Below are 57,671 nucleotides of genomic sequence, written 5' to 3'. Positions count from 1 at the left end.
CGGCGGGCTGCTGGCGGGGCGTGCTCATTCCTCCAGCGTACGTCCGCGCGGGGCGCGGGCGTCGCCCGTGGCGGCGCGAGCACCCGCCCGTAAGCCCGGCGAAGGCGCCCTGCGCGCCACTGGACTCACGGAGCGGGCAGCGCCCACGGACGGCAGAAGGGTGAGGGCACCCGCCACCGACCGCCTCTTCCCGGCGCCGAGCTCCGCCCCACCCCGTCCAGACCGTTCCCGGCCGACGGTGGAGAGGGGCCGAGTGGGGCTCAGGTGACAGGCGGGCGCACGGGAGTCGCGGGCCCCCGGCGCGGCCCTCCCGGGCAATCGCACACGTGTCCAGACGCGTACGACGGCGTGTCAGCTTCCGTACAGGCGTGCCGTCTTCCGCCGGGACGGCGGGAAGCGCTACGTTCCGAGCGTTGTGTTCCGCCTTGGAGAATACGACGAGGGCATGTGCGGGAACTCCGCTCAGTCTTCGTACGTTTTCCTGATTCCCGGACATGATGTCCGACCGAAGGGCTACGGTATGCACCCACAAGGTGACATGCAGCAACGCCGGGAGATGCCTTGAGCGTTCCGTACGAGACACCTGAGCCGCCGGAGGGCCCCGTCGCGCGGCTCCTGGGACGTGCCCTCAACTCATTCGAGCTGCCCGACGACACGCTGTCGCTGCTCAACACCACTCTCGCGTACGACAGTTCGCTGCATTCCGCCCACCACAGCGCGAGTACGCACCACGAAACCTACCGGCACTGCTGGTTGCTCCCCGACGGGGGTGCGCTGACGCTCTGGGAGCTGGTGCACCGCACGGTCCCGGAGTCGGAGACGCAGCACGAGATCTACGCGACCGCGGAGGAGGCGGCCGGTGCGGCGGCGCGCTGGTCCTACGGCCCCGTCGAATGGGAGACCGTCACCGCGAGCGACGACCTGGGCCTCGTGGTCCACGTGGCCGAGGAGGACTTCGGCCCGCAGCGGGACTACGCGCCCGACGACTCCGCCGACCACGCGCGCCGGCTGCTGCGCCGGGCGGAGAACACGGACCGTCCGCGTGAGGACATCGCGGTGCTCCTGCACTCCGCCTTCGCCCACGAGATCACCCAGGCGTTCACGCGGCCGGGCCTGCGTGAAGCCTCCGGGATCGGCTTCGCGCTCTACGAACACGCCTTCCTGCTGCTGGACGGGACGGAGCTGTCGCTCTGGGAGGTCGAGCACACCGCGACCCCGGACCGCCGGCACATGTGCGAGGTGTACGAGACGGAGACGGAAGCACACGAGGCGATGGAGCGCCGGGCCAGGGTCCTCTGAGGCCCGGTCCGTCACCCCCGGTCCGTCACCCCCGGCCCGCACGCCCGACCCCGGCCCGCACACCCGGAAGCGGAGGCGCCCCCGGAAGCGGACGCGCGGTCTCAACGCGGGACGCGCGGCCTCGACGCGGGACGCGCGGCCTCGACCCGAAACGCGTGCGTCCTGCGGACGCATCGCGGCCGGTAGCGCGTGATGCCGTTGACACGACGTCAGCCGTCAACCGTCCTCAGGCGCACGGCCTTTCGTCCGGCCTCTGTCGCTGTTTCCCCGTCCATCCTCAGCCGCGGCGCTCGCCGTCCGGCCTTCGCCGCAGCGTTCCTCGTCGCCTGGCTCCGACCTCAGTCGGCTCCGACCTCAGCCGGCTTTGGCCTCAGTCGGCTCCGACCTCAGCCGCGCTGTTCGTCGCCCAGTTGGCGAACGAGGCCGGCGAAGGCGGCGCGTTCGTCCGGGGTGAGGTCGACGTGCTCCGTGGCGGGGACCGACTGGCGGGGGATTCCGCCGCGCGGGGGTGTGGGGCGGACGGCGCGCCAGTCGACCGGCTCGAACCGGTCCCGGCGGGCGAACCGGACGCGGCCCGCGATCCATGCGGCGGTCGCCACGAGGAGGGCGGCCACGCCTATCTGCTGAACGACCGAGACATTTTGGGGCATGGGCTCAGTAGACCTCACTCAAGTGGACCGATGGTAGGAAAAATCGGTTCTTGCACTCCGAAGTGATGCATCTCCTCTGCCACTTGTGCCCCGATTCAGGCCCTAAAACGCCAAAACGGCCCAGAACAGCCAAAAGGGCCCGTGCGCGGTGGCGCAGGCCCTGACGGCTCACCCCGGAAGGGGTTGCTGGGACTCCGGTGGCGGGGCGGCGGCGGCCGCTCAGGCCGCCGCGTCGAACCCGGTGTCGTGTGCCAGCTTCTTCAGCTCCAGCAGTGCGTGCTTCTCTATCTGACGGATGCGCTCACGGGTCAGTCCGTGCTGCTTGCCGACCTCGGTGAGGGTGCGCTCGCGGCCGTCGTCGATGCCGTACCGCATCTTGATGATGGAGGCGGTGCGTTCGTCGAGCCGGCCGATGAGGTCGTCCAGTTCCTCACTGCGCAGCAGGGTCATGACGGACTGCTCGGGGGAGACGGCGGAGGTGTCCTCCAGGAGGTCGCCGAACTGCGTCTCGCCCTCGTCGTCCACGGACATGTTCAGGGAGACCGGGTCGCGGGCCCAGTCCAGGACGTCGGAGACGCGCTCCTGGTTGGAGCCCAGCTCCTTGGCGATCTCCGCGTGGTCCGGCTCGCGGCCGTGCTCACGGTTGAACTCGCGCTGGACCCTGCGGATGCGCCCCAGTTCCTCCACGAGGTGGACGGGCAGCCGGATGGTGCGGGACTGGTCCGCGATGGAACGGGTGATGGCCTGGCGAATCCACCAGGTCGCGTAGGTGGAGAACTTGAAGCCCTTGCGGTAGTCGAACTTCTCGACCGCGCGCACCAGGCCGGCGTTGCCCTCCTGGATGAGGTCGAGCAGCGGCAGGCCGCTGCGCGGGTAGCGACGGGCCACGGCCACGACCAGGCGCAGGTTGGAGCGGATGAAGACGTCCTTCGCCCGCTCGCTCGCCTCGACGAGCGCTTCGAGCTCCTCGCGGGAGGCGTCCTCGGCGCTCTTGCTCTCGGCGGTTCCGTCGAGGATCTGCTGGGCGAAGACGCCCGCCTCGATGGTCTGCGACAGCTCGACCTCCTTCGCGGCGTCGAGCAGTGGTGTACGCGCGATCTCGTCGAGGTACATGCCGACCAAGTCGCGGTCGGCGATCTCCCCGCTCGTGGAACGGGCGCCGCTTGTCCCCCGGGTCTCTCCCCCGGAGCCCGAAGCCCGGGATGTGCTCCCCACAGCGGACTTACGACGGGCGACGGCACGGGTTGCCATGCGTGCTCCCTTGCGATGGTGGGTGGTCGTGCTCCCTGCGGATGCCGCACCCCTCCCACGACCTCACGGTCGCGGCCGGAGTGCTTCACCCTCGCGGGTGCCCGGCATCTGAAGGAAACAACGACTGTAATCAGGACAGAATTCCCCCCGGCGACATCAATCTTTGGGATCATGCAGTACCCTGTCCGGCCACATGGAGGCGAGATGTCCCTATCGTCCACAGAAACGCAGGTCAGAACCGGGAGCGAAGCCGACATCGGGCAGCTCACCGACCTCTACAACCACTATGTGCGCGAGACGCCCATCACGTTCGACACGCGGGCCTTCTCGCCGGAGGAACGCCTGCCGTGGCTTCTCGCGCACCCGCCGCGGGGACCGTACCGGCTTCTGGTGGCGGTGGCCGGGGAGCGGATACTCGGGTACGCGACGAGCAGCCCCTTCCGGCCGAAGCCGGCGTACGCCACCTCGGTGGAGGTGAGCGTGTACGTGCGGCCCGGGGAGGGGCGGCGCGGCGTCGGCTCGCTGCTGTACGAGGCGCTCTTCGCGGCGCTGGAGGGCGAGGACTTGCACCGGGCCTACGCCGGGATCGCCCTGCCGAACGAGGCGTCGGTCGCCCTGCACGAGCGATTCGGCTTCCGCCACCTCGGCACGTACGCCGAGGTGGGGAGGAAGTTCGGCCGCTACTGGGACGTCGCCTGGTACGAGCGGGCGCTGGGCTCGTGAGGGGCGGGGGCGACGTCGCCCGTCGTACGGTCCGGCCGGCTCAGAGGGCGCCGAGGTCGGCGGCGTACCACTGCTCGGGCCGCATCCGGAAGGTGACGAGGCCCTCGGAGGGGTCGCCGGTGGCGCCGGTGCGCTCCACGTAGGCGCGGGCCCTGTCCGGGGGCAGGTAGCGCGCGGCCACGGTGGCGACGTCCTCGGAGGTGGTGGGGGCGGAGCCGACGACGGGGCCCTCGACGGAGACGTAGCGGTAGGTGGGCTCGGTGCGCTGCACCAGCAGGGTGAACCGTCCCGCCCGGCCCACCAGCCTGGCCTTGAGGGAGTCGGCGCCGGTGAAGACGCGCAGGTCGCCGTCGTCGCCGCGCCAGTACCAGACGGGCACGTTCAGGGGCCCTCGGTGGTCGGCGCGCCTGGCCACGGCGATGCCCGCGACGTGGGACTCGGCGAGGAAGGCGTCTCGATCCGCTGCGCTCAGTGACACTGCTGCTCTCCCAGGGGCTGGACCGGCCGGGCCCGCCACGACGCGGCTCGGCTCGGGCCGCCCCAGTGTCGCCGCTCACCGCGGTCCGGCCAAGGACCTAGGACCACAGACCGTTATCCCGCGGTCACGGACGGCCTAGCGTTCCCCGCATGCTCACTACAGGCGGGACAGACGGGGAACACCCCGAGGGCACGCGGAACGAGCCACGCGGAGCGCGGGGCGGCCCCGGCCGGCCGGGGCCGCGGCGGGGCCGACGGCGCACGGCACGCCGGCACGCCGGGCGACGGCACGCTGGACGAGGCCCTGGAGCGGCTGCACGCGGCGGGCCCGGAGCGCGAGGGGTGGCTGAGCAACCACGCGCCGATGGCGGTGGAGGCTCTCGTACGGGGCGGGCAGGCGGAGCGGGTGCACCGGTGGATCGACCGCTACCGGCCGAAGCTGGAGGACATGCCCGCCCCCTACGAGAGGGTCACGGAGCTGAACTGGCGGGAGGCGCTGGGTGATCCGCGCCGGATCGGTGACTGGTCGGCGTACTTCGCGGGGCGGCTGGCGTGGGAGCCCTGGCGGGACGTGCTCGCCCTCTGGTGGCCGCGGCTGCTGCCGGGGATCACGGGCGGCGCCACGCACCCCGTCATCCGGACGGGCCACGCCGTGCGGACGCTGCTGGAGGACGAGGCGCGGTCCCCGGGCGCGGCGGCGGGGCCCGGGGGCGGGGCGCTCGACCCGCGGCGCGCGGAGCTGGGGCAGGCGCTCGGCTACTGGGCGGCGCGCAGCGCGCCGCTGCCCGCGCTGAGCGTGTTGCCCCCCGCGCGGGACGCGGACGGGGCGCTGGCGGCCGTGCCCGGCGTCGAGCGCCGAAGCGGCGGCGTCCGGGAGCGGCTGGCGCGGGTGCGGGGGCTGCCGGCCTGGCCCGAGAGGCGGCCCGCCACCCCGGAGGAGGCCGCCGGGCGGCTGCGGGAGCTGGTCGCGGCGGCGGTGCACCGGTACGCGGCCCACGGGCACGGGGAGCCCGTCATGCTGGTGCACGCGGCGACGGCCCCCAACGCCGTACTGCGCACTCTGCCCGCGCTGCCGCGCCGTTTGTGGACCGCGAGCGTGGACGCGGCGTGGTCGGCGAGCGGGGCGGTGACGGCCGCCTACGAGGTCCCCGGTCCCGGCGGGGCCGGGGCCGCGCTCCTGGCGGAGGCGTTCGGGCTGAGCGCGCGGGAGCTGTTCGCCCGCGCCGCGGCCCACGGCGACGAGCACGCCGTGAAGTTCGCGGACACGGCGCTCGACGTGGGCGGTCCGCGCGCCGGGGCGGCGGCCCTGCGCTCGCTCGCCCTCATCGAGCCGCTCGGCTGAAACCGGAATCCGGGGGGGGTGCGCGATCCGGATCGGGGGCGACGACTCAGCCGACCGCGATCCGGATCGGGGGCGACGACTCAGCCGAACTGGACGGAGCGTTTGGCCAGTCCCATTTAGAAGCCGTCGATGACGCTGCGCCGGGTGTCGAGTTCGCCGGTGACCTCGGCCGCTCCCAGGGTCACGAAGAGGGGGGCGAAGTGTTCGGTACGGGGGTGGGCGAGCTGTCCGGCCGGGGACTTGTGGCGGAAGTCGAGGAGCGCGTCGACGTCTGCGCCCTCCAGCGCGCGCTTCCCCCAGTCGTCGAACTCGGAGGACCAGTCCGGTACGCCGCCGCGGTGCCGCAGGGCGGCGAGGTTGTGCGTGAAGAAGCCGCTGCCGACGATGAGCACGCCCTCGTCCCGCAGCGGCGCGAGGACACGGCCGACGCCCATCAGCGTCTCGGGGTCCAGCGTCGGCAGGGAGATCTGGAGCACCGGGACGTCGGCCTCCGGGTACATCTCGACGAGGGGGACGTACGCGCCGTGGTCGAGGCCCCGGTCCTCGACGTCCTGCACGGGCAGCCCGGCACCGCGCAGCATCCCGCGCACCGACTCGGCGAGCCCGGGGGCGCCCGGGGCGCCGTACTGGACGGCGTAGTAGTGCTCGGGGAAGCCCCAGAAGTCGTAGACGAGGGGCAGCGTCCGCGTGGCGCCGATCGCGAGCGGGCCCTCCTCCCAGTGCGCGGACACCATGAGGATCGCCCGGGGCCGCGGCAGCGCGGCGGACCAGGCCGCCAGCTCCCCGGGCCACACCGGGTCGTCGGCGAGCGGGGGCGCGCCGTGGCTGAGGTAGAGGGCGGGCATGCGCTCAGGGGCGGGGGCGGACATCACGGTGCTCCTTCGGCGGGCGGACGACCGGCGCGTGGGACCGGACGTCTTTATTTGAAGTATCAAGTTCTTCGGTGTCCGAGGCTACGCCAGCATTGTTTAAGCTTCAATAAGATCGGTTTCGCGGTCGAGTACGGAAGAAGCACGGGATGACGACGGAGACGACGACGGAACACGTGACGCGGGCCGACGAGGCGGACGGGACGGCGCGGGCCGACGGGACGGCGCGGGCCGACGGGACGGCGGGAGGCCCACCGGCCGGCGCCGACGGCGCCGAGGAGCGCGGCGAGGCGGCGCGGGGCGCGACCCGCTGGCTCACGGACGAGGAGCAGGCGGTCTGGCAGGCGTATCTCCAGGCCAGCACGCTGCTCGACGACTACCTGGACCGCCAGTTGCAGCGGGACGCGAAGATGCCGCACGTCTACTACGGGCTGCTGGTGCGGCTGTCGGACGCGCCGGGCCGGCGCCTGCGCATGACGGAACTCGCCTGCCACGCCAAGATCACCCGCTCGCGCCTCTCGCACGCCGTGGCCCGGCTGGAACGCAACGGATGGGTCCGGCGGGAGGACTGCCCCTCGGACAAACGAGGCCAGTTCGCGGTGCTGACCGAGGACGGCGCGGGGATGCTGCGGCGCAGCGCCCCCGGCCACGTCGCCGCCGTCCGGAGCGCCCTGTTCGACCGGCTCACCCCGGAACAGCAGCGTTCCCTCGGCGAGATCATGGGCGTCATCGCCCAGGGCCTCCAGCCGGACGGGAGCGGCGGACGCCCGGACCTGCCGTGGCTGCGCTGACGCGGCGGACACCGGCGGCCGCGGTGCACCGCCCCTGGCTCCCGTAGCGCCCTCGACGCCCCTGGACCGGCCCCCTTGGCGCCCGCGCGCCGTACGCCCCACGCCGCCGGCCCCCGTACGGAACAGTCCGTACGGGGGCCGGCGGCGTGGCACTGACGAGGCTGACGGAAGGGGGCCGCGCCCCAGAAGCGCGCCTCCCGTGGCGCCGGTGGGCTCAGCGCGCTTTCCCACGTGCGAGCGGTGCGCTCAGCGCGCTTTTCCACGTGCGAGCGGTGCGCTCAGTGCGCGATGACCGGCACCGCCAGGTCCTCGGCCGACTCCTCGGCCGTGGAGCTGTCCGAGCCGCCCCCCTTGGCGACGGCCGGTCCCGCGCCCTGGGCCCGCGTGTTGACGAGGGTCAGAGCGAGGGTCGCGGCGACGGCGAGGATGCCGACCGCCCACCAGATGGCGTGGCTGTAGCCGTCCACGAGGGCCTGCGCCTGCAGGAGCTTCGGGGCGGTTCCGTCGCCCGCGTGCGAGGTCAGGTACGCCGTGGTGGCCGAGGCCGCGATGGTGTTGAGGAGGGCGGTGCCGATCGCTCCGCCGACCTGCTGCGAGGTGTTGACCATGGCGGAGGCCACTCCCGCGTCCCGGGGCTGCACGCCGTGCGTGGCCAGGGACATGGCCGGCATGAACGCGGTGCCCATGCCGAGGCCCAGCATCAGCTCGGCCGGCAGCACGAGGGAGGCGTAGCCGGAGTCGATCTCCATCTGCGTCAGGAGCAGCATGGCGAGCGCGGCGAGGATGAACCCGGGGCCCATGAGCAGGCGCGGGGAGACCCTCGTCATGAGGCGGGCGCCTATCTGGGTCGAGCCCGTGATCATGCCCGCGACCATCGGCAGGAAGGCGAAGCCGGTCTTGACCGGCGAGTACCCCTTGACGACCTGGAGGTAGAAGGTCAGGAAGAGGAACAGGCCGAACATCGCGATGATCGCGAGGCCGAGCGAGAGGTAGACCCCGCCGCGGTTGCGGTCGGTGACGACCCGCAGCGGCAGCAGCGGCGCCTTGACGCGGGACTCGACGAGCAGGAACGAGCCGAGCAGGACGACGGCCGCGACGAAGGACCCGATGGTGGTCGCGTCGCTCCAGCCCGCGGACTCGGCGCGGGTGAAGCCGTAGACGAGGGACACGAGGCCCAGCGTCGACAGCAGTACGCCGGGGATGTCGAGCGAGGAACGGTTGCGGCTGCCGGCCGGTTCGCGGATCACGAACCACGCGCCGAGGAGGGCGACGACCGCGAAGGGCACGTTGACGAAGAAGGTCCAGCGCCAGTTCAGGTACTCGGTGAGGAAACCGCCGAGGATGAGACCGACGGCCCCGCCGCCACCGGCGATGGCGCCGTAGATGCCGAACGCCTTGGCGCGCTCCTTGGCCTGGGTGAAGGTCACCGCGAGCAGGGAGAGCGCGGCGGGCGCGAGCAGCGCGCCGAACACGCCCTGGAGCGCGCGGGAACCGAGCAGCATGGCCTGGCTGGTCGCGGCGCCACCGAGCGCGGAGGCGAGGGCGAAGCCGACGAGGCCGGTCATGAAGGTCCGCTTGCGGCCCCACAGGTCGGCGATCCGGCCGCCGAAGAGGAGGAGTCCGCCGAAGGCGAGCGCGTAGGCCGTGATGACCCACTGACGGTTGCCGTCGGAGATGCCCAGGTCGGTCTGGGCGCTGGGCAGCGCGATGTTCACGATCGTCGAGTCGAGAACGACCATCAGCTGGGCCAGCGCGATGAAGACGAGCGCCTTCCAGCGCCTGGGGTCAGGCCCTTCGGCCTCGGCCGGCAGGGGGCCGGAACGCTCGGTACGGAGTGTGTCTGACATGGGGATATCCACCTTGGGACGCTCGTGGAACGCCTTCCCGGACGCGGCGGCCGGGCGGGCACACCGTTCGGGAGGCGCGAAGAGATCAGGACGGTAAAAGGTCAGGACGGCAGAGAGGCGGGGCGAGGACGGGAAGAGGAGAGGCCCCCGGTACGCGTGCGCGACGTCATTGTGCGGCAACAGCGTTACGGGTCACGAGTAACGGATGACGAGTTACGGAAGTCGCGTACGACCGGACGGCGTTCGGCCACCCCGCCACCACGAAACCCTCGCGGCGGGGCATGACGCGCGTCAACTGGATTGTCGCGGACGGGCGTTCGGGTTACGGGCGATCAACTGCCTCGCCTCTGAGCGGTAGTCGAAGCCCCAGTGGTGGACGTTCCACTACTGGTGGCCCCTGTGGTCGCGACGCCGGTGGCTCCGGTGTCGGTGGTTCGGCTGGTGACGGACGTTCGAGTAATTCCGGGTGTTCGAGTGGTACCGGGCGTGCCGGGTGGTCGAGTGTGCCGGGTGTACGAGTGGTGCCGGGTGTCCGGTCGAGGGGCGGCCTGTACGGTCCGGTCGGCCGGGTCCGCCCTCGTTCACGCCCGGCGGAGTTCCTCCAGGGTCGCTGCGGTACCCGGCAGGACCGAGCGGGCCGGGGCCCGCAGTCCGTCCAGGAAGAGTTGGAGATGGCGGTGGGCGAAGCGGTCGCTGTCCACACAACTGCACCCCGGCAGGGGCCTGGTGAGCTGGGACAGGGCCATCATCAGGTCACCGACGCCGATGTCGGGACGCAACTGGCCCGCCTCCCGCGCACGCCCCATGACCGCCCCGACACCGGATTCGAGCCGGAGCCGCGCGGCGAGCACGTCGGGGTGCTCCATGTCGACGGTGACCGAGAGCAGTGAGCACAGCGCGCCCACCCGCTCCTCGACGGCCATGTGCGCGAAGCCGCACAGCGCCTCGAAGGGGTCGGCGCCCTCCAGCGCCTCCTCCGCGCGCCGCGAGGCCCGGTCCATGACGGACAGGACGGCCCGCCGCATCAGCTCGGCGCGGTCGTGGAAGTGGCGGTAGACGGTCGCGTTGCCCACGCCGGCCCGCCGGGCGACCTCGTCGAGCGAGATGTCGGCACCGTACTCGACGGCCATTTCCCGGGCCGCCTCGACGATGCGTTCACGGTTGCGCAGCGCGTCGGCGCGGGGGCGGACGGCGCGACGGGGCCCGTCGGTCCCGCACGCGGCGTCACCGCGACCGGCTCCGTCGCACTCCTCGGTACCGGCACGAGTGCCGGGTGCGGCACCCGCGACGACCTGAGTGGCCACCATGACGTCCTCCTCCTTCACCGACATCGCCGCTAAATCGTTCATCCAGTCGTTCATCCGCTCGTTCATCCGCTCGGCCGAAGCGGGGACTCACTCCCCGCCTCGCTCCGACACGAATCCAAACGGGGAGAAGGTCCCCGGATATTTCCCCGAGCCGCTGTGAGCCGGGTCACAGCCGGACCACCGATCGGCCGCATCCCGCGCGCGCCTCACGAGTACTGACCCGAGGCTGAGCTATGAGGGAGCAGCCTCGCAGGTCAGGAAGGTGGCTGCCGCGAACGGAGGGCCGGACGCATGCCGCCGACCAACGGGCCGCACTCCCCTTCGGGACCGGTACGCCGGCCGTCCACCGGCTCCGCGGACGCCACCGCGGCGGACGGACCCGGCACCCGCCACGCCCTCCGCGGCTCCGGACGGCGGCCGCGCGACGCGCGCCGCCGGGCCCGCCGGGCCCACGCCCGCCGGGGCGCCGCCCTGGCCTCGCTGACCACGCTGGCCGTCGCCGTCACGATGAGCACGTCGGGGGGCGGGGGCCTCGCGGCGGAGGGGCGGTCGGCGGCGGGCCCCATCTCCTCGGGCCGGCACGCCTCCCCCGAGACCTGCATGATCAGCGGCCCGCTGGGCGTGCAGATGTCGGAGGGGCTGCCCACGGCGCCCGGGTACACGCGGTCCACGGGCACGGTACGGGCCCTGAACCTGATGATCGACTTCTCGGACGCGCCGGGCGAGGGCACGGCACGGGAGCGGCTCGCGGAGTTCTTCCCGAGGACGACGAAGTGGTTCCGGACGAGTTCCTACGGCCGGCTGGACTACCGTCCGCAGGCCCCGGTGCGGGACTGGCTGCGCATGCCGAAGCCGTTCGCCGCGTACGGGATAGAGCGCGGGGCGCCCTTCGAGCCGGGCTACCGCAAGCTCGTACGCGATCTGGTGGCGACGGCGGACCCCCTGGTCGATTTCAGCAAGTACGACCTCGTCAACGTCCTGGTGACCCCGAACGCCGGCCCCTCCGCCCTGGACACCGTGCTGTCGGTGACCTTCGCCGGAAACCACGAGGCGCCGGTCGCGGACGGCACCCCGCTCGCCAACACGTCCTTCGTCTACAGCCGCCAGGACGACGGTTCGGGAAGCTACGGGAAGACCGGCTACCGCGTCCTCCCGCACGAGAACGGCCACGTCTTCGGCCTGCCCGACCTGTACACGCAGGACGGCGGCGGGGCGGCCGGCCACTGGGACATCATGAGCGAGGACTGGGGCTCCAACAACGACCTCCTGGCCTGGCACAAGTGGAAGCTGGGCTGGCTCGACGACGATCAGGTGGGCTGCGCGGCCTCGGGCGGCACCGCGCGGTACGACGTGCTGCCGCTGCCCTCGTCGAAGAAGGGCGACAAGCTGGTCTTCGTCCCGCTGTCGGCCACCTCGGGCCTCGCGATGGAGGTGCGCACCCGCTCCGGCAACGACGAGGCGGTCTGCCGCCCCGGCGTGCTCGTGTACCGCGTGGACACGGACGTCGACACCGGCCGCGGCCCGATATCCGTGTTCGACTCCACGAAGGACAGCGGCGGCTGCACCCGCCGCCCCAACGTCCACGCCGAACTCTCCGACGCCCCGTACACCCCCGGCCAGACCTTCACCGACAAGGCGAGCGGCACGACGATGAAGGTGCTCGGCGAGGGACGCGACGGGGGGTACCGGGTCGAGGTGCGGCGGAAGTAGCGCCACGGCTGTGCCGGTACGGCGGCGGGTGGACCGGCTTCCGCTCCACGTCCGCGAGCGGACGGGACGTGGAGCGCGCGACCGCGACGACGCCCGGGACCGGAGGCCGGAGACCCGGCGTACGACGCCCACACGCTCCCGGCCGCCTCGTCTACTGGCCCCTTGCCCCCCCTGGCCCGTCCCCCCCACGGCCGGGCCGGCTTCCCGCGGAGCCGGAAGAGCCCCACCTGACGGCGCGGAAGCGTGTGCCCCCGGCGGATGGTCATCCGCTACCCTGTTCTCTGGTCGGCCGTTGGCGCGGCACCTGCCGGACAGTGATGCTGCCCAGCCGAATCCGCACCATGTCCGGCCAACGGGCTTGTCCGCCTCACGAAAGATCCACTCCCGGGTCCTCACCGAGGCTTCCCCAAGCCCTCGCCTTCGTAGCTCAGGGGATAGAGCACCGCTCTCCTAAAGCGGGTGTCGCAGGTTCGAATCCTGCCGGGGGCACAGAGAAACAGCAGGTCAGAGGCCCTGTCGTCCGAGTGGCGACAGGGCCTCCGGTCTAGCAGCACACATATGGCACACATGGCGTCCGCGCAGAGGGTGGGGAGCGGCAGACGATGCCCAAGAGGGACGAGCTGGCCCGACGCCGGTACGAGAAGCTGGTCGACCGCCTGGAATCACTGATGAGGGCCGCCCTCAAGCCCCAGTACAACGGGTACTACGGGCAGCTCATCCTGAGCAGCAACGACCTCGAAGAGATGGGCGAGCTGAAGGACGTCCGTCGTGCCGCTCGGGAAGCGGCCCGCCGCCTCGACTGGAAGCCGACCACCCACCTCACCGGCGGTCGGCTTTTCGTCCTCGACGAGCGGGAGGTGCCCGAGAAGATCGAAAAGCTTGCCGCGGATGCGACTGCAGAGGCGCTGGACCGAGCCTGGCGGGAACGTCAGTGAGCCTGGCTCCCTTGCCCGACCCTGCCGTGGTGCTGACCGAGACCGACTGGGACGCCCTGGATCACGCCTACGGGACAGCGGAGGACACCCCCGCGCAGCTCGTCGCACTGTTGGACACAGACCAGCGCGTGAGATCCCAGGCCCTGGACCACCTGCACCACGTGGTGCACCACCAGAACACGCTCTACGGCGCAACGGCCCCGGCCGCGCTCTACGTGGCCGCGATCCTCCCCGACCCACGCACCACCCTGCCCGCCGAGAAGAGACCCCGAGACTTCCCCGGGCCGATGCGCGCCGCGCTCCTTGGGTGGCTGGACTCGGTGGCCAACGCCGCCGACGACCAAGCCGAGGCAACGATGCGCCACTTTGGTTTCCCGCCCGAGGACTACCCTCCGTTCGTCCGGACTCGCGAGATCCGACCACTGCTCTTCTCCGCCGTCTCCGCCTGCTTCGACGACCACGACCCACACGTCCGTGAAGCCGCCCTCGCCGCCTGCATCCCGCTGCTGGACGACTCTCGCCTGCACCGCCACCGGAAGGCCGCGGCCCCGCTGCTGCGAGCGACGCTGGCCACCAGCGCCCTGTGGCAATACCAGGAACGGGCCATGGAAGCCCTCACCGCATGGGGCGAGGACACTGCGGGACTGCAAGTCCGGCGGCAGGCGTTCGAGGCATGTGACGCACCGAGCAACACATCATCATCGGCTGAATGGGGCCTCGCGGCGGATGACGCCGCCGACCTCCCGTTCTGACCGACGATCCCCAGCAGGGCCGTGGGTCCACGCCAACGACTGCTGCGGCTCGGCACAGCTCCGGCACACATCACGCTGCGCCCTCCTCCAGATCAGCTACTGCTTCGGCAGCCTTGCGCGCCTTCCGCTCCGCCTTCTCCAACTTGGCCTTCGCTTTGGCCAGCTGCTTGGCGCGGCGCTTGTGCATCTTCTTGGATACCTCGTCGAGGCGGTCCGGGAAGAGATGGCCGTACGTGTCCAGGGTCAGCGTCGCGGACTTGTGACCCAGCATCGTCTGGACGACGTTGACGTCCGCGCCGCTGGCGATGGCCAGCGAAGCCGCCGTATGCCGCAGCTTGTGCGGGGTGACCTTGAGGTGCCCAAGCCCCGCCTTGACGACCGCCGGCGCGAAGAACCGCTGACGGAAGTTGCGGGCCCGCAGCGGACCGCCCTGGGGAGCGGTGAAGAGAAGCTCGTCCTCGCCCCTCCCCTCGACGTGCGGCTTCAACTCCTCGGCCAGGAACCGCGGGATCGGCACCGACCGGCGCTCGTGGTTCTTGGGCGTGTCGAGGTAGAGCTTGCCGTTGTCCTCGACATACGCCTCCACAATGTGAGCCCGGCAGGCATCCAGGTCCACGCGGCCCAGCTTCAGTGCGGACGCCTCACCCCAGCGCAGGCCGGTGTAGGCCAGCAGCAGGATGAACACCCGGTAGGTGCCTGACGCGTTGGCCAACGCGTCGGCCTGCATGTCGTCGAGGTACACGTGGTCAGTCGGCATTGCCTTCGGCAGGGGCACGCCGACAGCCGGGTTGACCGACAGACGACGGGCCTTGACCGCGTAGCCGAGAACGCGGCTGAGGACGACGTACGCCTTCCGGACCGAACGAGGGCTGAGCTTTCTGCCGCCGGTTGCCTCGCCGGACAGCAGGTCCGCGAGCCACTCGGCGATGTCCTCGAAGTGGATGCGGTCCAGCGGAGTGGTGCCCCATTTGGGGATCACGTGCACGTCGAGAACGCCGCGATAGCGGCCCCGGGTGGAACGCTTGAGATGGATCTGCGCGGCCAGCCAGGACTCCGCCACCTCTGCGAACTTCACCCGCGCGGCGGCGGGATCACGGTAGGAGCCGTCGTTGAGACGGGACTCCATCCTCGTCCGCTCCGCCTCGGCGTCGACCTTGCGGGCGAAGGTCTTCATCTTCGGTTTGCCGTCGGGGTCGTACCAGCGGACGCGGTAGCGCCCGGGTGACGTGCGCCCTGCCCGCTTGGCTTCCGCCACGGCCCGTACGTACGCCGCGTGCCCTGTGCGGTCCTCAATCCAGACCCGCGCCAACTAGCACCCCCTCCGGTCATCACCGAACACCGACGGTGGCGGCGGGAGCAGGGTCGTGGGAGGGACACCGAGCACGGTGGCGATGACGAGTTCGTCGATGTCGCAGCGGCGGCGAGTGCGCCCGGTGCGACTGAGGGCGGTGTGGAGGCCAGCGGGGCCCATTTCGACAGGTCGGGTTTCCATGACAGGTAGCTGTAACTTGCATCCGGGCGCCATGGCAAGAGTTGGTTCTTAAACTCTACAAACGCCGTTCCGGGGCGACGTGGCATTCGTCTCGTTGAATTCCGGCACATCACGAGCCGTGTCAGCCGGGAGGTTGTGCTATCTTCCCGCCGCGTCGAAATTGTGGGCGTTTTGGGGAGATTCGAGATGCGGTGTCCGGTGGGTTGGCGGCTTCGCCGCTGACGACTGGACGCTACCTCTGACCTGCCGAGGTATCGGATTCCGGCACCTCAGCCAGTCGCTTCTCCACAGAAAATTTCTGCTTCCGCGGGATGGATTTCGGCAACCGGCGATCCGCCCTTACTGTTCTGGTCTTCCCCGGCCATGCTGAGGGAAGTAGCCGGGGCTCAGAATCCACGCTGGACGCTTCCGCGGATGGTGTGGCCTTGTTGTCCACGCCTGCCATCCAAAACCCTGATTCCGATATGGAGACCTCATTGCCGAACCACTCCCCGCGCCTGGCCGGCGCCGAGCGTGACCAGCTCGCCACCCCCTCCGACGTCGCCGCCTACCTCGGGGTGCCGGTGAAGACCCTCTACCAGTGGAAGTACCGGGGCATCGGCCCCAGCGTCCACAAGGTCGGCCGTCACCTGCGCTACCGCTGGCGGGAGGTGGACGCGTGGCTGGACGCCCAGACGTCGTACGACCTGACGGCCCGATCCCGCGTCTGGCGCGGACAACGAAGCGACCCCCGGCGCGCCAACGCCGAGGGCCGAAGACTTCCCAACTGATCGCCCATCCCTGAACGAATGAGCTGGTGAGGGGCGAGACCTTGCCCGTCCTGCCCCTCACCGGAGAGGAACGCCTATGGAAGACCCTACGTCCCCCAACCCCACGAACACCTCCCCGATCAGCTGGCCCACTCCGGCGGTCCCCGGCGAGGGCATCCCCTGGCGACGCCGGGACCAGGCGGACACACGGTCCCCGGCATCGGGGACCGCCGAGCAACCGGCGGATGTGGAAGGACACGGGGACCGTCCCCAGCCGTCTTCCGGTGCCACGGTTGGGGACCGTCCCGGCGACGTCCCCGCTGCTCGGTCCCCGCACGCCCCGGTCCCCGTATCGACATCCGCAACAAACCAGCAGGTCAGCGGCGACAAAACGAGGACCGTGGCCACGGTCCCCGCCAGTCGCTGGGGACCGACAGCCCCGTGGCGGGATCCGCCAACGCGGAGGGGACCGGTCCCGTCGACGCACGGGGACCGGATCACGGGACCGGTCCCCGGCCTGCTCGGGGACCGGAAGACCTTGGAGAACGGGGTTCCGGTGAGGGTCCGGAACTACTGGATGAATTGCGGGCGGCGATCGGCAAGTACGCCGTACTGCCCAGTGACGAGGCTCTGACCGCGGTCACCCTGTAGGTGGCGGCCACGCACATCCAGCCCGCTTGCAGCACGCACCACGCCTGGCGGTCGTCGGCCCGACGAAGGGCTGCGGCAAGTCCCGGGTGCTGGACGTGCTCCACGAGACCGTGCACCAGCCGATCATGACGGTGAACATGTCTACGGCGGTGCTCTTCCGCGTCATCGGCAAGAACCCGCGCACGCTCCTGGTGGACGAGGCCGACACCATCTTCAGCAAGGCCGGCGACAACGAGGAACTACGCGGCCTGCTGAACGCCGGACACCAACGCAACCGGCCCGCCTGGCGCATCTCCGGTCCGGAGCACAAGCCGACCCCGTATCCGACCTTCGCCATGGCCGCGCTGGCCTCGATCGGCGACCTGCCCGACACGATCACGGACCGGGCGGTCGTGCTCCGCATGCAAAAACGCAAGCCGGGCGAGAAGGTGACCCCGTTCCGCTCGCGCTACGCCACACCGGAACTGAACACACTGCGGGACAAGCTGACTGCCTGGCTGGGACCGCTGCTCGGCACGGCCGGCCGCATGGCGCCGACCATGCCGGTGGAGGACCGGGCGGCGGACACTTGGGAACCGCTCGTCATCGTCGCCGACCTGGCCGGCGGCCAATGGCCCGCCCTTGCCCGTGCGGCCTGTGGGGCGATGACCCGCTTCGAGGCCGTCCAGGACGAGCAGACCAACCTGAAGACGAGGTTGCTGCGCGACATCCACCACGTCTTCGAGGCACACGGCAACCCCGAAGCCCTGTCCAGCCTGGATCTGGTCACCACCCTGCTCCAAGACCCCGACGCCCCCTGGGCAGAGCACGGCACCAACGGGCTCAACGCCTACCACCTGGGGAAACTGCTACGGGACTTCGACATCCGCCCGGCCAACTACCGCTTCGACCAGGGCAGGCAGGCCAAGGGGTACGCCCGTAACCGGTTCCTGGACAGCTGGGCCCGGCACTGCCCGGACCTCACCGAGGCAGCGCGTACGCACCATGCCGCCCCCGCGCAGCGGACCGCTCAGGGCAAGCCGCCCGCCGCCCCGGCGGGTCAGCTACCCATCGGCCCGCCCGGCGGCCCCGCCGACCCCAAACCCGCCCACTGACCCACCTCCCTCTGGGTCCGTATCACTGCGTCGCATCCGTCCCCACGCAGGTCAGTGCGGGGACGGATGTCCTCACCGGGACGGACTTCTCCGTACCTGCTTGCGTGTCCGTACCTGTCCTGACCAGGCATGGGACGCATGCGACGCACGTGACGCCCCCACCTCCCCCTCACCACCGGAGTGCCTTCATGCACGAACAGGACCACGAACTCCCCACAGCTCAGCAGCAACTGCACGCCACCTCAGCCCCAGACAGCGCAGCAAGGTATCCCGCTGGACCGTCCGCAGGCCGGTCTCGCGGGGAAGCCTCCGCCCGGGGGGTGGCGGAGGCACTCGGGCACCAGGGGGTGCCCGAGGAGGAACAGCCCACTGACGTCGCCGCCGCTGCTGCCGCTGCGCCGCTGCCGCGTGCCGCCGACGTAGCCGCCCTCCACCGCGTCGCCCGCCGCCGCAAGCCCGACCCGAACGGCCAGCGCAAGCAGCGCGTCGACGCCCGCTACAGCATCGAAGAGAAGGCCGACATCCTCGTCAAGGCCAAGTCACTGAACGTCAGCGGCGCCCACTACGTCGCCGTCGTCGCCCTGGCCCACGTCCACGGCGACCTCACGCTGCCCGGCCAGCGCACCCCACTCGACGACTACATCGACGAACTCAACGCCCTCCGCCAGCAGGTCTCCGCCATCGGCCACAACGTCAACCAGATCGCCAAGAAGCTCAACTCCGGCGGCCATCCACACCCTGGGGGCAACGCCCTGCTGGCCCAGACCGACCGGACCCTGAAAGCCGTCGGCACGGCTGTGGGCAACATCGCGGCAGCCGCCAACCAGGCCGTCAGCCACAAGGCGGCCCGGTGATCGCGAAGATCAGCAGCGGCCAGAGCACCGCCGGCCTGATCCGCTACCTGTACGACACCAAGAAGGCCAAGGACCACACCGACCCCCACCTGATCGCCTCCTGGGATGGCTTCGCCCCCGACCCCGGCCGCGCCGACGACTTCGACGCCACCAAGCGGCACCTCGTCGCCGACCTCGACCTGCACGTCAAGCAAGCCGAGCGACTCGGCCGCGCCCCCGACAAGTACGTGTGGCACTGCTCGATCCGCGCCGCCGAGACCGACCGCCACCTCAGCGACGAGGAGTGGGCCGACATCGCCCGCCGCGTCGTCGCCGCCACCGGCATCGCCCCCGACGGCGACCCGGACGGCTGCCGCTGGGTCGCCGTGCGGCACGCGCCCGACCACATCCACATCGCCGCCACCAAAGTCCGCGCCGATCTGCGCACCGCACGTCACTGGAACGACTATCTGACTGCCGACCGGGAACTGGCCGCCATCGAGAAGGAGTACGGTCTGTTCCAGATCGTGCGCGGGGATCGCACCGCTGCCAAGCGACCCACCCGCGCCGAGCAGGAGAAGGCCACGCGAGCCGGTCACGCACACACCGCCCGCGAACAGCTGCGCACCACCGTCCGAACCGCCGTGGCCGCCGCCACCAGCACCACAGAGTTCATCGGCCTGCTCCAGCACACCGACGGCATCTTCGTCGACGTCAAGCACTTCCCTTCCGGGGACGTACGCGGCTACACCGTCGCCCTCCAGGGCGACACCAACGGCAAACAGGAACCGATCTGGTACTCAGGTTCCGAACTCTCCCCCGACCTATCCTTCCCCAAGATTCGCAAGCGCCTCGACGCCACCGACCAGCCGCACGGCCAGCGCAGGGCCAACCCGTGGCACCAGGCCACCGCTGCCGCAGAGCGCATCCCCCATCGCCTTGAGCACGGTGAAGACACGGCTGCTCAGGCTCATCTGGCCGCCCTCGGTGAAGCCCTCGATGCCCTGCCCTTCCTCGCGCCCCCGGACATCCGCCCTCAACTCCGACAGGCTGCGGAGGCGTTCGAGCGCGCCACCCGCTCCCGCATCCAGGCCGAGCACCAGCACGCCCGCGCCCTACGCGGCGCCGTGCGAGCCATGGTCCGCGAGCCCGCCCCCAAGGACGGCGCCCTACTGGCGATGTTCCTCGACGCCGCGATCCTCACCGTCATCGCCGCCGCCCGCTGGCACCAACTGCGGCCACCACGACCAACAGGTGGCCGCAGCTCACCAGACCCTGGTCCATCTGCAGGCCGCCTACGAACAAACTGCCATCGCGCCGCTGACCGTGCTCGTCCAGCGTCGGCCACCCCAGCAGGTGGTGGAGCGGCACATCCTCTTCGTCCGGCAGACCGTGCCCGATCACGCGGAACAGATCCTGCAGGACCCCACCTTCGACGCACTCGCCGCCGTGCTCGCGGACGCCGAGAAGGCCGGACACGACCCCACCAGCTCCTGCAGCAGGCCGCCGACCAGCGAGCGCTAGACGATGCCCGCCGACCCGCGCGGGTCCTGACCTGGCGCGTTGAACGCCTCAGTACGAGGTCGGCACCCAGCGCCCGCGCTCGTGCGGCACAGGCACAGAGTCCGGCGCGGCGTACGAGCACAGCGGTCCAATCGCCATCGGCCGCCCCGGCCAGTCCGCCTCAGCCGCCGCAGGCACGGCGACGCTGACACACCCACCGCGAGCCTCACCCGGACTCGGCGCTATGCGGCTTCGACTCCACGTGCGGCGCCAGGCCGTGCGGGTCGTGTCGCTGACGCCCTCCGGACCGAGGCCCGTCGGCGTTACCGCCCCCGGGCCTCGGTAAGTGCCGCCACCAGTACGTCCAGGTCGCCGGTGTGGACGATCACGTCCTCGTCGTCGGCAGGGGGGTCGAAGCGGGCGAAGAAGTCGTCCAGAGCTTCGGGGGTGACGGTCAGCGCGTTGGCGTCCTCGCGTTCGTTGCGCTCGGCCAGGCGTCGCAGCAGCTCGTCGCGGTCGGCGGGGAGGTAGACCACGACGGGCAGGCCGCCTGCTCCGCGAGCGGCCTGCCGCCAGGCGTCGCGCTCGGCACGGCGCCACAGGCCGTGGTCCAGGACGACGTCGTTTCCGGCCTCGATCTCCTTGATGAACCGGTCCCGGGTCGCTTCGACCACGGGCCGTTCACGCTCGAAGTAGGTGTGCTCGGGGTAGTCCACGCCGTACCGGCCATGCAGGCGGTGGACCTCCTCGTCTACGGACAGCCGGAGGTAGCCACGGTCGGCCAGGGCCTGGGCGACGGTGGTCTTCCCGGAGCCGGTGAGGCCGGCCAGGAGTACGGCGAGGGGCACGTGGTCATCCTTCCAGGACATGCTGTCCGCGCGTGAGAGCGTTGTGTGTCAATCCTGGCCGCTGTGGGCGTGCGGACGCCAGGTGGTGAAGATGCTGCGGGCTTCAGAGGGCCAGCTGAAGGGCATCCGGTCCAGGCTCACCCGGCGGAAGGCGAACCGCGGATCGCTGGTGTTGATCACGCCGCCGTGTTGTCCGACATGGGCTAGCAGGCGTCCGGCCTCGTCGCGGACGGCCGGGGTGTGTTCCTGCCAGGTGCCGGTGGTGAAGTGCTGGACCCGTCGGCGCAGGTCGTCCAGGACGCCCGAGCGCCACTTGAAATGGTGAACCGCGCAGATGCGGTCCGCATCCGGCCGGTGGCCCGGAGAGCGGTGGTTGCCGGAGGAGACGGTGACGTCGTGGCGGGCAAGGACGATCTTCCTCGGGTCGCCGTGCAGGAGCCGGTGGGTGAGGTGACCGCCGAGGGGATAGGCGAGGTCGAGGCCGCCTTCGGGCCGCCAGTCGGTCAGCCGTCCGCTGGCAGCGACGCGGTCGAGCATCAAACCGCCCACCACAGGGTTTCCGGACTTCTCGGCATGGGCGATCACCTCGTTCAGCGGGGCGGGGTACTGCTGGAACTCGTCGGCGTCGGCAAGCAGGTGCCAGCCGGGACCGGCCCGGTGCCGCAGGGCGTCGCGGAGCTGGGTGTTGGTGTGCTCGTGCCACGGGCCGGTGCTGGTGCCGGTGGGGATGATGCCCAGCTCGCGGGCGGCGGCCTGGAGTTCGTGCCGTTTCCGGTCGGGTACGTGGTCGGGGAAGTGGAAGGCGATTAGGAACCGCTCGACGCCCAGCCACCGGTAGTGGCGGGCCCAGGCGGCCAGCAGAGTCGGCTCGACGGGGCCGACGACGGCGATCAGCGCGGGAGGCGTGCTCGGCATTCAGGACTCCTTCGTGCGCAAGAGGGCGAAGGTGCGGGTGAGGAAGTCGGCCTGCTCGGCGGCCGACCGCATCCCGAGCAGGTCCGGGGCCGCCGGTCCGGGCAGCGGGGGCGGCTGGCGGATGACGGTGTGCAGGGCGTCTGCGAGGGCGTCTGGGTCGCCGGCCGAGAACGTCAGGGCCCAGGGCTGGCCATGCAGGCGGGTGGTGAGGGCGCCGTCGTGCTCGGAGACGATCAGAGGCATGCCGAGGCGGGCAGCGTCCATGACGAGTCCGGACTCCTTGCCGGTCCCTGGGCGGCGGGTGACGAGGGCGGCGTCAGCGGCGGCGTACACCAGCCGCAGCACGGCATCGCTGACGGGGCCGGGCACGATGTGCACCCGCAGATCGGGCAGGGACCGCCACCGCTCCAGGACGGCCTCGTCGAGCGGGGAGCCGGTGACCACCAGATGCAGGGGCTCCTTGAGCCGGTCCAGGGCGGCGTCGACGACGGTGACGTCCTTGTAGGGCCACCAGCCGCCGACCAGGCAGACCACCGCCTCGGAGAGGGGGATGTCGAACGCGGCCCGGCCTCCGTCACGCTCGGCGTCATTCAGGCGGCGGCCGTCGTCGACCGCGAAGGCACCCACCACCGCGGGCAGGTCGGCGAAGGCCGTAGCGAACTGATCTCCGACAGCCTGCGTCGGGTACACGGCGACAACCTGTTGCTCGCCCCGGCGGGCGAGCCGGCCCAGCAGCCGCACGACGGTGTCCTCGGCCGTGACCGCCTCGTGGACGAACCGCAAGTGCGGCTGCCCGCCGAGGAGGGCGGCGGCCCCGTGCAGGGCCTCGCTCGCGGTCAGGATCACCACCGCGTCGGCGCCGGACTCCAACCGGCGAGCGGACCGCAGTGCGGACGCCTCGGTCAGGCACCGGGCGATCAGGGTGATCTGGTGCGGCACCCTCCGCAGACCGCCAGGCCAGCGGCGCGAGCGGAACACACGCTGACCGGCCGAGGAGAGCCCGGACGCCAACCGGGAGACGGCACCCAGCACGGTTGCCGCCAGCCCCACCGGTGCGGTCACCAGTCGGGCGTCCGCCTCGCGCAAGGCACGTACCGCCTCGGTGGCGATCCCGTGCGGGGAGATGACGAGGCTGCTGGGCCGGGCCTGGGCGAGGGCCACCAGCGTGCGCTGGTGGTGCCCGCCCAGGCGGTTCGCGTACGGCTCGATGAGCACCAGCGGGCCGGTCATCCGGACACCGCCTGGTCCCCATGGGCGGCGGTGAACCTCTCCCGCAGCCAGGTGGGGTCGTTGAGGTGGTCGAACTGCTGCGGGTCACGTGCGGCCTGGCGGGCGAAGGAGACGCCCTCCCGGGCCCCGGCGGCGGAGTAGGCGGCGAACTCGCCGCTGCGGCTGAGAGTCCATGCCTCGACGCGCCTGTGCGCGTCGCCGTCCGCCATGCCGTACTCGCTGCCGCGCTCCAGCATGGCGCACTCGCGGAAGCCGGCCTTCCAGGCGTGGAAGGGGCTCTGGTTGAACCGCGTGATCCCGGCGGTCTGGTGGGCGAACTCGATGCGGCCGGGCAGGGCAGCAAGCACATCCACGGCCTCGCCCATCTCGCGCAGGGCACTGCGGCTGATCAGCTTCAGCCCGCCGTAGCCGTAGGTCAGGCCGTTGACCGGGTTGACCGCTCGCCACACCCGCATGGACACCCCCTCGTCCAGCGGCCTGACATCGGCAGGGTCGAAGCCGGGGTCGATGGCGAAGTCGCCGTCGGAGAGGAAGAACTGCTCGCGGTCGACGACCTCAGCACACAGCCGGTAGGCCAGGCGCATCCCGTGCACGCCGTGCAGGCGCTTGACCGTGCCGCCGAGTGTCCGCTGGAGCCGGGAGTGCAGGGAGTTGGCCATCGGCTCGTCGTAGGACAGGAACACCGCGTCGAAGCCAGTCATGAGAGGGCCTCCAGGTAGCGGGCGGCGACCAGAGCGGGGGCGAAGTCGGCGGTGGAGGCATGGGCCCGTTTGGCATGCACGGCGTGGAACTCGTCGTCCGTGGCCAAGCGCTCGGCCAGGGCGACGGCCTCGGCCGAGGTCGTGAAGCACAGCTCGGGGTCGATGTGTTCGGCGAGCCAGCCCAGGCGTGGGGAGATGACCGGCAGGCCCATGCCCTGGCAGTCGATCACGCTCATGGACCAGGGGCAGCCGGGACGGAAGGGAGCGATACCGAAGCGGGCGCCGGCCAGCAGGTTCTTGTAGCGGACGCGGTCGCCCCGGTCCGAGACGACCTGTACGTGCGGCAGGGCGGCGAGTTGGTCGCGCATCTTCTCGGGGCTGTCGTCCAGGCCCCTCCGCTCGGCCCGCCGCTGGCCGAACAGGTCCATCACCCGCAGCCGTACGGTGCCGGAGGCCACCAGGTCGCGGGCCAAGTCCACGAATTGCCCGGTGCCGTAGTGCGCGTACAGCCGGTGGTTGTAGACGCCGATCGCCCCCGCGCCGGAGGGGGTGGTCCGTGCGGCGGGGTCGCGGACGAGTCGCTCGTCGCGCGGCGCGGGCACTACCCGCAGCCGCTCACCGAGATCCGCGGTCATCCGGGTGGCTGCAGCCGACACCCAGGAGGCGGCAGTGGCGGAGTGCACCAGCACCCGGTCGCACGCCGCGAGCCCTGCGGCGAACGCCAGCAGCACCGGCCGCCCGAGCCCCGCGTCGTCCAAGGACGGGTCCAACAAGAGCTGCCCGCCATCGGCGAAGGAGAACGGCAGGTAGTGGCAGTACCCGGCCAGCAGCGCGTCCGATCCGGCCTCCAGCAGAGCCGTACGGATCGCCGGGGCTTCCTCGATCTGGTTGGCCACCACCGCGTCCGGCCTCTCGGCTTCGATCAGCGCCACCAGCTCGTCGACGTCCGCCGAGAAGCGGGCCCGGTACTTCGTCCCCGGCACCCTCGTCCGGTGGAAGCCGCATCGGACATCCCCCGCCGGAGCCGGAGCCGCGACGGTCACTTCCGCCCCGGTGTCGGCCAGGGCCGGGGCCAGCAGGTCCGCGAAGATCCACCCCGAATCCGCCGACAACCGGTCGGGGTTGGAGATGTTCAGCAGGTACAGGACACGCATGTGCGTCGCCTCCCTCGTCTGCCCGGAAGGGTCGTTCCGGGTCGGTGAGGGAAGGAAACCGGCGACGCGGGCCGTGACGGGATGATGAACTGGGATCACTCACGGTTCATTCATGCTCACTGATCATGACGCGGGGGCGGCCTTCGATGGACGCACAAGGCGAGGAGACCACCGCCGAGCAGGCGGCCGAGAACTTCGCGGCCGAGCTGGCTCGCTGGCGGGAGGTACGCGGCATGTCCAAGCGGGCATTAGCGCGAGCCATGGGCTTTGATCCGTCGTACGTCAGCCACATGGAGTCCGGCCGCCACAAGCCCACCGAGGAGTTCGCCCGACTCTCTGATGAGACCTTGAACGCCGGGAAGGCGATCTGGCGCCGCTGGCGCGACTACGAGCAGGCCAAGGTCAGGGAGACCCGGATGGTCCGGCGCCCGCCCGGGGCCGTGCCGGCCCCACGACGGCCCGAGCAGCCGTACGCCACCGGCTCCGCCATCGTCGTCGAACACGACACCGCCCGCCTCCAGTACGACGGTCACTCCTACCGGCTCGCCATGCGCCGGCTGCTGCGGAACACCGGCACCGAGCCGGTGACCCGCTACCTGATCCGCATCTCCGTCGACCGCTACCCCGGCGACCCGGAGCGGTCCAACGCCCACTACCGGGCCCACCCGCTCACCTGGGACGAACTCGACCTCACCGCCGCTTGTCGCGGCGAGACGATGCGCTGGCAGGCCAAGCACGACCGCGACGCCTTCAAGGAGATCTGGCTGCTGTTCGACAACGAACACGGCCGCTTCCCGCTCTATCCGGGCGAGTCTGTGTGGATCGAGTACGCCTACACCGTAGGCGACGAGAAGTGGGGCAACTGGTTCCAGCGAGCCGTACGCCTGCCCACCGAGCAACTGGAAGTCCAACTCGTCTTCCCCGCTGACCTCGACCCAGTGGTCTGGGGCACCGAGACGTCCATGACCGCCGAAGCATCCCCGCTGCGAACCCCACCCGTCCGCAGTGACGCCGACGGCCTACGGCAATTCACCTGGATCACGGCCACACCCGCCCTGCACGCTCGGTACCGTCTGGAATGGCGGTTCCGAGCCCGGCCCGAACCAACCACGGATCAAGGGGAGTTCAAGTGATCGACGTGCGACCCAGCCAGCAGATGCGAGACCTCGGGGTTGTCCAGCAGGGTGCCGCCATCCTCGCGGAACCGGCCCGCCCCTTCAATCTGCCCACCGAGCGCGACGAGGCCGAGCGCGTCGTGGACGAGCTGTTCGCCGCCATGGAGCGGATCGGCCAAGTCCACCCCTTCGCCAAGGGCATGGGCCTCGCGGCCCCACAGATCGGTATCGCCCGAGCCGCCGCCGTCGTCCAGCCGCCCGGTAATGCCCCGGCGATCATCCTGCTCAACCCGAAGATCACCGCCCGCTCCGACGAAACAGACGAGCAGTACGAGGGCTGCCTCAGCTTCTTCGACGTCCGCGGCCTCCTCCCCCGCCCCCTGAAGATCACGGTCGAAACCGCCGCCCTGAGCGGCGAGACCTCCACGATCACGTACGAGCTCGGCCTCGCCCGCCTCATCCATCACGAGATCGACCACCTCAATGGGCTCCTCTATACCTCCCGGATGCTGCCCGGAGTCGAACCGATCCCCGTGGACGAGTACCGGCAGACCGGCCGGGCATGGGCGTACGAGGAAGCCTGACTACCCCTCATGGACTGAGTGCTGAGCACGGCGTTCACTTCAGTGGCGCAGGCTGAGCGGCTCAACGGTTCACCAGATAGAAGATGAAGGCTGCGCCGATTCCGAGGCCCCAAAAGAATGCGATGGCTCGCGCCCGGTGGTCGGGAAGGATCTGAGGTGGAGGTGGTGTCACCGTTGCCTCGATCCGCTCGGCCACGCCATTAAGTGCGGTCCCTATTTCCTCCATCCGACCTAGAGGCTTGTCCCTGTTCTGCAATCTGTCCATGTCCCTGACCAGTTGATCCAGGGAACTTAGACTGCCCTCAAGACGCGTGACCAAGCCGTTGAGGTCGTCGCGGCCTCGCGAGCTGACGGTGTCCTCGAAGCGACCAACAACCCTGTTGAGCTCGTTGAGATCGAGCTGCTTGGACACCTTGTCGAAGGTGTCTGCGGCGTGGGAAACCTGACCTGCGACGTCCTCGTTGATGCTGTGGCTTGCGCGCATGAGCAACGCGGCGACATCCTCGTTGATGCTGTGGCTCGCGTGCATGAGAGTGTGAGCGACGTCTTCATTGATGCTGCGCGCCGCCAGCGCGAGCAAGCTCGCGGTATCGGGGGAGATCACCCCGTCGTCCAGAGCCTCTTCAAGCAGCTCGGCCAGGGCGGGGGAATCCTTAGAGATCTTCCTGAGCAGCGCTTTGGTCTTCGCATCGACCGCCTCGATGCGGATCTCGCCGTGGTTGTCACGACCGACGAAGGCACCGTCTCCGTGGTTGTGCTGCTCAGTGATGTGCCGTTCCGGCTCCGGAACGGCGGACGTCACTGCTCCTCCTGCCCATCGACACGGATAGTCCCGTGGTTGTCGCCGCCGATGAAAGTGCCGCGCCCATGGTTGTGCTGAGATCCGATGTTGACCGTCTTCGTGCCGGACGGCGTCGCAGAGCGCAGCGCCTCGATGTCCCCGAGGGCCTCGGGGCAGGCGGTGAGGAACGCGGTCAGCACGCTGCTCCACTGAGCAGTGACCTCGGCCTGGGTAACCCGGCGCTGTTCCAGCGCCTCGGCGTGCTCATCAAGTGCACGTAGCGCCTGGGACTCTTCCTCCGCGGTCCCGCGCCGGAAAATCGCAGAGACCCGGGTGCGCAGGACGTCGGCCCGACCTTGAAGCAGGTAGGCGAGAACGTTGCTGGCGGCGCCGGTGGCGACGGCTATCGCTGCTGCGTCAAGCATGGAAGACCCCCGAGATAGATGCCAAGCACGGCGCTACGCGTGTCCATGACGGATAGATAGTCCCTCGCAACAGAGCCCAAGAACCGACGCTCTTGAGTAACCGTCCACCATTTCCCGGCAGTTGTCCGGAAAGCATCCCTCTGAACGGCGGAATCACTGCGGATCGGCCACGAACCACGCCCGCTGCAGCAACTGTGACGATCGGAGCACAGCGGAGAGGCACGCACCGTCAGGGGCAGGATGCGCAACCGGCGCAGAGTGGCCACAGTCTGAGCACCTCCGGGCGCGTGCCATCAAGGTGCACAACGGACATGCCCTTGGAGTCTGTCACGGTGAGCCGGAGGATGCCGTCGGGCCTTGCGATGTTCATGCCTATCTCGATCGTCGCGTCCGAATCAGGTCGAAGAAGGACGGGTTCATCACTGGTGGCCAGGGCTGCCCAAAGAGAGAGGTGCTGCGGCACCTCTCCGGACTGCCGTAGGTCTGCGAGGAGGCCCGGAATCGCTCCGCTTGACGGGAAACCATCCTTGGCCTTCCATGTCAGCCCCGTGTAATGAACGCGAGGATGGTGGCACATCAGGACCGTTTTGATGAGCCACCGAGACAGCGAAGCGATATCATTCCGTGATGACGTGAATATCATGCGGCCTTGGAGCAGCTTCGGCAGGTGCTCGGCGGCTGGCTTCTCAAAGGTCTCGTTCAACCACTGGTTACACGAGACGCAACAAGGCACACGGATGGCGCTGAGACTGTTGTTCAGCTTCCTGGCCTCATTCTCTCTGCGCCCCTGGTAGGTCGCGGCGTACATGTCGTACGCCTCACCAAGCACGAGGTCGTTGGCATCACCTAGGAGCTTCAGCAGCTGCTCGGGCAGCGCGTGCTCCCCGGTGGCCTTCTTCACCTGAGCCGGACAGAGGGCACAGGTGTGCTTCTTCGCAGACACGCGTCAAAAGCCTAGCGACCCGCGTGTCTGCGTAGTAGCAGATTCCCAAAGAGCCGTGCCGGGTGGCCCGCCAGGCGGGCGCTCGCGCGGAACAGATTCAGCACACATGAGGCCGGGAAACCCCGTGAACACGTGAGAACTACGGAGGGGAGTTTCCCCAGGCCAGACACCCCTCAGCCGCGTTTCCGCAGGTCACAGCCCCGTCCAGGGAAAACTCCTAAAGCGGGTGTCGCAGGTTCGAATCCTGCCGGGGGCACAAGCGAAAAGGCCACCTAGGAACGTTCCTAGGTGGCCTTTGACATCCGCTCCTGACATCAATGGCGGCGGCCACTCACGGCCAGGACGCCTCTTGAGCAGCCGGTCCATGTGGCTGATCGCCTCGCGCTGCGTGCCCTGGACGGGCATGTGTGTAGACGTCCACCGTGATGCTGATCTGGTGTGCCCGAGGATCTCCGTCACGACGCGAGGAGCCACCCCGGCTGCGGTGGGGATCGTGGCGCAGCCGTGCCGAGCATCGTGCAGGCGGATCACCCGGAGGCCGGCGGATTCGGCAACGCGGGTGAACGAGCGGTGGACGTTCCGGGGCTCCACCGGGCGACCGGTCCGCGTAACGAAGACATGCCCGCCTTCCTGCGGCGCTTCCCCAGCGCGTGCCTTGGCCTCAGCCTGTCGCATGCGGTGCCACCGAAGGGCGCGAGGCACATAGCAGGAGGAGGCACAGCCCGGCGGCGTCCCTTGGGATCATCGTCGTAGAGGATGCCTCGCCGCCTCTTAGTCTGCTGACGGACGTAGAGGACCCCTGCGGTTCAGGTCCAGGTCGGTCCACCGCGACCCGACCAGCTCCCCGCGCCTCAGCCCTGCCCGGCGTTGTCACAGGTTTCTCTACCTCATCAAGTGCCCGCGCGAGGCGCGGGCTGGCCCCTTGTGCCCGGTCCTCTGTGCCTTCGGCACCCAGACCGGGCCCCTGGGGCCGCAGCGAACTACGGCCCCTGAGTCGAGAACCAAACCCGCGGCTTCAAGGCGATGCCTTCGGCGGGGGCGCTCAGACTCCGGGATGGACGGGGCACCGTTCGCGAGTGCCGGCCGGAGCGTGGCGAGCGTCGTGGGGCTCCCATCCCGACCACCTTCGACCCAGGCAGAGCCGAGCAGTCGCGGCCCAAGGCGTCAAGGTCGTTCGTACAGTGGCGCGCTCCACCTTGACGCCCTGAATTACGACCGCTCCACGACGTGTGGGTCGAAGGCGGACGGGATGGGAGTCGGGGTGAGTGGTGGGTTGGGTGAGCACTTTCGCTATTCGTCCTGGATTCCCTTCCGGCTGCCCGTATGCTGACTCGGCCGAGTCGATAAACCGCGGGGTGAGAATGCAGGAAAAAGCCAACGATTACGAGGAATTCGCTGAGCCGCTACGGAGCTACGCACCGGCCCTGGAAAGCCTTATGCGAGAGCTACTGTTGTCGCGGGGGATTCAGATTCACTACGTACGCTCTCGGGTGAAGGCTAAGGCTAGCACGATACGGAAGCTTGAAGACCCTGCCAAGAATTACACAGGAATTTCGGACCTCACGGATATGCTGGGAGTAAGAATTGTGACTTACTTTCCGGATGACGTGGATCGGGTGGCCGACGTAATCGAGCGCGAATTCGAGATCGATGAAGAGAACTCGATCGACAAGAGGGCTTTGCTTGACCCTGACCGATTTGGCTACCTGTCCCTGCACTTTATTGCGCGGCTAAAGAGTCCGCGAATTGAACTGGCCGAGTACACCCGGTTTAAAGAGTTCGTTTTTGAAGTCCAGGTTCGCTCCATTCTGCAACATGCTTGGGCAGAGATCGAGCATGATCTAGGTTACAAAAGCTCCTCGGCCCTACCTCCGGAGATCAAACGGCGTTTTTCGCGTGTAGCCGGAATGCTGGAGGTTGCCGACGATGAATTCCAGGCGATCCGCGACGATCTGGCGGCTCATCAGAGGAAGATTGATCGCGCCGCTGGAAAGAATTGGGAAGGCATCGCCCTGGATGAAGCATCAATATACAGCCTTATGAGTAGAGATGAGGGTATGCGCTCAGTAGATCGAGCGATTGCGCACGGCTTGAGCAGGTCGCTGACAAGGCCGGAACGGTCTTATGCGGCGTCCAGGCTCGCAGAGATTAGGGCTCTAGGTTTCGACACTGTACCTGAGGTGAGATCGGCAGTTTTGGAGCGGCGAGAGGAAATCACCGCGTTCGCAGTTGCTTGGATTTCGGATGAGAATACGGCGAAACTGTGGGCCAAGGGTACGGATATCGTAAGCGCGGAAGTGTCCGAGCAGCCGTATGGTGTGGACGCGGAATTCACTGCCTTGCCGATCGGTGTCGGCCTCTTCTATTACTGGCTCCTGATGTGTGCCTCGGGTGAAGTGATTGACCCGCCCTATCATGAGGAGGCGGTCCGCTCGCTGTCCCGTGTTTACCGACGTCTGAGTGAGGTGTCGGATTAGCGTGGAGGCTTATGCTCCTCCTATGCGAAGAGGAGCGATCACGCGAGACTCCGTTCTCAAAGTTCTGGCGGAGCACGACGAGTTGGGGCGTGAAGCCTTCCTGGTGAAGTACGGCTTCGGGGAGGCGCGGTCCTACGTCCTGGTTCACGACGGTCAGGAGTACGACTCCAAGGCCATTGCCGGCGTGGCCCACAAGTGGGATCAGGGGCGGGCCCTCACTCGGGACGAGTTCAGCGGCGGCAAGGATCACGCCGCGGCGTGGCTCAAGCGGGTGGGCTTCCAGGTCAAGGCCATCAAGAACCCGGACTGGGCTCGTGACGAGATCATCCTTGCCTGTCAGCTGGTGATGGAGAACGGTTGGAAGGGGCTGGACGCCAGAGACAGCCGGGTAGTGGAGCTGTCCGCCCTGCTCCAGTTGCTTCCCATCCACGCCGAGGCGGACCGCAACGAGAAGTTCCGCAACCCCAACGGTGTCGCTCGTAAGACGTTCGACATCGCCACTCGGCACCCGGAGTACCTGGGGAAGCCCACCAACGGCGGCGCACTGGATGTCGCAGTGTTGCACGAGTTCCTTGCCCGGCCGCAGGAGATGACCGAGGCTGCGAGGCTGATTCGGCAAGGCATCGCGACCGGCGATTTGCAGTCCTTTGTACCGACTGAGGAAGAGGAGTTCGGCGACGACTTCAGCGCGCCCGAGGGGCGGTTGCTCATGCGCTGGCACAGGGCGCGCGAACGGGACCGGGGCCTGCGCAAGAAGAAGATCGCTTCTGTTCTTCAGCGTGGCGGACAGCTCGCTTGCGAGGCTTGCGGCTTCGACTTCGAGAAGGTCTACGGGGGCCGCGGAGCCGGGTACATCGAGTGCCATCACGTCCTGCCCCTGCACGTAGCTGGGGAAAGCCGCACCAAGCTCAGCGATCTCGCCCTCATCTGCGCCAACTGTCACCGCATGATCCACCGGCAGGCGCCGTGGCCGACTCCTGAGGAGCTGCGTGCCTCGATTGAGCAGAAGCATGCAAACGACAGGCGTGCTGCCGCGGCTTTGTCGCGACCGCGCAGGCCGGCTGACGAGCAGATGCCGAACCCGTGAGCTGACATCCGCGCCTGACATCAACGCCGTTGCACACCGGCAGACCTGGAGAGCCGTGGACGGCAACCGCGCGCGCCAGCCAGGGCGCGTAGGCGGCTCAGGCCGAACTCCTGAAGCGGGTGTCGCAGGTTCGAATCCTGCCGGGGGCACAGGTGGAAGGGCCAGCTCAGGATGGGTTTCCTTCCGGGCTGGTCCTTCGTCGTTCCGGGCGCCGTGCCGCACGCGTGCCGCTGATGCCCCGAGGGCGCCACATCCTCCAGCCGGTGGCCCCTCCCCCGCCGTCGCGGATCATGGGCCCGAGCCTGTCGGTGATGGGCCCGGTCCCGGTCGCTGGTCATGTGCTGGTAGATCAGCGCGGCTGGGAGCTGTTGTGGGCCCTCCGCGTCATCAGCTCCCGCGTACCGGTTGTCGGGGACAGCGTGTTGCCCGTGTGCCGAAGATCGTGGAAGCGCGGCCCGGCCGTGACGCCGCGGCCCTCCGCGCCTTCACCCGGGCGTCCCGGAAGTCGCCGCGCCGGGAGGGTCTGCCCGATCAGGAGCGGGCCGAGGAGTGGCTGGGATACGTGCGGAAGGACGCCGGCTCAGGCACGCACCGGCGTCGAGACGGCAGCCGACGAGACGGTGGCCGAGAAGAGGAACGGGGCAGCCCGCGCCGAGCGTTTCGGCGGCCCCCGGCGTGCGCGCGAGGCTCGGGCGGACGTTCCCGGCACGGAGTGGCGCCAGCGGGGCGGGGGCCCGACATCCCGATCCGCTGACCGGGCAGGACACCGTCACCCGGCGGCTTCGGGCCCCCGGGAAAACGCGGCGGCCGAGCGCCCGGTACGGGAAGCTGACCGATCCGACCGGTCGGAGGAGCCGCGGGGGCTTCGCTGACGCCTCGCCACGGGGGCTCGACAAGCGGTTGTGCGTCGGCAGCCGCTCCGTCAGTCGGCGTCCTCCGGCTGGGCCGGGCGCAGTTCCTCGGGGCAGCCGGTGCCCCGGGGGAACTGGTAGGGGGAGGCGAGGCGGTAGGTGCCGGCCTTCGGGGCGAGGAGTTCGGTCCATTTGTCGCCGAAGGCGTCCTCCGCCGTCTCGCTCAGGCAGCCGTGGAGGTTGTCGTAGGTCTTCGGTTCGTTCTCGTCGGTGCGGTTCTTGGACTGTTCGGTCTCCTGCGGCGCCTTGAGGCTCTTGCCGTTCTTGTCGACGAGGCCGAGCCACGGCGAGTACGGGATGCGGATGAGGACCCGGCCGGGGCTCTTGACCTGGATGGTCAGCTCGCCCTGGTCGGCGCGCTGGACGAGGGCCGGCGGGTCGGCGATCGGGACGGGGTGGCTGACCGCGTACAGCTCCCAGTTGGCGTCGCCCCACAGCGGGTCGAGGTAGGGCTGTCCCTCGGCGACGAGTTCGCGTTCGCGTTCGCCGCCGTCGCCGTCCGCCTCGGCGGTGCCCTTCGGCAGGACGACGAAGTGGACGGCCCAGCGCTTCAGCCACTCGTGGTAGTTCGCCGAGTTGAGGGTGTCGTCGTAGAACAGCGGGTTGCGCTTCATGTCGGCCTGGCGCAGCCAGCCGCGCGCGAGGTTCACGTAGGGGGCGAGCGCCGCCGCCTCGCGGTGGCTGCGCGCGGGGACCACCTCGACCCGGCCGCGCTCCGCCCCCGCGCTGCGCAGCTGGTGCAGCAGCGGGGCCAGCTCGCCCTCCTGCGCCCAGGACTCGGCGGGCTGCGTGTGGACGACGTCGTCCGCCGCCTTGAAGCCGATCCACACGGTGACCCCGACGAAGGCCAGGAGGACCGTGTACCACTTGCGGGTACGGGGCACTGTGAACGGCAGCGCGGCGAGCAGCGCCACCCCGGCGAACAGCATCGCCAGGCGCGTGATGTTGCTGCCGACCTGCGAGCTGACGGCCCAGGACAGCACGACGCCGACGCCGTAGACCGCCGTCGTGATCCGTACGGTGCGCCAGTCGCGCGGCACCAGGAAGAAGACGAACGCCGAGCTGATCACCGGCAGCGAGGCCGAGCCGAGCGACATCGGCATCGTCCCGGAGAACGGGAACAGCAGCGAGGACAGGCCCACGACGAGCAGCGGCGTCAGGCCCAGCGCGTAGGCGCCCGGACGGCGTCTGCTCAGGAAGAGCGCGACGGCCACCAGACCGACGTACAGCCCGGCCACCGGGGAGGCCGCCGTCGCGAGCCCCGCGAGGACCGCGGCGACCAGCGCCTTCGCCCAGCGCCGTTCGCGCCAGCGGTGCGGCCAGCAGAACACCGCGGCGACCGCGCCCAGGCCGAACATGGCGCCCAGGCCGAAGGTGACCCGGCCGGAGGCCGCGTTGCACAGCAGCGCGAAGACGCCGGCCAGTGACGCGGCCATGGGATTGCGGACCGCCCGGCTGCGCACCAGGATCAGCGCGAGCAGCCCCGCCGACACCGTGCCCGCGGCCATCATCGTGGTCCGCACGCCGAGTACGTGCATGAGGTACGGCGAGATCACGCTGTACGACACGGGGTGCGTGCCGCCGTACCAGGCGAGGTTGTACGCGGAGTCGGGGTGGTGGCCGACGAACTCGGCCCACGCGTCCTGCGCCGCGAGATCGCCGCCACTGTTCGCGAACGCGAAGAACCAGACGAGGTGCAGGACGGCGGCGACCGCCGTCGCGACCGTCACCGGGTGCCTCAGCAGCGTCCGCGTACGGGAGCGGGCACCACCCGCGGGGCCGGGCGCCGGCTCGTGGTCCGCGGGGTCCGCGGGGTCCGGCTCGTGGTTCACGGCGTGCGGCTCGTGGTCCACGGGGTGCGGCTCTGCGCGGGCCGGTTCCTCGTCGCGGCCGCGGGCGGGGGCGTCGCCCGGTCTCGCGTGCTCCGACTCGGGCTCCGGTCCAAGCTCCGACTCGGGCTCCGGTCCGGGCTCCTTCCCCGGCCCCTGCCGCCGGAAGGGCGCGTCCGGACGGCGGTCTTCCGGCCGGGAAGGCTCCGCCTCGTCCGCCCGCTTCGGCTCCGCGGTGGTCACCGAAGGCCCTCCCCGTGTCCGTACCGGCTGCCCCCGGGCTCCTCCGGTGGACTCGCGGTGTCCCTGTTCTCTGTCCGTTCTGCCCCGGTCCCGGCGACGCTAGCACGCGGTCCCGGGCCGGGGGCCGGGGCGGTCGCCTCCGGTCCCCGGCCCGGGACCGGGCGGGTGGCCGGCCGCCGGCTCAGCCGAGGCGCCGCAGCTTCGCCCCGAAGCCGGGCTCCGTCAGGTCGTTCTGGAGCGCGACCGGCACCTCGACCGCTCCGCTGGTGCCGTCGCCGACGCGCAGCACCCCGACCTTCGTACCGGCCTTCGCCTCGTGCGGCGGCACCTTGCCCTCGTCGGTCAGGCTCAGTTTCACGGTGAGCCCGGACCAGCCGACCGCCGTGACGTTCTTCGTCGCGACGACGGGGGTGGTGCCGCCGAGCCCGTCGTCGACCTGTCCGACGACGTCGCCCTTGCGCACGACGGTCTTGGCCTCCAGTTCGCCCTGCGCCGCCTTGATGAGCGAGGAACCCGCGCTCAGCGCCCCGGTGAGGATCGAGTTGTCCACGGGGGACGGCGGCTGCGCGAGGACCGCGCCGATCACCGTGCGGGTCGTGCCGCCGACGTCCTTGGTCGCGGCGAACATCAGGTTGCCGCCGGCCGCCGTCGTCGTCCCCGTCTTGATGCCGACCGTGTTGTTCATCGGGACGAGCTGGTTCCAGTTCGGCTGGTTCTTGCCGTTGCTGTCCGTGTACGAGGGCATCCGGACGACCTCGCGGAACAGCGGGTCCTTCATCGCCTTCTTGCCGAGCTTGACCTGATCGGCGGCGGTGCTCACGGTCGTCTTGTTCAGCCCGGAGGGGTCCGTGTACGTCGTGTCGCCCATGCCCAGCTCGTCGGCGGTCTTGTTCATCTTCTCGACGAAGGCCTGCTCGGAACCGGCGTCCCAGCGGGCGAGGCGGCGCGCGATGTTGTTCGCCGAGGCGATCATGATCGCCTCGATCGCCTCCTTCTGCGTCAGCCGCTGTCCCTTGCGGACCTCGACGGTGGACTCGTTCTGCGCGGACAGTCCCGCGTCGTCCTCCGCCTTCTGGTCCATGGTGATCTTCACGCCGTCACTGCCCGCCTTGACCGGGTGGTCGCGCAGCACGATGTACGCCGTCATGACCTTCGCGACGCTCGCGATCGGTACCGGCTTCTGCTGCCCCGAGCTGCCGAAGGTGCCGAGGCCGTCGACGTCCATCGCCGCCTGGCCGCTCTTGGGCCACGGCATCCGCGGCTTCTGGCCGCCGAAGGAGAAGGTGTCGGAGGCCGTGAGCGACAGGGCCGGGTCCGGCAGCGGGCGGACGGTCTGGACGACCGCGAAGACGATCAGGAGCAGCAGGACCAGCGGTGTCCAGATCTTGACCCTGCGCACCGCCGTACGCAGCGGGGTCTCCGGGGGCGGCGGGGTGTTGGTCAGCTCCGCGAGCAGGTCGAGCGGCGGCTTCGGCGGCAGGGGCTGCTGGCGCGTGTGCTCCGGCCCGACCACCGCCGACCGCGGCAGTTCGCCGGTCGTCGCGTTGGGCGAGGCGGCGGGACGCGGGGCCGAGTAGTCGGTCGCCCAGGAGGGCGGCGGCTGCTTGGGCGGGGCGGCCTTCTCCGCGGGCGGCGCGTTCCGCTCGTCCAGGGGCCGCAGCGGTACGAAGGTGCTGGTGCGCTCGGCCTCGGCCTCGGCGGTCCCGGCCCCGGTCGCGGCGGCCGCCGGCCTCTCCCCCGGGACGTCCGTGCGCTTCCGGGCGGGCTTGCCGAGCTTGGCGCCGGTGCGCTGCGCGGGCTTGCCCAGCTTGGCACCGGTGCGCTGCGCGGGTTCGGCGGTGGGGCCGGTGGCGGGACCGGACGCGGGCCTCCCACCGTCCGGGCGGGAGGTGGTGGCCGGTTCCGTCCCCTGGCCGGTGCCCGGCTTCGGGCGGTCCTTCAGGGAGGAACTCGGGCCGCCCACGGTCTTCAGGGACGTCGTGGGGTGGTCCAGCGGGGGACGCAGCACCGCGAAGGCCCTGGTCGGCCGGTCGACCGGCGGGGCGGGCTCGTCGGCCTTGTCGGCCTCGTCGGTCTTGTCGGCCTTGGAGGCGGGATCGTCCGCTTCGGGGGCGGGCTCGTCCGCCTTGGACGCCTCGGGGGTCTTCGCCGCCTCGGGGGCCCCGGGTGCCTCCGGCTTGGTCGGCGTCCCCGGCTTGGTCGGCGCTCCCGGCTTCTCCGAGGTCTCGGAGCCCTCGGGGTCTTCAGCGTTCCCAGGGGCCCCGGTGTCCTCGGCGACCCTGGAGTCCTCGGTGTCCTCGGGGGCCGAGGGCTGCGGCTCGGGCCGGGTGTCCTCGGCGGGGCGGTCGGGGAGCGGGGCGGTCGCCTTCGCGGGGGCGGCGGTCCTCGCGGGGGCGGCGGGGCTGTCGGCCGGGGCCTCGTCACCGGCCTCCGCGGCCTCGGGAACCGTCGGTCCGGCGGGCTCGTCGGCCCCGGACTTCCCGACCGGCCTGGCGTCCTCGTCCGACGGCTTCCGGTCCTCGTCCTCGTCCCCGGCCCCGTCCCCGTCCCCGTCCCCGTCCCCGTCCCCGACATCGTCCTGCGAGCGGGCGTCCTGGGAGCGGCCGGTGTCGCCCTCGGCGTCGTCCGCGCTCGCGACCCACGCGGCCACGGCGGCGCGCAGACGGTCGTCACGGGCGGCCGGGACGGAGGCGTCCCGCTCGTCCCGCTCGTCCTGCGACGCGGAGGACCCGTCCGTCCCCTCGGAAGCGGAGGACCCGTCCGTCCCTTCGGAAGCGGAGGACCCGTCCGTCCCCTCGGAAGAAGCCACCGCCCCGGACTCCTCGGACGCACCGGCCGACGCACCGGAGGACGAGGGCGCGGAGGGCGACGAAGCGGAGGGCGAGGACGGTGTGGTGGAGGAAGAGCCCGAGCGGGCCATGGCGAGCCGCGGGTCCTTCTCCTCCGCTGCCGGCGTCCGCCCCTCCGATGACTTCTGTCCTTGCGCCCTGTCGGGGGACTCGCCCGCCACCGATGCCTCCTCCGTATGCCGTGCGTCTCACGCACTCGAACCGGCCGTGCTGTCCGAACCATTACCAGTGTCCTGGGTAATGCCGCGACCCGCGCGAAGCACGAGAACGACATCCCTGCGGGTTACCTGACATATCGGTCACGTGCTCTCGACAGACCAATGTGAGAGGGGTCACCCTGTCAGACATCCACGCGGGGAGGCATGGATGGGCAGGAGCCGCAGAACTATTCCGGAGGAGCTTCTGCTGCTCGCTCTGGACCCGGCCACGGGTACCACAGCGCAGCCGCAGTCACTCGATCTGGGTCTGGCCGGAGCACAGCTAGTGGAGCTGGCGATGGCTGGACGGATAGCCCCTGACGGGGATCGTATCGCCGTGGTCGTACCACGGCCGACCGGAGATCCGACGCTGGACTGTGCACTGGAGTTGCTGCGAAGGCGTGGCGCCCCGGTCCGTGCGGTCCACTGGATCGGCGGGCCCCGGCTGGGGCTGCGCCAGACGTATCTCTCGCATCTGGAGCGGTGCGGCATGGTGCATGCCGTGGCGGGCCAGATGTGCGGGGTGCTGCCGACAACGCGTTACCAGGCGACCGACACCGCCATCAGCCGGGAGATCAAGGCCCGGCTGGACACCGCGATCCGTACCGGGGTCCCACCGGACCCCAGGACCGCGGCGCTCGCCGCCCTGGCCCACGCGGTCGGGCTCGGCAAGCATCTGTACCCGGGCAACGAGGGGCGTTCCTCACGCTCCCGGTTGCGGGACCTGATCCGGCATGACCCGATGGGCGGGCTCGTGGCGCACGCCGTGATGGACGTCCAGAACGGAGTGGCGGTTCCCGCTCGCCGTCCCGCCGCCCCCGGCGGCAGGACGGCCGAGCAGGTGCCCGCGCAGGCACAGGTCCCGGGGCCGATCCCGTCCCAGCCACGGCACGGCGCGGCCGCTCGCGCCGTGGCGCGCTGAGCCGGGGAGCCGGGAAAGCGGGACCGCGTACCGGAGCGGGATACGTGGTGCGGCGACGCGGTGACTGACGTACGTGGCACCGCGTGGCGCCGCGGCGCGTGGCACCGCGTGGCACCGCACCGCCTCGCACCGCGTCGCGTCTGACACCGCTTCGCGTCGCGAGCCGGAATCGGCTCGCCGCTCACGGCCGCACCCTCACAGGCCGTGAGCGGGGCAGGCCCGGAGGTCGCGCGGAGTGACGGTCCGGGGTTCGGCCGCATCGGTCAACTCCGGTCCGTCACCCGTGCGTCCTCGTTATCCACGATTTCTCAGCGCCGTACGGGTTCTCGGTGGCAATCTGCTGAGCAGCAGATCCGCAAAGCGAAAGCGAATTCGCGGAGCGAACGAGATTCAGCCGGAGGAGCGCGCCCGTGGCGGCCAATGTCAATCCCACTGTCAGGCGAAGGCGACTGGGGCAGGAGTTGCGCAAACTGCGCGAGGGTCGCGGAATGACGGCGGAGGAGGTCGCCGAGCGACTCCTGGTGTCCCAGTCGAAGATCAGCCGCCTGGAGAACGGACGCCGCAGCATCAGCCAGCGCGATGTGCGCGACCTGTGCGGGGTGTACGAGGTCGAGGACATGCGCATCGTGGACTCGCTCATGCAAATGGCGAAGGACTCGCGCCAGCAGGGCTGGTGGCACACGTTCGGGGACATCCCGTACAGCATCTACATCGGTCTGGAGACCGACGCGGCCTCCCTGCGGGTGTACGACCCGCAGGTGGTGCCGGGACTTCTCCAGACCCCGCAGTACGCGCACGCCCTGATCACGGGGGCGCTGCCGGAGTCGACGCCCGCCGAGATCGAGAAGCGGGTGCAGGTGCGCATGGCGCGGCAGGACCGGATCACCTCGAAGGACAAGCCGCTGCGGCTGTGGGCGGTGCTCGACGAGGCGACGCTGCTGCGGACCGTGGGCACCGACGACGTGATGCGCGGGCAGCTTGACCACCTCGTGGACATGTCCCAGCTGCCGCACGTCACGGTGCAGGTGATCCCCTTCGCGGTGGGGGCCCATCCCGGCCTCAACGGCCAGTACGCGGTCCTGGAGTTCCCGGACACGGCGGACTCCAGCGTCGTCTACATCGAGGGTGTGACGAGCGACCTCTACCTGGAGAAGGCGAACGAGGTCGAGCAGTACAGCGTCATGTACGAGCACCTGCGGGCCCAGGCGATGAACCCGGAGGACAGCCGCGAGTACATCCGGACGACCGCCTCCGAGAGGTACGGATCGAAATAGCCGGTGAACGCACGTCCGGGGAATGGGATTTCGGGTTTCCCGGGCGGTCGGCGCCGGACCGTACACCGTTCTCGGCGTTCAAGGAAGACCCCTCTGGAATATGCCATCCGGTTGAGTGAACGGCAGCTTCCGTGCCCTGAGTTGGCGGGTAGCGTCATTCACGCAATCACGTGGCGCCACGCGGTGGGTTTCGCGAGGCGGTACGGGGTCACCGGCGCACCGGCCGGTGACCGCTCTCACCCTCAGGTCAACCGGAGCAATCACATGGCTATTCAGCAGGGCCTCACGCATTCCTGGGTCAAGTCCTCCTACTCCACCGGCAACGGCGCGTGCGTCGAGGTCAAGTCCCCCGTGACGCGGGCCGTGGCCGTGCGTGACTCCAAGGTCGCCGAGGGCCCGGTCCTCGGTTTCCCCGCCGGCTCCTGGAGCACCTTCGTGGCGACCGTCACCGACGGTGCCGCGCGCGTCTGAGCACCGTTCCGTACGTACTCCCGGGCGCGCCGGTCACCCGCGCGTTCCGTGTACGGGCCGTACGGGTGCCTGTGTTCGTGGAAGAGCCCTCTCGACTGGTCCGCCGTCCTGGCCGAGGGGGCTCGGCCCTGTTCCGGGGCGGGTTTCCGGGGCGGGGTTTACGGGGCGGGGCGCCCGCGCGCCACCGGCCGGGGCCCCGCCCTCAGAGCTCTCTCGGGTAGCGGGTGAGCCAGCCGGGGGCGGCGGCCACCGGGCTGTGCAGCGAGGCGCCCTGGGTCATCTCCATCGCGAAGTCGTCGGCGAGTTCCAGGATCGTGGCGCGCCCCTCCAGTTCGGCGAGCCAGCCGGGCGGCAGGGCGGTCTCGCCGTGCGCCGCGCCCAGCAGCGCCCCGCACAGGGCGCCGACCGCCGAGGAGTCCCCCAGGTGCCGTACCGCGCGGGACAGGCCCTCGCGGACGTCGGTGGCGGTCCGCGCCGCGTAGACGGCGGCCGAGAGGCTGTTCTCGGGCCCTCCCCCGGCGAGGAGTTCGCTGATCCGCGCGTCCGCCCGAGCCGGGTGCTCGGGCCGTTCGGCGGCGGGAGCGCCGCTCAGGGCGCGGGCGAGGGCGGCGGTGACGGGTTCGTGGCCGGGCCGTGCGGCGAGCAGTCCGGTCGTCTCCACCACCGCCTGCTCCAGGGCGGCGCCGCGCGCCACCCCGTGCACGAGCAGGGCGTGGGCGCCGGCCACGAGCCCGGAGACGGGGTGCCCGTGGGTCTGCGCGGCGCACTCCACGGCGAGTTGCAGGACGAGCGCGGGCTCCCAGCCGACGAGCAGGCCGAAGGGTGCCGAGCGGGTGGCGGGGGCGGCCCCGCGCGCCGCCGGGTTCTTGGGGTGGTCGAGGGTGCCGGGCGCGGCGTCGCCCAGGCCGGTCAGGCAGTCGCGGTCGGGGGCGCGGCGCGCGTACAGCCACTCCTGGCGGGCCAGCCAGCCGTCCGCCGGGCGGCGCTCGTCGGGCCCCCAGTCGCGCTGGGTCGCGGCCCAGCGGCGGTAGGCGGCGTGCAGGTCGGTGGGCGGGTGCCAGGCGCCGGTGTCGCGGCGGACCTGCGCGCGTATCAGCCCGTCGGCGGAGAACAGGGCGAGCTGGGTGACGGAGGTGACGGCGCCCCTGCGGCCGTGCGCGGGCAGCAGGTCGGCCGTCCCGCCGGGGCCGTGCACCGTGCGCAGGCCCTCCTCGTCGAGGCCGGCCAGGGGTGCGCCGAGGGCGTCCCCAAGGGCCGCGCCGAGCAGCGCGCCACGCACCCGGCTGCGGTAGTCCTGCTGCTCCGCGCGGCCCCAGACGGTCGCCTCGCTCGTGACGCCCACCGAAAGTCCCTGCCTCCCGCTACGTGTCCTCGTCGTCCGTCCTCGTACGGGATCACGCCGTCCGTGCCGTGCCCGCGCCGCCCGCTTCGTCCGCGGCCCGGCTCCCGGACCACGCCGTGCCGGAACGCCCCAGCACTGTAATCGAACGGCTCGACGCGGACCCGGGCCCGTCGGGGGCGGGGAGGGAGCGCGGAGGAGGCGGGGAGGGGGCGGGGAGGGAGCGGCGCCGGTCAGGGCCCCCAGCCACGCGGACCGGCCCGTCGCGGTGGCGGGCGCCGCCCCTGTCCCTCCTCAGTCCAGCACCGGCAGCAGTTCCGGCAGGTGGCCGTCCGAGTGGGCGGCGGTGGTGACGCGTTCGGCGGGGACCTCCCCGTAGAGGGTGGTTCTCGGCTTGGCGGGACGGCCGGCCGCCTCGGCGATGGCCACGAGGTCCTTGACCGAGCGGTAGGAGCCGTAACTGGAGCCCGCCATGCGGGAGATGGTCTCCTCCATCAGGGTGCCGCCCAGGTCGTTGGCGCCGGAGCGGAGCATTTCCGCGGCGCCCTCGGTGCCGAGTTTGACCCAGCTGGTCTGGATGTTGGGGATGTGCGGGTGCAGGAGGATGCGGGCCATCGCCGTCACCGCGCGGTTGTCGCGGTCGGTGGGGCCGGGGCGGGCGATGCCCGCGAGGTAGACCGGCGCGTTGGTGTGGATGAAGGGGAGCGTCACGAACTCCGTGAAGCCGCCGGTCTCCTGCTGAATCGCGGCGAGCGTGCGGAGGTGGCCGAGCCAGTGCCGGGGCTGGTCGACGTGGCCGTACATCATCGTGGAGGAGGAGCGGATGCCGAGGCTGTGCGCGGTCTTCACGACCTCGATCCAGTCGGCGGCGGGCAGTTTGCCCTTGGTGAGGACCCAGCGGACCTCGTCGTCGAGGATCTCGGCGGCCGTGCCGGGGATCGTGTCGAGCCCGGCCTCCTTCGCCGCCGTCAGCCACTCGCGGATGGAGAGGCCGGTGCGGGCCGCGCCGTTGACGACCTCCATCGGGGAGAAGGCGTGCACGTGCATGCCGGGGACGCGTTCCTTGACGGCGCGCGCGATGTCGAAGTACGCGGTGCCGGGCAGGTCCGGGTGGATGCCGCCCTGCATGCACACCTCGACGGCGCCCACCTCCCACGCCTGCTGCGCGCGGTCGGCGACTTGGTCGAGGGAGAGGGTGTACGCGTCGGCGTCGGTGCGGCGCTGCGCGAAGGCGCAGAAGCGGCAGCCGGTGTAGCAGACGTTGGTGAAGTTGATGTTGCGCGTGACGATGTACGTCACGTCCTCGCCGGCCACGGACCTGCGGATGTCGTCGGCGACGCGGCACACCGCGTCGAGGGCGGGGCCGTCCGCGTGCAGGAGGGCGAGGGCCTCGTCGTCGGTGAGCTTCGTCGGGTCGTCCGCCGCGACCGCGAGGGCCTGGCGGACGTCGGTGTCGATGCGCTGGGCGATCATGCCGGGGGCGGCCTGTTCGCGCAGCGCCTCCCAGTCGCCGTAGACCGCGTCGAAGTCCTCGCGGCGGTCGCCCGTACGGCCCTCGGTGTCGATCGTGGCGTGCAGGTCGGTGCGGCCGCTCGCGGTGAAGCCCTCGTCGGGTTCCTGCCAGGGCAGTCCGGCGGGGATCGCGTCCTCGCGGGCGAGGCCGGTCTCCGGGTCGGCGAGCGCGCGGACGTGCGGGAGCAGGCGCGGGTCGAGCCAGGGCTCGCCGCGCCGGAGGAACTCGGGGTAGATCGTGAGGCGTTCGCGCAGCGTGTAGCCGGACTCGGCGGTGCGCGCGGCCAGTTCCTCGATGTGCGGCCAGGGGCGCTCGGGGTTGACGTGGTCGGGGGTCAGCGGGGACACCCCGCCCCAGTCGTCGATCCCGGCGCCGACGATGAGCGCGTACTCCGCGTCGACGAGGTTCGGCGGGGCCTGGATGCGGGCGCCCGGACCGAGGATGTGCCGGGCCACGGCGACGCACGCGGCCAGTTCCTCCAGCTCCGCGTCGGGCATCGCGCGCATCGCGGTGTCCGGTTTGGCGCGGAAGTTCTGGACGATGACCTCCTGGATGCCGTGGTGGCTGCGCTGCACGCGGCGCAGCTCGAACAGGGCGTCGGCGCGCTCCTCGTAGTTCTCGCCGATGCCGATGAGGACGCCCGTGGTGAAGGGGACGTTGCTGCGGCCCGCGTCCTCCAGGACCCGCAGGCGTACGGCGGGCTCCTTGTCGGGGGAGCCGTGGTGGGGGCCGCCCTTCTCGGACCACAGGCGGGTCGCGGTGGTCTCCAGCATCATGCCGAGCGAGGGCGCGACCGGCTTGAGCCGCTGGAGGTCGGACCAGGACATGACGCCCGGGTTGAGGTGCGGGAGCAGGCCCGTCTCCTCCAGGACGCGGATCGCCATGGCGCGTACGTACGCGAGGGTGTCGTCGTAGCCGTGCGCGTCGAGCCATTCGCGGGCCTCGGGCCAGCGGTCCTCGGGCTTGTCGCCGAGGGTGAAGAGCGCTTCCTTGCAGCCGAGCGCGGCGCCCTGGCGCGCGACGTCGAGCACCTCGTCGGGGGACATGAACATCCCGTGGCCCTCGCGGCGCAGCTTGCCGGGGACGGTGACGAAGGTGCAGTAGTGGCAGGTGTCCCGGCACAGCCGGGTGAGCGGGATGAAGACCTTCTTGGAGTACGTGATGACGCCGGGGCGGCCCGCGGCCTCCAGGCCCGCGTCGCGGACCCGGGCGGCCGAGGCGCACAGGTCGCGCAGGTCCTCGCCGCGGGCCTGGAGCAGCACGGCGGCCTCGGTGGTGTCGAGCGCGACGCCGTCTCTGGCCCGCCGCAGCGCGCGGCGCATGGCGTTGGCGGTCGGGCGGCCGGGCTGCTGATCAGTCATGCGTCGAGCATACGAGCGGCATCGGGCCGTGCGCCGGGCCACCGGGCGTGCCGGAGGCCACATCGGCGCGCGGGACGGCCGGACGCCCCGGCCGCCCGCGTGCCGTACGTCACCCTCACCGGGGGGGGCGCCGCGCCGGCGTGGTGGATCGCCGTCCTCGCCAACCCGGGCCCGGCAGACGGCGGCTGAGGGGCCGTGTGAGGGGAGCACTTGACATCCGCCGCCGTTCCCTCGCATCATCATTCCACTAATTGAGTAGTGGAATGATGATGCGGAACGACGCGCGGACGGCGCGGGAACGAGGGCGACCCCAGTGATCGAGTACCGCATCGAGCGGCGCAGCGGGGTCGCGACGTACATGCAGATCGTCCAGCAGACCAAGCAGGCGCTCCGGCTCGGCATCCTGGTGCCGGGGGACAGACTCCCCACGGCCAAGCAGGTCGTCGAGGCGACGGCCATCAACCCGAACACGGTGCTGAAGGCGTATCGCGAGCTGGAGCGCGAGGGTCTGGTCGAACCGCGACCGGGGCGCGGCACCTTCGTACGGCGCGGGCTCGCGGCCCCGCAGGCGGAGGCCGGTTCCCCTCTGCGGGGGGAGCTGGGGGACTGGATGCGGCGGGCCCGGGAGGCCGGGCTCGGCGGCGACGACGTGAGCGCGATGTTCGAGGCGCAGGTCGCGGAGACCTTCGGCTCGCACGGCGGGAACGCCGGGGCCGCTGGGGCCGCTGGGGCCGCTGGGGCCTCCAGAGTCTCCGGGGCCGCCGAGCCCTCCGGGAGCACTGGGAGCCCCGCAAGCCCCGGGGCTCCCGGGAGCCTTGGGGAGCCCGGAAGTCCCGGGGTCGCCGGAAGTCCCGGAAGCCTCGGGGTCGCCGGAAGTCCCGGGATCGCCGAGTCCTCGTAACCCGCGGCGCCACGCCCGCACGAGCACCCGCGCTCACGAAGCCCCCATTCCACTACCGCGCCCGGCCCTTCACCCGGAGCAGCGTCGCCCACGGCCCGCGCGGCCCCGGGCCGTCCACCCGTCACGATCAGGTCAGGAAGTACGTACACGTGTTCGCACAGAGCTATGGCGCGGGGCATGCCGATCCCGTGGCCGTCGAGGCCGTCGGCCTGGAGAAGAGGTACCGGCGCGGGTTCGCCCTGGAGGGTTGTTCCTTCCGGATTCCGGCCGGGCGGATCTGCGGTCTGGTCGGGCCCAACGGGGCCGGCAAGAGCACCCTGCTGAGTCTCGCGACCGGCGTGCTCGCGCCGACCGGCGGCAGTCTGCGGGTCCTCGGCGTGGACCCGCGGACCCTGGCAGCCCGGGAGCAGGTCGCCTACCTCGCGCAGGACAAGCCGCTGTACCCGCGCCTGACGGTCGCCGAGACGCTGCGCCTGGGCCGCGAGCTGAACCCGGGGAGCTGGCACCAGGAGACCGCCGAACGCGTGGTGCGGGAGGGCAACGTGTCCTTCGAGGCGCGGATCGGCACGCTCTCCGGCGGCCAGCGCACCCGGGTCGCGCTCGCCCTGTGTTTCGGCAAGCGGCCGAGGCTGCTGCTGCTGGACGAGCCGATGGCCGACCTCGATCCGCTGGTGCGGCACGACGTCACGGGCGTCCTGATGGCGGAGGCCGCCGAGCACGGCACGACCATCGTGATGTCCTCGCACGCGCTCACCGAACTGGAGGGCGTCTGCGACTACTTGCTCGTCCTGGCCGAGGGCCGGGTGCGGCTGGCCGGTGAGGTCGAGGACCTGACCGACGTGCACAGCGTGCTGATCGGCGCGCTGCCCGGTCCCGGCCCCGGACTGCCGCCCTCCCTCACGGCGCACACCGTCGTCGAGGCCCGGGTCACCGGACGGCAGGTCACCGCGCTGGTACGGCGCGAGGGCGAGGTGCGCGGCGAGTGGTCGGTGGGCGCGCCCTCGATGGAGGAGCTGCTGCTCGCCTATCTGCGCTCCCCCGACGCGCCCCCACTGCTGACCCCCAGCGCCCAGGTCCCCGGCGACCTGATCACGGCCCACGGCACCGACCGGAGGTACGCGGCATGAGCACCGCCACCCTGAACCGCGCCGGGGCACCCGCCCCCCGCTCCGCACGGCCCGGAATCCTGCACGGCCTGACCTGGCTCGTGTGGCGTCAGCACCGGGCGGCCGCCTGGACGGGCCTCGCGCTGCTCCTCGTCGTCGTGGGCCTGTCGGTGTACCTGCACCACGCCACCGGGACGTACCTGGACAGCCACCACATCCGCGACTGCGCCCTCTTCCGGGGGCCCCGGCGCTGCGTGGAGGGGCAGCGCGCCGTGGAGGACTACCGCGCGCTGTACCGCGATCCCGCGCAGGCGCTCCTGCTGCTCGTGACGGCGCTGCCGGTCCTCGCCGGGCTGTTCGTCGGCGCCCCGCTGATCGCCCGCGAACTGGAGTCGGGAACCCACCAGTTGGTGTGGTCGCAGGCCGTGACGCGCGGGCGGTGGCTCGCGTACAAGCTGGCGCTGCCGCTGCTCGCGGTGGGTCTCGTCTCCGCCGTCGCCGGCCTGTCCGTCTCGTGGATGCTGGCGGGCGCGGGACAGACCACGCTCGGCCTGTACTGGTACTCGCCCACCGTCTTCATGGCGAGCGGACCGGCCGTCGTGAGCTACTCGCTGTTCACCGTGGCGCTGGGCGCGGCGGTGGGCCTGCTGGTGCGCAAGACCGTCACCGCGATGGTCCTGACGCTGGTCGGCACGGGCGTGGTGCTCGCCGCGTTCCAGTCGGTGCGCGCCCATCTGCTGTCGCCCGGCGAACGGCTCCAGAAGGACGCCTTCGTCGCCCCGGACACGACGTGGGTGCTCGACTCGCGGCCGGCGACGGCGCAGGGCCACACCTTCTCGAACGACCTCTGCATGGCCGGGCAGGACTACGACAAGTGCCTCGCCGCCAAGGGCGCCACGCACGAGTACACGGCCTTCCACCCGGTGTCCGACATGCGGGGCCTCCAGTTCATCGAGGCCGGGCTCTGTGCCGCCCTCGCGGCGCTGCTGGTCGGGCTGACTTGGTGGTGGCTGCGCCGGCGCACCGTCTGAGCACGGGGGCGGGCCCGGTACGGCCGGGCCCGCCGCCTCGCGGCCCTCGCCGCGCGCCCGGCCGGGTGTCCCTTTCCGGGCGCTTCCGGGCACTTCCGGGCGGCCCTGCCCCCTCCCGTGGCTGACGTTTCCGCCGTCAACAGGCAAACTGGCGGAGCGACAACCAACCGTGCGGCGGTCACGACCGCCGACAAGGGGGAGAGCGATGGAGGACGGACCGCGGATACCGCGGCTGCCAGTCCCGGGCGACGAGCGGCGGTCCGGCGGACCGCGGCGGCCCGGCGGGCTCCGCTTCGGTGTGCTCGGCCCGGTGCGGGCCTGGCGGGACGAGGAGCAGGTGCCGACGGGCTCCCCGCAGCAGCGGGCGCTGCTCGCCGCGCTGCTGCTGCGCTCGGGCCGTACCGCGACGGCCACCGAACTGATCGACGACGTCTGGGGCGAGAACTCCCCCTCCCAGGCGCTCGCCGCGATCCGCACCTACGCCTCCCGGCTGCGCAAGGCCCTCGGCGAGGACGTCCTGCGCAGCGAGGCCGGTGGCTACGCGGTGACCGCCGGGGCCCTCGACCTGGACGAGGCCGAGCGTCTCGTGGCGGAGTCGGGGCGGGCCCGCGAGGCGGGCGAACTGGGGCGGGCCCGCGCGGCCTGCGAGGACGCGCTGGCGCTGTGGGACGGGGAGCCGCTGGCCCAGGTGCCCGGTCCCTTCGCCCGCAACCAGCGCGCGCGGCTGGAGGAGTGGCGTCTGCAAGTCCTGGAGTCCCGGTTCTTCATGGACCTGGAGCAGGGCTCCCACGCGGAGGCCGTGTCCGAACTGACCGCCCTGACCGCCGCGCACCCCCTGCGCGAGCGGCTGCGGGAACTCCTCATGGTCGCGCTGTACCGCTCGGGCCGGCAGGCCGAGGCGCTCGCCGTGTACGCGGACACCCGCAAGCTGCTCGCCGAGGAGCTGGGCGTCGATCCGCGCCCCGAACTCTCCCGGCTCCAGCAGCGCATCCTGGCCGCCGACGAGGAACTGGCCCAGCCCTCCGCCCCGCGTCGGGAACAGCCGGGCCCCCTGGTGCGTCCCGCGCAACTCCCGGCCACCGTGCCCGACTTCACGGGCCGCTCCGCCTTCGTCAGGGAGCTGGGCGAGACGCTGTCCGCCTCCGGGGCGCGGGTCATGGCGGTGTCGGCGGTCGCCGGGATCGGCGGGGTCGGCAAGACGGCGCTCGCCGTGCACGTCGCGCACGCGGCGCGGGCCGCCTTCCCCGACGGACAGCTCTACGTCGATCTCCAGGGCGCGGGCACGCGTCCCGCCGACCCGGAGACGGTGCTGGGCGCCTTCCTGCGGGCGCTGGGCACGAGCGAGCCGGCGATCCCCGACTCGCTGGAGGAGCGGGCCGCGCTGTACCGCTCGACGCTCGACGGCCGCCGCGTCCTGGTCCTGCTCGACGACGCGAAGGACCCCGCGCAGGTGCGGCCGCTGCTGCCCGGCACGGAGGGCTGCGCGGCGCTCGTCACCAGCCGCTCGCGGATGACGGGGCTGGCCGGGGCGCATCTCGTGGACCTCGACGTGATGGCCCCCGACGAGGCGCTCGCCCTGTTCACCCGGATCGTGGGCGCCGAACGCGTGGCGGGCGAGCGCGAGGCGTCCCTCGACGTCGTCGCCGCGTGCGGCTTCCTCCCGCTGGCCATCCGCATCGCCGCCTCCCGGCTCGCGGCGCGCCGCACCTGGACGGTGTCCGTGCTCGCCGCGAAACTCGGCGACGAACGGCGCCGGCTGGACGAGTTGCAGACGGGGGACCTCGCGGTCGCGGCGACCTTCGAACTCGGCTACGGGCAGCTGGAGCCGGCCCAGGCGCGCGCCTTCCGGCTGCTGGGCCTGGTCGACGGCCCGGACCTCTCCCTGCACGCCGCCGCCGCGTTGCTCGACCTGGACCCGGTGGCCGCCGAGGACCTGCTGGAGTCCCTCGTCGACACCTCGCTGCTGGAGTCGGCGGCCCCCGGCCGCTACCGCTACCACGACCTCGTACGGCTGTACGCGCGCTCCTGCGCGGAGCGCGACGAGCGGCCCGGGTCGCGGCGTACCGAGGCGCTGGGGCGGCTGCTCGACTTCTACCTCGCGACGGCCGCCCGGGTGTACGGCGTCGAGCGGCCCGGGGACCGGCTCGTGGACCGGGTCGCGGCCACCGAGTACCCGGGGCTGTCCTTCACCGGTACGCACGCCGCGCAGGACTGGCTGTACGCCGAGGCGGGCTCCCTGCTGTCGCTCGCCCGGCAGGCCACCGAGCACGCCGCGTTCCTGCCGCGCGCCGTGGACCTGCTGTGGGTCGCGAAGGACCTGAGCGAGTCCGGGGCGAACACGAAGCAGCACCAGGACATCGTGCGGCTCGCGCTGGCCGCCGCGCGGGAGCGGGGACTGCGCCGGGTCGAGATGCGGGCCCTGCTGGTCCTCATGGACGCCGACCACTTCGCGGGCCGGCTGGAGGCGGCGGACGAGGGGGCCGCCCGGGTCCTGGAGCAGAGCGAGCCGCAGGACGACCCGGTGGTGGTGTGCTGGGCGCACAACCTGCGCGGGGTCCTCGCGCTGTACCGCAACGACCACGAGGCGGGCGAACGGCACCTCTCCGCGGCCATCGAGCACTTCCGGGCGCTGGAGGACCGGCCCGGGGAGGCGAGCGCCCTGTGCAACCTGTCGCGCATCCACCTCGCGACGGGCCGCACGCCGAGCGCCATCGGGCTGGCCGAGCGGGGCACCGCGATCTACGACTCGACGGGCTCCTCGCTGCGCGGCGCCAACGGCCGGTACGCGCTGGCCCTCGCGCTCATCCAGGACGGGCGGACGACCGAGGCGACCGAGCGGCTGGACGAGGCGCTCGCGGTGTTCCGCGAGCACCGGCAGCGGCTGTGGGAGGGCATGACCCTGTGCCGGCTCGCCGAGGCGGGCCTCGCCGCGGGGCAGGCGGCCCGCGCGGCGGCCGACGCGGAGAGCGCCCTCGGCGTGCTCAGCGGGGTCGGCGGCGAGTGGCGGCGCGCGCAGGTGCTCACCGTGCTGGGCCGCGCCCTCGTACGGATCGGCCAGCCCGGCCGGGCACGGGTGTGCTGGGAGGAGGCGGAGCGCGTGTACCGCGAACTCGGCGCCGCCGAGGCCGTGGAGGTGCGTGCCCTGCTCGCCGCGCAGGGCACGGGGCTCGCCGCCTGACGTCCCGTGCCGGGCCGGGCGGGCACGGTGCCGCCCCGTCAGGCTCCCGGCTCCCGGAGGGTTGTGACCTGGAGCGCGGGACGGCCGCCCCCGGCGTTCATCGTTCGTTTATCGCCCTCGGCCATGCTGCATTCCAGTCGTTCCGTCGCGTCGGGGGGCAGGCGGGCCGGCTGAGGGGGCCGCTCCGCCCGCCGTTAGGGTGAGCGGCCCGGTGCGGCCGTCCGGCCACTTCGGGGGAGTGACCGGACGGCCCGCCCGCTCCGGGGCCGCCGCACGGCGTCCCCGGTCCGAGTAGTCCCACAGTCAAGGAGAACGATCACGATGGCCGACCAGAAGAAGCCCGAGCACGTGGTCCAGCCCTACAAGGACATCCACGCGACGGGCAGCCCGGCGAACCCGGACGGCGACATCCACGCGACCGGCGAACCGGTCGCCGCCTCCGCGAGGGACATCCACGCGACCGGCGGCCCGGCCAACCCGGACGGCGACATCCACGCGACCGACAAGCCCGCGACCGGCACGGCCACCAAGTAGCGCCGGTCAGCGACCCCCCTGGCCGACGGGGAAGAGACCGGCCGTGACGGGCGGGAACAGGGAACCGCCACGACCGGGAGGCCAGGGGGAACACGGGGGGAACGGGGGGAACGGGGGAACGGGGGAACGCCCGGGGGGTCAGGAAACCCGCCGGGCCCACGGGGGATTTCCCTGGCCACGGGGGACACGGGGCACGGGGGATCAGGGGGCGGCGGGAATCCGGTGGGGGCCGGTTCCCGCCGGTGGGGGGCCTTCGGGCCCCCCTTTCCCGTGCGCGGGCGGACACGGGAGAGGGACGCGGGCCGGGCGTCCGCGCGCGAGGGGCGGTGTCGCGGCACTGGCCGCCGCCCCCCGTACGGCGTAGCGTCGGTGGCCGGACACGCGACTCCCGGGAGGCGCACCATGGTTCGCAACGCGTTCGGCGGCGTCCTCGCCGTGATCGGGGCGGCCGCCGCGCTCCTCAGCCCGTTCCGCGCGTGGTACGACACGCGGCTGGGCCGCCAGTACCGCCTCTCCGAACTCCTCGGCCCCGACGGGGTGAGCGGCGCGCACCCCAACCTGCTGTGGTCGCTGTTCCTGCCCTTCCTGGTGGCCGCCGCGCTGACCCTGGCCGGTGTCCTGGCGCGCTCGCGCGCGCTCGTGGCGCTCGCCGGGGTGGCCGTCCTCGGGTTCACCGTGCTGTGGACGGTGCGCGTGGCGCAGGCCAACGGCGGCAGCCTCACCCTGGACGCGGACGGTTCGGGCCTCGGCCAGGGGGTGGCGGGCGCGGCCGGCGGCGGTCTGCTGCTGTTCCTCGCCGCCGCCGTCATGAGCGGACGCGGACGGCGCCGCCCGGCGGCGGCCGCCCCGGACCCCGCCCCGGACCCCGCGCGGTACAGCGGCCACGACGCCCCCGACTCCCCCGCGCACGCCTACGGTCAGCCGGGACACCCCGCGCCGCCCTACCGCGAGCCGGACACCCCGACCGCCCCGCTGTCGTACGACCCGGACGGCCACGGCCACCAGGAGGGGCCCCGGGGCTGGGAGGCTCCGGGGGAGGAACGGCGCTGAGCCGGCCGCGGCTCAGGCCCGCGGGGCCGCCGGGGTCCCGGTGCCCTCGACGGCGTCCAGCGCGTACACGCAGCGGTCGCCGCTGCACGCGTACACGACGCCGCCGCGCACCACGGGCGAGCCGGTGATCGCGCCGCCCGTCAGCAGCTTCCAGCGCAGTTGTCCGCCGAGCGCGCCGAGCGTGTAGAGGCAGTGGTCGGCCGAGCCGAAGTGGATGCGGCCGTCGGCGGCGACGGGGGCGCCGACGATGTCCCCGCCCGCCTGGAAACGCCACTTGGGCGTGCCGGTGACGGCGTCCAGGGTGTACATGCCGTTGCCGCTGCCGACGTGCACGTGGCCGCCGGTGACGAGCACCGGTTCGGTGGAGGAGCGGGCCTCGGTGGCGATGCGCCAGCGGTCCCTGCCGTCCGTCGCGTCCAGGGCGTACACGGTGCCGAGGTAGTCCGCGAGGTACACGCCGCCGCCGGTCACGGCGGAGCCCGGGGCGAGGGCGGGCGGGCTGAGGAACACGGCGGGCGACTCGAAGTGCCAGCGCACCTGCCCGCCGCGCGTGTCGAGCGCCAGGACGCGGGTGCCCGCGCACACGTAGACGTATCCGTCGCCGCCGGGGGTGAGCCGCAGCGGGACCCCGCCGCAGGAGGCCGCGTCCCCCACGGGGTACGACCAGCGTTCCGCGCCGGTGCGGGCCTCGACGGCGCTCAGCCGCCCCTCGCGCCACAGGTAGGCGGTGTTCTCGTGCAGGACGGGACCGGCCTCGGCGGACTCGAAGTCGGTCTGGACGCCGCCGGTCTCCCACAGCTTCTCGCCGGTGGCCGCCTCCCACGCCTGGACGGTGCCGCCCCGGCCCGCCGTCAGGGCGACGCCGTCGGCGGCCTGGAGGGAGTAGACCCAGGCCGCCGCGGTGACCCGCCACAGGTCGTCGCCGCTCGCGGCGTCGAGGGCGTACAGGGTCGGTCCGTCGGAGGCGTGCACCCGGCCTTCGGACACGGACATCTGCCAGGCCACGTCCCGGGTCTTGAACCGGCGCCGGCCCGTCGCGACGTCGAGCGCGTGCACCTCGAAGGAGGTGACGTACACGAGGTCCCCGGCGACGGCGGGCGTGCCCCACACGTCGTTGGACATGCGGAAGCGCCACGGCCGCCAGGGAGCGCCCTGCTCGGGCCCCGGCGGCGGGACCCGCACGGCGGGCGCGGTGCCCCGCGTCCCGGGGCCGGCCGGGGCGCCGTGCGCGGACGTACGGGACCACGTGCGGGACAGCCCGTCGAGGGCGTTCTCCGCGGCGGGCCCGGCGCCGCCCCGTACGTCGGTGACCCGGGGGCCGGGGCCGATCGGCACCCGGCCGCCCGCGAGCCGCACGGGGCCCTCGGCGCCGGGCGGCTGGGCGGCCTCGGCCCGGCCCGCGTGCCGTCCGGGCGCGGGCAGCGCGGGAGCGGGCGGGGACGGCTCGGCGGGCGGCGGCCGCTGCCACGCGGGCTCGGCCCAGTCCCCCGCCGGGGGCTGCCGGGGCGGCGGCGGGGCGTACGGCGGTACCGGGGGCGCCTGCGGGGGCGCGGCGGGCCCGGCCTGCGGGGCGGGCGGCGCCGCGGGCTGCGGGCGCCGCGCGGTGGCCGAACGGGTGCCGCGCCGGCTCTCGATGAGGGCGACGGCGTGACTGGGCAGCCACGCGGTGGCGGTGCCGCTGTCGTCGGAGCCGGCCGAGAACAGGTGCGGGGCGAGCTGGGTCTGGAGGTCGGCGGGGCTGGGCCGGGAGGCGGCCTCCATGCCCATGCACGACTCGATCAGCGGCCGCAGCTCCTCGGGCAGCCCCTCCAGGTCCGGGCCCTCGCGCAGCAGCATGAACACCGTCTCGACGGGGTTCGCGCCGTGGAAGGGGGCGTGCCCGGTCGCGGCGAACACGAGGGTCGAGCCGAGCGAGAAGATGTCGCTGGCCCCGGTGACGCTGCGGGAGTCCTTGGCCTGCTCGGGCGACATGTAGGCGGGGGTGCCCACGGCGACGTTGGTCATCGTCAGCCGCGTGTTGGAGACGCCCGAGGCGATACCGAAGTCGATGACGCGCGGGCCGTCCTCGACGACCAGGACGTTCGAGGGCTTGAGGTCGCGGTGCACGAGTCCCGCGCCGTGGATGGACTGGAGGGCCTCGGCGACCCCGGCGGCGAGCCAGCGCACCGCGTTGGCGGGCATCGGCCCGCACTCGTTGACGATCTCCTCCAGGGAGGGCGCGGGCACGTAGGCGGTGGCGAGCCAGGGCACGGCGGCGCGCGGGTCGGCGTCCACGACGGCGGCGGTGTAGAAACCGGAGACGGCGCGGGCCGCCTCGACCTCGCGCGTGAAACGCACCCGGAACAGCTGGTCCTGCGCAAGTTCGGTGCGCACCGTCTTGATCGCGACGCGCCGCCCGGACGCCGAGCGGGCGAGATAGACGAGCCCCATGCCGCCCGCGCCGAGCCGGCCCAGCACCTCGAACGGACCGATACGCCGCGGATCGTGCTGTGTCAGCTGGTCCACCACTTTGTCTGCCACCTCCCCGTACGGGGCCGCACTCGCAGCCCCGTGCAGCGTCTCACCCCGTCGCACCGGCGGGCGGTGCGCACCCGATTCTTCCTGTACGCGGGCCTGCTGACCAACCGGGGTGCCCGGGGGCGTGTCCCGCCGCCCCGCCCGGGTGGCCCGGCGCGGTGCGCCCGGCGGCGGCGCACTCCGCGAGGAGCCCGGACGGCGCGCCCTGGTCGTCGGTGACGGTGGCGCAGGTGCCGTACGGCGCGGTGTCCGGTTCGCCGCGGACGCTCCCGCCCGGACGGACCGCCGGGGCGGGGCCCGCCCGCGGTCCTCGACCCGGGCGTGGGCCAGGAGGCGGGCGGCGCGCCGGGCGTCGCGCACACCGGGCGGCGCGAAGTACACCGTCCAGGTGGCGGACGGCAGTTCGGGCCGTGGGGGGGGCGAGGCGGCGACCGGTTGACGGTCAGCAGGGGAAGCGTGGGGCCCCGGGGCCCTCGTGGAGGGTCCGGCCGGGCGACCGCCCGGAGAAGCGGCGGCCGGCGGCGGGATCGGGCAGCGCGCGCCCGGTGCGGCACGGACACCTTCCGCGCACGCGGGCACGCGGGCGAGCGGGCCTCCGCCTCACTCGTCCCTGATGCGGCCACAGCTCGTCCCCCACGCTATTCGAGACCCGGGCAGTACGCATCAGGATCATGAAAGGGAGTTTCCCGAACCTCCCATAACAGCGAGTGCCCGACCGTAATTGGACCCTCCGGACCATAGTAGATGCGTAAGCCACACACCCCTATTCCGCTTCTCTCACACGGAGTTCCCGGCCCGCCCGCACGCGTATTCACTCCCCCTCCCCGTCCTCATTCCCGGGGGCCCTTCCCCATTTGCAGTCGGCCGAATAGCGCGACACGCCGGTCTCGGTAAGCTGACGGCATGACAGCACAAGTACGCACCGTCGACGGTCGCGTGGCCGGAGAACGCGGGCAGGCGACGCGTCAGAAGCTGCTCGACTGCCTCAGCGACATGCTCAGCACCTCGCCCTATCGGGACGTCAAAGTCATTGATGTTGCGCGGAAGGCAGGCACCTCTCCCGCGACCTTCTACCAGTACTTCCCCGATGTCGAAGGGGCCGTACTGGAGCTGGCCGACGAATTGGCCTCCGAGGGTTCGGGATTCGCGGAACTCCTGGCCGGCCGCAGCTGGGTCGGCAAGGCCGGCTGGCAGACCGCCCAGGCTCTCGTGGACGGCTTCCTTGACCTGTGGAAGAAGAACGAGGCGATTCTCCGGGTGGTCGATCTCGGCGCCGCCGAGGGAGACAAACGGTTCGCCAAACTCCGCGTGAAACTGCTGAACTCGGTGAACGGCGCGCTCGCGGGCGCCGTCAAGGACCTCCAGTCGAAGGGCAAGGTCGACAAGGACGTCAGTCCGGCCGCCGTCGCCGGTTCCCTCGTCACGATGCTCGCGGGGGTCGCCTCGCACCAGAAGGGCCTCCAGTCCTGGGGCGTCAAGCAGGGGGACCTGCGCCCCAACCTGGCGCTGCTCATCCACCTCGGCGTGACCGGCAAGAAGCCGACCCGCTGATCCGCGCGGGGCGCGCACGGGTGCGCCCCGCGCGGCGGCACAATCGGGGGATGTCCTCCGCACCGCACGACCGCGAGGAGCCGGGCGCCCGAGGTGGCCGGGCCGCCTCCGACGAGTCCGCCGCCTCCCACCGCGCCGCCCCTTCCCCCGGGTCCGCCGCCTCCCACCGCGCCACCCCCTCCCGCGACGCTGCCGCACCGGGCGATCCCGGGGACGCGGGCCTGCGGGACATCCTCAGGTCCCTGCGCGTGTGGGACCCCCGGCACACCTCTCTGCCCGCCTTCGACCCCGAAAGCGCCCCGGACCGGCCCCTGCCGCTGTTCCGCGCGTGGTTCGCCGAGGCGGCCGACGCCGGGCAG

The 57,671-nt window shown here is 71.7% G+C and carries 44 protein-coding genes, 1 tRNA gene and 4 pseudogenes (2 of these 49 running past the window's edge); 27 read left to right on the top strand and 22 right to left on the bottom strand.

Features of this window, described 5'->3' with window-relative positions; genetic code table 11:
- Nucleotides 1-28: the start of a hypothetical protein gene (locus tag ACFYMP_RS07270; protein ID WP_388851867.1), read on the bottom strand. It extends 302 nt beyond the left edge of the window; 28 of the gene's 330 nt are visible here — the first part of the coding sequence; the start codon lies at nt 26-28; its stop codon lies off the left edge, out of view.
- A 533-nt stretch (nt 29-561) separates the two neighbouring features.
- Here ACFYMP_RS07270 and ACFYMP_RS07265 point away from each other — a divergent pair.
- A complete protein-coding gene (locus tag ACFYMP_RS07265) occupies nt 562-1,299 on the top strand; it encodes a DUF6227 family protein (RefSeq protein ID WP_388851864.1) in 738 nt (245 codons plus the stop codon).
- A 386-nt stretch (nt 1,300-1,685) separates the two neighbouring features.
- Here the strand turns inward: ACFYMP_RS07265 and ACFYMP_RS07260 are convergent, their stop codons facing one another.
- Both ACFYMP_RS07260 and ACFYMP_RS07255 read right to left on the bottom strand, forming a co-directional pair.
- Nucleotides 1,686-1,949: a hypothetical protein gene (locus ACFYMP_RS07260; RefSeq protein WP_388851861.1), complete on the bottom strand. Its 264-nt coding sequence runs from the start codon at nt 1,947-1,949 to the stop codon at nt 1,686-1,688.
- Between the two features lie 219 nt (nt 1,950-2,168).
- Nucleotides 2,169-3,200, bottom strand: coding sequence for an RNA polymerase sigma factor RpoD/SigA (locus ACFYMP_RS07255; protein ID WP_388851858.1), 1,032 nt, complete (start codon nt 3,198-3,200; stop codon nt 2,169-2,171).
- A 204-nt stretch (nt 3,201-3,404) separates the two neighbouring features.
- Between ACFYMP_RS07255 and ACFYMP_RS07250 the strand changes: the two genes are divergently transcribed.
- Entirely contained in the window at nt 3,405-3,923 is a 519-nt protein-coding gene (locus ACFYMP_RS07250; protein WP_388851855.1) for a GNAT family N-acetyltransferase, read from the top strand.
- 40 nt (nt 3,924-3,963) lie between these two features.
- On the opposite strand, the gene ACFYMP_RS07245 is transcribed toward ACFYMP_RS07250, so the two are convergent.
- Nucleotides 3,964-4,401, bottom strand: a complete 438-nt coding sequence (locus ACFYMP_RS07245; RefSeq protein ID WP_388851852.1) for a pyridoxamine 5'-phosphate oxidase family protein — start codon at nt 4,399-4,401, stop codon at nt 3,964-3,966.
- A gap of 291 nt (nt 4,402-4,692) precedes the next feature.
- On the opposite strand from ACFYMP_RS07245, the gene ACFYMP_RS07240 reads away from it, so the two are divergent.
- Entirely contained in the window at nt 4,693-5,742 is a 1,050-nt protein-coding gene (locus tag ACFYMP_RS07240) for a questin oxidase family protein (RefSeq protein ID WP_388852290.1), read from the top strand.
- Between the two features lie 116 nt (nt 5,743-5,858).
- Here the strand turns inward: ACFYMP_RS07240 and ACFYMP_RS07235 are convergent, their stop codons facing one another.
- On the bottom strand, nt 5,859-6,611 hold the full coding sequence (locus ACFYMP_RS07235) for a DODA-type extradiol aromatic ring-opening family dioxygenase (protein ID WP_388851849.1): 753 nt from the start codon (nt 6,609-6,611) through the stop codon (nt 5,859-5,861).
- Between the two features lie 149 nt (nt 6,612-6,760).
- On the opposite strand from ACFYMP_RS07235, the gene ACFYMP_RS07230 reads away from it, so the two are divergent.
- Nucleotides 6,761-7,402 carry a MarR family winged helix-turn-helix transcriptional regulator gene (locus tag ACFYMP_RS07230; RefSeq protein WP_388851846.1) on the top strand — a complete coding sequence of 214 codons (642 nt, stop codon included), beginning with the start codon at nt 6,761-6,763 and terminating at the stop codon, nt 7,400-7,402.
- A 278-nt stretch (nt 7,403-7,680) separates the two neighbouring features.
- Here the strand turns inward: ACFYMP_RS07230 and ACFYMP_RS07225 are convergent, their stop codons facing one another.
- Together ACFYMP_RS07225 and ACFYMP_RS07220 are read right to left on the bottom strand one after the other, a co-directional pair.
- Nucleotides 7,681-9,249 carry an MFS transporter gene (locus tag ACFYMP_RS07225; RefSeq protein ID WP_388851843.1) on the bottom strand — a complete coding sequence of 523 codons (1,569 nt, stop codon included), beginning with the start codon at nt 9,247-9,249 and terminating at the stop codon, nt 7,681-7,683.
- A gap of 581 nt (nt 9,250-9,830) precedes the next feature.
- Nucleotides 9,831-10,610, bottom strand: coding sequence for a TetR/AcrR family transcriptional regulator (locus ACFYMP_RS07220; RefSeq protein WP_388851840.1), 780 nt, complete (start codon nt 10,608-10,610; stop codon nt 9,831-9,833).
- Nucleotides 10,611-10,847: 237 nt separating this feature from the next.
- Here ACFYMP_RS07220 and ACFYMP_RS07215 point away from each other — a divergent pair, with 237 nt between their 5' ends.
- From ACFYMP_RS07215 to ACFYMP_RS07200, 4 genes are all read left to right on the top strand, one after another.
- Nucleotides 10,848-12,266, top strand: a complete 1,419-nt coding sequence (locus tag ACFYMP_RS07215; protein WP_388851837.1) for a M6 family metalloprotease domain-containing protein — start codon at nt 10,848-10,850, stop codon at nt 12,264-12,266.
- Nucleotides 12,267-12,682: 416 nt separating this feature from the next.
- A tRNA-Arg gene (locus ACFYMP_RS07210) sits at nt 12,683-12,755 on the top strand.
- Between the two features lie 113 nt (nt 12,756-12,868).
- Entirely contained in the window at nt 12,869-13,201 is a 333-nt protein-coding gene (locus tag ACFYMP_RS07205) for a hypothetical protein (protein WP_098008702.1), read from the top strand.
- Between the two features lie 11 nt (nt 13,202-13,212).
- A complete protein-coding gene (locus ACFYMP_RS07200; protein WP_388851834.1) occupies nt 13,213-13,953 on the top strand; it encodes a hypothetical protein in 741 nt (246 codons plus the stop codon).
- Nucleotides 13,954-14,023: 70 nt separating this feature from the next.
- On the opposite strand, the gene ACFYMP_RS07195 is transcribed toward ACFYMP_RS07200, so the two are convergent.
- Complete coding sequence (locus ACFYMP_RS07195; protein WP_388851831.1) at nt 14,024-15,208, bottom strand: tyrosine-type recombinase/integrase; 1,185 nt, start codon at nt 15,206-15,208, stop codon at nt 14,024-14,026.
- A 701-nt stretch (nt 15,209-15,909) separates the two neighbouring features.
- On the opposite strand from ACFYMP_RS07195, the pseudogene ACFYMP_RS07190 reads away from it, so the two are divergent.
- The 4 genes and pseudogenes from ACFYMP_RS07190 to ACFYMP_RS07175 form a co-directional block, all read left to right on the top strand.
- Nucleotides 15,910-16,134 (top strand): annotated as a pseudogene (locus tag ACFYMP_RS07190) (helix-turn-helix transcriptional regulator); the annotation flags it as partial.
- 642 nt (nt 16,135-16,776) lie between these two features.
- Nucleotides 16,777-17,939: pseudogene (locus ACFYMP_RS07185) on the top strand (DUF3631 domain-containing protein).
- 320 nt (nt 17,940-18,259) lie between these two features.
- Nucleotides 18,260-18,793 carry a plasmid mobilization relaxosome protein MobC gene (mobC, locus tag ACFYMP_RS07180; protein WP_388851828.1) on the top strand — a complete coding sequence of 178 codons (534 nt, stop codon included), beginning with the start codon at nt 18,260-18,262 and terminating at the stop codon, nt 18,791-18,793.
- A pseudogene (locus ACFYMP_RS07175) lies at nt 18,790-20,484 on the top strand (relaxase/mobilization nuclease domain-containing protein). The gene mobC and the pseudogene ACFYMP_RS07175 overlap by 4 nt, the downstream one beginning before the upstream one ends.
- A 114-nt stretch (nt 20,485-20,598) precedes the next feature.
- Here ACFYMP_RS07175 and ACFYMP_RS07170 read toward each other — a convergent pair.
- From ACFYMP_RS07170 to ACFYMP_RS07150, 5 genes are read right to left on the bottom strand one after another with little or no spacing between them, the layout of a single operon-like run.
- Nucleotides 20,599-21,144: an AAA family ATPase gene (locus ACFYMP_RS07170; protein ID WP_388851825.1), complete on the bottom strand. Its 546-nt coding sequence runs from the start codon at nt 21,142-21,144 to the stop codon at nt 20,599-20,601.
- 27 nt (nt 21,145-21,171) lie between these two features.
- Nucleotides 21,172-22,038 carry a glycosyltransferase family 2 protein gene (locus tag ACFYMP_RS07165; RefSeq protein ID WP_125613629.1) on the bottom strand — a complete coding sequence of 289 codons (867 nt, stop codon included), beginning with the start codon at nt 22,036-22,038 and terminating at the stop codon, nt 21,172-21,174.
- Nucleotides 22,039-23,268, bottom strand: a complete 1,230-nt coding sequence (locus ACFYMP_RS07160) for a glycosyltransferase (RefSeq protein WP_388851821.1) — start codon at nt 23,266-23,268, stop codon at nt 22,039-22,041.
- Nucleotides 23,265-23,969, bottom strand: a complete 705-nt coding sequence (locus ACFYMP_RS07155) for a hypothetical protein (RefSeq protein ID WP_388851818.1) — start codon at nt 23,967-23,969, stop codon at nt 23,265-23,267. Before ACFYMP_RS07155 ends, ACFYMP_RS07160 begins: the two co-directional genes overlap by 4 nt.
- A complete protein-coding gene (locus ACFYMP_RS07150; protein ID WP_388851816.1) occupies nt 23,966-25,123 on the bottom strand; it encodes a glycosyltransferase family 1 protein in 1,158 nt (385 codons plus the stop codon). The genes ACFYMP_RS07155 and ACFYMP_RS07150 overlap by 4 nt, the downstream gene beginning before the upstream one ends.
- A gap of 146 nt (nt 25,124-25,269) precedes the next feature.
- Here ACFYMP_RS07150 and ACFYMP_RS07145 point away from each other — a divergent pair, with 146 nt between their 5' ends.
- Both ACFYMP_RS07145 and ACFYMP_RS07140 read left to right on the top strand, forming a co-directional pair.
- Nucleotides 25,270-26,256: a multiprotein-bridging factor 1 family protein gene (locus tag ACFYMP_RS07145; protein WP_388851814.1), complete on the top strand. Its 987-nt coding sequence runs from the start codon at nt 25,270-25,272 to the stop codon at nt 26,254-26,256.
- Nucleotides 26,253-26,822 carry a peptide deformylase gene (locus tag ACFYMP_RS07140; RefSeq protein ID WP_388851811.1) on the top strand — a complete coding sequence of 190 codons (570 nt, stop codon included), beginning with the start codon at nt 26,253-26,255 and terminating at the stop codon, nt 26,820-26,822. The genes ACFYMP_RS07145 and ACFYMP_RS07140 overlap by 4 nt, the downstream gene beginning before the upstream one ends.
- 61 nt (nt 26,823-26,883) lie before the next feature.
- Here the strand turns inward: ACFYMP_RS07140 and ACFYMP_RS07135 are convergent, their stop codons facing one another.
- The 4 genes and pseudogenes from ACFYMP_RS07135 to ACFYMP_RS07120 all read right to left on the bottom strand — a co-directional run.
- The gene (locus ACFYMP_RS07135) at nt 26,884-27,624 is read right to left on the bottom strand and encodes a hypothetical protein (RefSeq protein ID WP_388851808.1); all 741 of its coding nucleotides are present in this window, start codon (nt 27,622-27,624) and stop codon (nt 26,884-26,886) included.
- Nucleotides 27,621-28,028: a hypothetical protein gene (locus tag ACFYMP_RS07130; RefSeq protein WP_388851805.1), complete on the bottom strand. Its 408-nt coding sequence runs from the start codon at nt 28,026-28,028 to the stop codon at nt 27,621-27,623. The genes ACFYMP_RS07135 and ACFYMP_RS07130 overlap by 4 nt, the downstream gene beginning before the upstream one ends.
- A 229-nt stretch (nt 28,029-28,257) precedes the next feature.
- Nucleotides 28,258-28,971, bottom strand: coding sequence for a hypothetical protein (locus ACFYMP_RS07125; RefSeq protein WP_388851802.1), 714 nt, complete (start codon nt 28,969-28,971; stop codon nt 28,258-28,260).
- Between the two features lie 333 nt (nt 28,972-29,304).
- Nucleotides 29,305-29,829 (bottom strand): annotated as a pseudogene (locus ACFYMP_RS07120) (tyrosine-type recombinase/integrase); the annotation flags it as partial.
- Nucleotides 29,830-30,248: 419 nt separating this feature from the next.
- Between ACFYMP_RS07120 and ACFYMP_RS07115 the strand changes: the two are divergent.
- Together ACFYMP_RS07115 and ACFYMP_RS07110 are read left to right on the top strand one after the other, a co-directional pair.
- Entirely contained in the window at nt 30,249-31,448 is a 1,200-nt protein-coding gene (locus tag ACFYMP_RS07115) for a GTP pyrophosphokinase family protein (RefSeq protein ID WP_388851799.1), read from the top strand.
- A gap of 22 nt (nt 31,449-31,470) precedes the next feature.
- Nucleotides 31,471-32,535 carry an HNH endonuclease gene (locus ACFYMP_RS07110; protein ID WP_388851796.1) on the top strand — a complete coding sequence of 355 codons (1,065 nt, stop codon included), beginning with the start codon at nt 31,471-31,473 and terminating at the stop codon, nt 32,533-32,535.
- 922 nt (nt 32,536-33,457) lie between these two features.
- Here the strand turns inward: ACFYMP_RS07110 and ACFYMP_RS07105 are convergent.
- Together ACFYMP_RS07105 and ACFYMP_RS07100 are read right to left on the bottom strand one after the other, a co-directional pair.
- Entirely contained in the window at nt 33,458-35,518 is a 2,061-nt protein-coding gene (locus tag ACFYMP_RS07105; protein ID WP_388851793.1) for an MFS transporter, read from the bottom strand.
- Nucleotides 35,519-35,699: 181 nt separating this feature from the next.
- The gene (locus ACFYMP_RS07100; RefSeq protein ID WP_388851790.1) at nt 35,700-38,327 is read right to left on the bottom strand and encodes a D-alanyl-D-alanine carboxypeptidase; all 2,628 of its coding nucleotides are present in this window, start codon (nt 38,325-38,327) and stop codon (nt 35,700-35,702) included.
- A 406-nt stretch (nt 38,328-38,733) separates the two neighbouring features.
- On the opposite strand from ACFYMP_RS07100, the gene ACFYMP_RS07095 reads away from it, so the two are divergent.
- From ACFYMP_RS07095 to ACFYMP_RS07085, 3 genes are all read left to right on the top strand, one after another.
- A complete protein-coding gene (locus tag ACFYMP_RS07095) occupies nt 38,734-39,486 on the top strand; it encodes a GPP34 family phosphoprotein (protein WP_388851787.1) in 753 nt (250 codons plus the stop codon).
- A 410-nt stretch (nt 39,487-39,896) separates the two neighbouring features.
- Nucleotides 39,897-40,760, top strand: coding sequence for a helix-turn-helix domain-containing protein (locus tag ACFYMP_RS07090; protein WP_388851784.1), 864 nt, complete (start codon nt 39,897-39,899; stop codon nt 40,758-40,760).
- A 264-nt stretch (nt 40,761-41,024) separates the two neighbouring features.
- Nucleotides 41,025-41,231 (top strand): DUF397 domain-containing protein, encoded by a 207-nt coding sequence (locus ACFYMP_RS07085; protein WP_388851781.1) that lies wholly within the window; start codon nt 41,025-41,027, stop codon nt 41,229-41,231.
- A 202-nt stretch (nt 41,232-41,433) separates the two neighbouring features.
- Here ACFYMP_RS07085 and ACFYMP_RS07080 read toward each other — a convergent pair whose 3' ends face one another.
- Together ACFYMP_RS07080 and ACFYMP_RS07075 are read right to left on the bottom strand one after the other, a co-directional pair.
- Nucleotides 41,434-42,573: an ADP-ribosylglycohydrolase family protein gene (locus tag ACFYMP_RS07080; protein WP_388851778.1), complete on the bottom strand. Its 1,140-nt coding sequence runs from the start codon at nt 42,571-42,573 to the stop codon at nt 41,434-41,436.
- Between the two features lie 291 nt (nt 42,574-42,864).
- Complete coding sequence (locus ACFYMP_RS07075; RefSeq protein ID WP_388851775.1) at nt 42,865-45,444, bottom strand: bifunctional FO biosynthesis protein CofGH; 2,580 nt, start codon at nt 45,442-45,444, stop codon at nt 42,865-42,867.
- A gap of 313 nt (nt 45,445-45,757) precedes the next feature.
- Between ACFYMP_RS07075 and ACFYMP_RS07070 the strand changes: the two genes are divergently transcribed.
- The 6 genes from ACFYMP_RS07070 to ACFYMP_RS07045 all read left to right on the top strand — a co-directional run bounded on the left by ACFYMP_RS07070 (nt 45,758) and on the right by ACFYMP_RS07045 (nt 53,244).
- A complete protein-coding gene (locus ACFYMP_RS07070) occupies nt 45,758-46,345 on the top strand; it encodes a GntR family transcriptional regulator (RefSeq protein ID WP_388851772.1) in 588 nt (195 codons plus the stop codon).
- A 149-nt stretch (nt 46,346-46,494) separates the two neighbouring features.
- Nucleotides 46,495-47,472, top strand: coding sequence for an ABC transporter ATP-binding protein (locus ACFYMP_RS07065; protein ID WP_388851769.1), 978 nt, complete (start codon nt 46,495-46,497; stop codon nt 47,470-47,472).
- Nucleotides 47,469-48,482, top strand: coding sequence for an ABC transporter permease (locus ACFYMP_RS07060; protein WP_388851766.1), 1,014 nt, complete (start codon nt 47,469-47,471; stop codon nt 48,480-48,482). The genes ACFYMP_RS07065 and ACFYMP_RS07060 overlap by 4 nt, the downstream gene beginning before the upstream one ends.
- A gap of 205 nt (nt 48,483-48,687) precedes the next feature.
- Nucleotides 48,688-51,660 (top strand): BTAD domain-containing putative transcriptional regulator, encoded by a 2,973-nt coding sequence (locus ACFYMP_RS07055; protein WP_388851763.1) that lies wholly within the window; start codon nt 48,688-48,690, stop codon nt 51,658-51,660.
- A gap of 321 nt (nt 51,661-51,981) precedes the next feature.
- Nucleotides 51,982-52,194 (top strand): hypothetical protein, encoded by a 213-nt coding sequence (locus tag ACFYMP_RS07050; RefSeq protein ID WP_388851760.1) that lies wholly within the window; start codon nt 51,982-51,984, stop codon nt 52,192-52,194.
- Nucleotides 52,195-52,596: 402 nt separating this feature from the next.
- Entirely contained in the window at nt 52,597-53,244 is a 648-nt protein-coding gene (locus tag ACFYMP_RS07045; protein ID WP_388851757.1) for a hypothetical protein, read from the top strand.
- Nucleotides 53,245-53,256: 12 nt separating this feature from the next.
- Here the strand turns inward: ACFYMP_RS07045 and ACFYMP_RS07040 are convergent, their stop codons facing one another.
- Complete coding sequence (locus ACFYMP_RS07040) at nt 53,257-55,752, bottom strand: PQQ-binding-like beta-propeller repeat protein (RefSeq protein WP_388852288.1); 2,496 nt, start codon at nt 55,750-55,752, stop codon at nt 53,257-53,259.
- A 912-nt stretch (nt 55,753-56,664) separates the two neighbouring features.
- Here ACFYMP_RS07040 and ACFYMP_RS07035 point away from each other — a divergent pair.
- Both ACFYMP_RS07035 and ACFYMP_RS07030 read left to right on the top strand, forming a co-directional pair.
- Nucleotides 56,665-57,312, top strand: coding sequence for a TetR family transcriptional regulator (locus ACFYMP_RS07035; protein WP_388851754.1), 648 nt, complete (start codon nt 56,665-56,667; stop codon nt 57,310-57,312).
- 50 nt (nt 57,313-57,362) lie between these two features.
- Nucleotides 57,363-57,671: the start of a pyridoxal 5'-phosphate synthase gene (locus ACFYMP_RS07030; protein ID WP_388851751.1), read on the top strand. It continues 519 nt past the right edge of the window; the window shows 309 of its 828 coding nt (coding positions 1-309); its start codon is at nt 57,363-57,365; its stop codon lies off the right edge, out of view.

This window comes from Streptomyces sp. NPDC007088 (genome assembly GCF_042869355.1).
GTDB lineage: Bacteria > Actinomycetota > Actinomycetes > Streptomycetales > Streptomycetaceae > Streptomyces.
The sequence above is the reverse complement of the archived record's forward strand: the minus strand, read 5'-3'. Positions and strand labels throughout refer to the sequence as shown.

Bases quoted from the DNA above. Each gene is read 5' to 3' on its own strand.
- ACFYMP_RS07060 (WP_388851766.1), top strand. From the start codon at position 47,469: ATGAGCACCGCCACCCTGAACCGCGCCGGGGCACCCGCCCCCCGCTCC.
- ACFYMP_RS07220 (WP_388851840.1), bottom strand. From the start codon at position 10,610: ATGAACGACTGGATGAACGATTTAGCGGCGATGTCGGTGAAGGAGGAG.
- ACFYMP_RS07225 (WP_388851843.1), bottom strand. From the start codon at position 9,249: ATGTCAGACACACTCCGTACCGAGCGTTCCGGCCCCCTGCCGGCCGAG.
- ACFYMP_RS07260 (WP_388851861.1), bottom strand. From the start codon at position 1,949: ATGCCCCAAAATGTCTCGGTCGTTCAGCAGATAGGCGTGGCCGCCCTC.
- ACFYMP_RS07170 (WP_388851825.1), bottom strand. From the start codon at position 21,144: ATGTCCTGGAAGGATGACCACGTGCCCCTCGCCGTACTCCTGGCCGGC.
- ACFYMP_RS07045 (WP_388851757.1), top strand. From the start codon at position 52,597: ATGGTTCGCAACGCGTTCGGCGGCGTCCTCGCCGTGATCGGGGCGGCC.
- ACFYMP_RS07095 (WP_388851787.1), top strand. From the start codon at position 38,734: ATGGGCAGGAGCCGCAGAACTATTCCGGAGGAGCTTCTGCTGCTCGCT.
- ACFYMP_RS07085 (WP_388851781.1), top strand. From the start codon at position 41,025: ATGGCTATTCAGCAGGGCCTCACGCATTCCTGGGTCAAGTCCTCCTAC.
- ACFYMP_RS07050 (WP_388851760.1), top strand. From the start codon at position 51,982: ATGGCCGACCAGAAGAAGCCCGAGCACGTGGTCCAGCCCTACAAGGAC.
- ACFYMP_RS07205 (WP_098008702.1), top strand. From the start codon at position 12,869: ATGCCCAAGAGGGACGAGCTGGCCCGACGCCGGTACGAGAAGCTGGTC.
- ACFYMP_RS07165 (WP_125613629.1), bottom strand. From the start codon at position 22,038: ATGCCGAGCACGCCTCCCGCGCTGATCGCCGTCGTCGGCCCCGTCGAG.
- ACFYMP_RS07055 (WP_388851763.1), top strand. From the start codon at position 48,688: ATGGAGGACGGACCGCGGATACCGCGGCTGCCAGTCCCGGGCGACGAG.
- ACFYMP_RS07150 (WP_388851816.1), bottom strand. From the start codon at position 25,123: ATGCGTGTCCTGTACCTGCTGAACATCTCCAACCCCGACCGGTTGTCG.
- ACFYMP_RS07155 (WP_388851818.1), bottom strand. From the start codon at position 23,969: ATGACTGGCTTCGACGCGGTGTTCCTGTCCTACGACGAGCCGATGGCC.
- ACFYMP_RS07035 (WP_388851754.1), top strand. From the start codon at position 56,665: ATGACAGCACAAGTACGCACCGTCGACGGTCGCGTGGCCGGAGAACGC.
- ACFYMP_RS07160 (WP_388851821.1), bottom strand. From the start codon at position 23,268: ATGACCGGCCCGCTGGTGCTCATCGAGCCGTACGCGAACCGCCTGGGC.
- ACFYMP_RS07145 (WP_388851814.1), top strand. From the start codon at position 25,270: ATGGACGCACAAGGCGAGGAGACCACCGCCGAGCAGGCGGCCGAGAAC.
- ACFYMP_RS07215 (WP_388851837.1), top strand. From the start codon at position 10,848: ATGCCGCCGACCAACGGGCCGCACTCCCCTTCGGGACCGGTACGCCGG.
- ACFYMP_RS07250 (WP_388851855.1), top strand. From the start codon at position 3,405: ATGTCCCTATCGTCCACAGAAACGCAGGTCAGAACCGGGAGCGAAGCC.
- ACFYMP_RS07130 (WP_388851805.1), bottom strand. From the start codon at position 28,028: ATGCTTGACGCAGCAGCGATAGCCGTCGCCACCGGCGCCGCCAGCAAC.
- ACFYMP_RS07255 (WP_388851858.1), bottom strand. From the start codon at position 3,200: ATGGCAACCCGTGCCGTCGCCCGTCGTAAGTCCGCTGTGGGGAGCACA.
- ACFYMP_RS07110 (WP_388851796.1), top strand. From the start codon at position 31,471: ATGCGAAGAGGAGCGATCACGCGAGACTCCGTTCTCAAAGTTCTGGCG.
- ACFYMP_RS07235 (WP_388851849.1), bottom strand. From the start codon at position 6,611: ATGTCCGCCCCCGCCCCTGAGCGCATGCCCGCCCTCTACCTCAGCCAC.
- ACFYMP_RS07230 (WP_388851846.1), top strand. From the start codon at position 6,761: ATGACGACGGAGACGACGACGGAACACGTGACGCGGGCCGACGAGGCG.
- ACFYMP_RS07075 (WP_388851775.1), bottom strand. From the start codon at position 45,444: ATGACTGATCAGCAGCCCGGCCGCCCGACCGCCAACGCCATGCGCCGC.